Source organism: Methanosarcina subterranea (assembly GCF_055385895.1).
On sequence record NZ_AP042426.1, the window covers coordinates 576,716 to 634,386 of the forward strand.

Annotated in this window: 46 protein-coding genes and 1 pseudogene (2 of these 47 running past the window's edge); 25 read left to right on the forward strand and 22 right to left on the reverse strand. The window is 42.7% G+C overall.

What is annotated here, in order from left to right:
* From cbiM to ACZ5A8_RS02495, 3 genes are all read right to left on the reverse strand, one after another.
* On the reverse strand, nt 1-384 hold the 5' portion of the coding sequence (gene cbiM / locus ACZ5A8_RS02485; protein ID WP_229387801.1) for a cobalt transporter CbiM. It extends 285 nt beyond the left edge of the window; the window shows 384 of its 669 coding nt (coding positions 1-384); its start codon is at nt 382-384; the stop codon falls past the left edge of the window.
* Between the two features lie 447 nt (nt 385-831).
* A complete protein-coding gene (gene cbiQ, locus ACZ5A8_RS02490) occupies nt 832-1,638 on the reverse strand; it encodes a cobalt ECF transporter T component CbiQ (protein WP_464532014.1) in 807 nt (268 codons plus the stop codon).
* Nucleotides 1,639-1,681: 43 nt separating this feature from the next.
* Complete coding sequence (locus ACZ5A8_RS02495) at nt 1,682-2,665, reverse strand: energy-coupling factor ABC transporter ATP-binding protein (protein WP_464532016.1); 984 nt, start codon at nt 2,663-2,665, stop codon at nt 1,682-1,684.
* 328 nt (nt 2,666-2,993) lie between these two features.
* Between ACZ5A8_RS02495 and dinB the strand changes: the two genes are divergently transcribed.
* A complete protein-coding gene (gene dinB / locus ACZ5A8_RS02500; protein WP_464532018.1) occupies nt 2,994-4,094 on the forward strand; it encodes a DNA polymerase IV in 1,101 nt (366 codons plus the stop codon).
* Nucleotides 4,095-4,610: 516 nt separating this feature from the next.
* The gene (locus ACZ5A8_RS02505; protein WP_464532019.1) at nt 4,611-4,865 is read left to right on the forward strand and encodes a protease inhibitor I42 family protein; all 255 of its coding nucleotides are present in this window, start codon (nt 4,611-4,613) and stop codon (nt 4,863-4,865) included.
* An 825-nt stretch (nt 4,866-5,690) separates the two neighbouring features.
* Here the strand turns inward: ACZ5A8_RS02505 and ACZ5A8_RS02510 are convergent.
* The 3 genes from ACZ5A8_RS02510 to ACZ5A8_RS02520 form a co-directional block, all read right to left on the reverse strand.
* On the reverse strand, nt 5,691-7,595 hold the full coding sequence (locus tag ACZ5A8_RS02510; RefSeq protein ID WP_464532020.1) for a phosphoadenosine phosphosulfate reductase domain-containing protein: 1,905 nt from the start codon (nt 7,593-7,595) through the stop codon (nt 5,691-5,693).
* A gap of 513 nt (nt 7,596-8,108) precedes the next feature.
* Entirely contained in the window at nt 8,109-9,455 is a 1,347-nt protein-coding gene (locus ACZ5A8_RS02515) for a YncE family protein (RefSeq protein ID WP_322225823.1), read from the reverse strand.
* A 452-nt stretch (nt 9,456-9,907) separates the two neighbouring features.
* Nucleotides 9,908-10,726, reverse strand: coding sequence for a Dna2/Cas4 domain-containing protein (locus ACZ5A8_RS02520; RefSeq protein WP_464532022.1), 819 nt, complete (start codon nt 10,724-10,726; stop codon nt 9,908-9,910).
* 142 nt (nt 10,727-10,868) lie between these two features.
* On the opposite strand from ACZ5A8_RS02520, the gene ACZ5A8_RS02525 reads away from it, so the two are divergent.
* From ACZ5A8_RS02525 to cyaB, 5 genes are all read left to right on the forward strand, one after another.
* A complete protein-coding gene (locus tag ACZ5A8_RS02525; RefSeq protein WP_464532023.1) occupies nt 10,869-11,609 on the forward strand; it encodes a helix-turn-helix domain-containing protein in 741 nt (246 codons plus the stop codon).
* Between the two features lie 41 nt (nt 11,610-11,650).
* Entirely contained in the window at nt 11,651-12,700 is a 1,050-nt protein-coding gene (locus ACZ5A8_RS02530; protein WP_464532024.1) for a hydroxymethylglutaryl-CoA synthase, read from the forward strand.
* 15 nt (nt 12,701-12,715) lie between these two features.
* Nucleotides 12,716-13,888, forward strand: a complete 1,173-nt coding sequence (locus ACZ5A8_RS02535) for an acetyl-CoA acetyltransferase (RefSeq protein WP_464532026.1) — start codon at nt 12,716-12,718, stop codon at nt 13,886-13,888.
* 6 nt (nt 13,889-13,894) lie between these two features.
* On the forward strand, nt 13,895-14,293 hold the full coding sequence (locus tag ACZ5A8_RS02540; protein WP_464532027.1) for a Zn-ribbon domain-containing OB-fold protein: 399 nt from the start codon (nt 13,895-13,897) through the stop codon (nt 14,291-14,293).
* Nucleotides 14,294-14,382: 89 nt separating this feature from the next.
* Nucleotides 14,383-14,919, forward strand: coding sequence for a class IV adenylate cyclase (cyaB, locus tag ACZ5A8_RS02545; RefSeq protein ID WP_464532028.1), 537 nt, complete (start codon nt 14,383-14,385; stop codon nt 14,917-14,919).
* 19 nt (nt 14,920-14,938) lie between these two features.
* Here cyaB and ACZ5A8_RS02550 read toward each other — a convergent pair whose 3' ends face one another.
* Nucleotides 14,939-18,808: a beta-propeller domain-containing protein gene (locus ACZ5A8_RS02550; protein ID WP_464532029.1), complete on the reverse strand. Its 3,870-nt coding sequence runs from the start codon at nt 18,806-18,808 to the stop codon at nt 14,939-14,941.
* A 598-nt stretch (nt 18,809-19,406) separates the two neighbouring features.
* Nucleotides 19,407-19,772: pseudogene (gene metG / locus ACZ5A8_RS02555) on the reverse strand (methionine--tRNA ligase subunit beta); the annotation flags it as partial.
* 189 nt (nt 19,773-19,961) lie between these two features.
* Here metG (ACZ5A8_RS02555) and ACZ5A8_RS02560 point away from each other — a divergent pair.
* Nucleotides 19,962-20,591, forward strand: a complete 630-nt coding sequence (locus ACZ5A8_RS02560; RefSeq protein WP_464532031.1) for a hypothetical protein — start codon at nt 19,962-19,964, stop codon at nt 20,589-20,591.
* Nucleotides 20,592-20,887: 296 nt separating this feature from the next.
* On the opposite strand, the gene metG (ACZ5A8_RS02565) is transcribed toward ACZ5A8_RS02560, so the two are convergent.
* Nucleotides 20,888-23,023 carry a methionine--tRNA ligase gene (gene metG, locus ACZ5A8_RS02565; protein ID WP_464532032.1) on the reverse strand — a complete coding sequence of 712 codons (2,136 nt, stop codon included), beginning with the start codon at nt 23,021-23,023 and terminating at the stop codon, nt 20,888-20,890.
* 331 nt (nt 23,024-23,354) lie between these two features.
* On the opposite strand from metG (ACZ5A8_RS02565), the gene sppA reads away from it, so the two are divergent.
* Both sppA and serS read left to right on the forward strand, forming a co-directional pair.
* Entirely contained in the window at nt 23,355-24,584 is a 1,230-nt protein-coding gene (gene sppA / locus ACZ5A8_RS02570; RefSeq protein WP_464532033.1) for a signal peptide peptidase SppA, read from the forward strand.
* Nucleotides 24,585-24,722: 138 nt separating this feature from the next.
* Nucleotides 24,723-25,979, forward strand: coding sequence for a serine--tRNA ligase (serS, locus tag ACZ5A8_RS02575; RefSeq protein WP_229387835.1), 1,257 nt, complete (start codon nt 24,723-24,725; stop codon nt 25,977-25,979).
* Between the two features lie 419 nt (nt 25,980-26,398).
* Here serS and ACZ5A8_RS02580 read toward each other — a convergent pair whose 3' ends face one another.
* From ACZ5A8_RS02580 to purL, 6 genes are all read right to left on the reverse strand, one after another.
* Nucleotides 26,399-27,685, reverse strand: coding sequence for a transposase (locus tag ACZ5A8_RS02580; protein WP_464529292.1), 1,287 nt, complete (start codon nt 27,683-27,685; stop codon nt 26,399-26,401).
* Nucleotides 27,686-27,870: 185 nt separating this feature from the next.
* On the reverse strand, nt 27,871-29,847 hold the full coding sequence (locus ACZ5A8_RS02585) for a glycoside hydrolase family 15 protein (protein ID WP_464532035.1): 1,977 nt from the start codon (nt 29,845-29,847) through the stop codon (nt 27,871-27,873).
* Complete coding sequence (locus tag ACZ5A8_RS02590) at nt 29,844-30,632, reverse strand: V4R domain-containing protein (protein WP_464532036.1); 789 nt, start codon at nt 30,630-30,632, stop codon at nt 29,844-29,846. The genes ACZ5A8_RS02585 and ACZ5A8_RS02590 overlap by 4 nt, the downstream gene beginning before the upstream one ends.
* Nucleotides 30,633-30,702: 70 nt before the next feature.
* Entirely contained in the window at nt 30,703-31,899 is a 1,197-nt protein-coding gene (locus ACZ5A8_RS02595; RefSeq protein WP_464532037.1) for a glycoside hydrolase family 57 protein, read from the reverse strand.
* Nucleotides 31,896-33,032: a glycoside hydrolase family 57 protein gene (locus tag ACZ5A8_RS02600; protein ID WP_464532039.1), complete on the reverse strand. Its 1,137-nt coding sequence runs from the start codon at nt 33,030-33,032 to the stop codon at nt 31,896-31,898. Before ACZ5A8_RS02600 ends, ACZ5A8_RS02595 begins: the two co-directional genes overlap by 4 nt.
* Nucleotides 33,033-34,023: 991 nt before the next feature.
* The gene (gene purL / locus ACZ5A8_RS02605; protein ID WP_464532041.1) at nt 34,024-36,171 is read right to left on the reverse strand and encodes a phosphoribosylformylglycinamidine synthase subunit PurL; all 2,148 of its coding nucleotides are present in this window, start codon (nt 36,169-36,171) and stop codon (nt 34,024-34,026) included.
* Between the two features lie 284 nt (nt 36,172-36,455).
* On the opposite strand from purL, the gene ACZ5A8_RS02610 reads away from it, so the two are divergent.
* Complete coding sequence (locus ACZ5A8_RS02610; protein WP_464532043.1) at nt 36,456-36,644, forward strand: hypothetical protein; 189 nt, start codon at nt 36,456-36,458, stop codon at nt 36,642-36,644.
* A gap of 95 nt (nt 36,645-36,739) precedes the next feature.
* Here the strand turns inward: ACZ5A8_RS02610 and ACZ5A8_RS02615 are convergent, their stop codons facing one another.
* Complete coding sequence (locus ACZ5A8_RS02615) at nt 36,740-36,979, reverse strand: winged helix-turn-helix domain-containing protein (RefSeq protein ID WP_229387849.1); 240 nt, start codon at nt 36,977-36,979, stop codon at nt 36,740-36,742.
* 559 nt (nt 36,980-37,538) lie between these two features.
* Here ACZ5A8_RS02615 and yciH point away from each other — a divergent pair.
* From yciH to ACZ5A8_RS02630, 3 genes are all read left to right on the forward strand, one after another.
* Complete coding sequence (gene yciH, locus ACZ5A8_RS02620; RefSeq protein WP_011032808.1) at nt 37,539-37,847, forward strand: stress response translation initiation inhibitor YciH; 309 nt, start codon at nt 37,539-37,541, stop codon at nt 37,845-37,847.
* Nucleotides 37,848-38,053: 206 nt separating this feature from the next.
* Nucleotides 38,054-38,419, forward strand: a complete 366-nt coding sequence (locus ACZ5A8_RS02625) for a transcriptional regulator (protein WP_322225808.1) — start codon at nt 38,054-38,056, stop codon at nt 38,417-38,419.
* Nucleotides 38,416-39,636 carry an Nre family DNA repair protein gene (locus ACZ5A8_RS02630; protein WP_464532045.1) on the forward strand — a complete coding sequence of 407 codons (1,221 nt, stop codon included), beginning with the start codon at nt 38,416-38,418 and terminating at the stop codon, nt 39,634-39,636. Before ACZ5A8_RS02625 ends, ACZ5A8_RS02630 begins: the two co-directional genes overlap by 4 nt.
* Nucleotides 39,637-39,904: 268 nt before the next feature.
* Here ACZ5A8_RS02630 and purC read toward each other — a convergent pair whose 3' ends face one another.
* A complete protein-coding gene (purC, locus tag ACZ5A8_RS02635) occupies nt 39,905-40,618 on the reverse strand; it encodes a phosphoribosylaminoimidazolesuccinocarboxamide synthase (protein ID WP_464532046.1) in 714 nt (237 codons plus the stop codon).
* Between the two features lie 476 nt (nt 40,619-41,094).
* Between purC and ACZ5A8_RS02640 the strand changes: the two genes are divergently transcribed.
* From ACZ5A8_RS02640 to ACZ5A8_RS02660, 5 genes are all read left to right on the forward strand, one after another.
* A complete protein-coding gene (locus ACZ5A8_RS02640; protein WP_464532047.1) occupies nt 41,095-42,381 on the forward strand; it encodes an ATP-binding protein in 1,287 nt (428 codons plus the stop codon).
* Nucleotides 42,378-43,121 carry an MBL fold metallo-hydrolase gene (locus ACZ5A8_RS02645; RefSeq protein ID WP_464532049.1) on the forward strand — a complete coding sequence of 248 codons (744 nt, stop codon included), beginning with the start codon at nt 42,378-42,380 and terminating at the stop codon, nt 43,119-43,121. Before ACZ5A8_RS02640 ends, ACZ5A8_RS02645 begins: the two co-directional genes overlap by 4 nt.
* Nucleotides 43,122-43,301: 180 nt before the next feature.
* Nucleotides 43,302-44,705 (forward strand): deoxyribodipyrimidine photo-lyase, encoded by a 1,404-nt coding sequence (locus ACZ5A8_RS02650; RefSeq protein WP_464532050.1) that lies wholly within the window; start codon nt 43,302-43,304, stop codon nt 44,703-44,705.
* A 677-nt stretch (nt 44,706-45,382) separates the two neighbouring features.
* Nucleotides 45,383-45,748: a hypothetical protein gene (locus ACZ5A8_RS02655; protein WP_229387864.1), complete on the forward strand. Its 366-nt coding sequence runs from the start codon at nt 45,383-45,385 to the stop codon at nt 45,746-45,748.
* Nucleotides 45,749-46,306: 558 nt separating this feature from the next.
* Nucleotides 46,307-46,540, forward strand: a complete 234-nt coding sequence (locus tag ACZ5A8_RS02660; RefSeq protein WP_229387866.1) for a DUF378 domain-containing protein — start codon at nt 46,307-46,309, stop codon at nt 46,538-46,540.
* A 429-nt stretch (nt 46,541-46,969) separates the two neighbouring features.
* Here ACZ5A8_RS02660 and ACZ5A8_RS02665 read toward each other — a convergent pair whose 3' ends face one another.
* Nucleotides 46,970-47,452, reverse strand: a complete 483-nt coding sequence (locus tag ACZ5A8_RS02665; RefSeq protein ID WP_464532052.1) for a peroxiredoxin — start codon at nt 47,450-47,452, stop codon at nt 46,970-46,972.
* 173 nt (nt 47,453-47,625) lie between these two features.
* Nucleotides 47,626-48,606 (reverse strand): hypothetical protein, encoded by a 981-nt coding sequence (locus ACZ5A8_RS02670; protein ID WP_464532053.1) that lies wholly within the window; start codon nt 48,604-48,606, stop codon nt 47,626-47,628.
* A 202-nt stretch (nt 48,607-48,808) separates the two neighbouring features.
* On the opposite strand from ACZ5A8_RS02670, the gene ACZ5A8_RS02675 reads away from it, so the two are divergent.
* The 6 genes from ACZ5A8_RS02675 to nikR all read left to right on the forward strand — a co-directional run bounded on the left by ACZ5A8_RS02675 (nt 48,809) and on the right by nikR (nt 53,653).
* Entirely contained in the window at nt 48,809-49,138 is a 330-nt protein-coding gene (locus ACZ5A8_RS02675; protein WP_229387874.1) for a pyrimidine dimer DNA glycosylase/endonuclease V, read from the forward strand.
* Between the two features lie 552 nt (nt 49,139-49,690).
* Nucleotides 49,691-50,287 (forward strand): hypothetical protein, encoded by a 597-nt coding sequence (locus ACZ5A8_RS02680; protein ID WP_464532055.1) that lies wholly within the window; start codon nt 49,691-49,693, stop codon nt 50,285-50,287.
* Between the two features lie 38 nt (nt 50,288-50,325).
* Nucleotides 50,326-50,655: a carboxymuconolactone decarboxylase family protein gene (locus ACZ5A8_RS02685; RefSeq protein WP_229387878.1), complete on the forward strand. Its 330-nt coding sequence runs from the start codon at nt 50,326-50,328 to the stop codon at nt 50,653-50,655.
* An 18-nt stretch (nt 50,656-50,673) separates the two neighbouring features.
* On the forward strand, nt 50,674-51,072 hold the full coding sequence (locus ACZ5A8_RS02690; protein WP_464532057.1) for an LIM domain-containing protein: 399 nt from the start codon (nt 50,674-50,676) through the stop codon (nt 51,070-51,072).
* A gap of 258 nt (nt 51,073-51,330) precedes the next feature.
* Nucleotides 51,331-52,689: a coenzyme F390 synthetase gene (gene ftsA / locus ACZ5A8_RS02695; RefSeq protein ID WP_464532058.1), complete on the forward strand. Its 1,359-nt coding sequence runs from the start codon at nt 51,331-51,333 to the stop codon at nt 52,687-52,689.
* Nucleotides 52,690-53,230: 541 nt separating this feature from the next.
* Nucleotides 53,231-53,653 (forward strand): nickel-responsive transcriptional regulator NikR, encoded by a 423-nt coding sequence (nikR, locus tag ACZ5A8_RS02700; RefSeq protein WP_229387884.1) that lies wholly within the window; start codon nt 53,231-53,233, stop codon nt 53,651-53,653.
* 111 nt (nt 53,654-53,764) lie between these two features.
* Here the strand turns inward: nikR and ACZ5A8_RS02705 are convergent, their stop codons facing one another.
* The 3 genes from ACZ5A8_RS02705 to ACZ5A8_RS02715 form a co-directional block, all read right to left on the reverse strand.
* Nucleotides 53,765-54,121, reverse strand: coding sequence for an ArsR/SmtB family transcription factor (locus ACZ5A8_RS02705; protein ID WP_464532060.1), 357 nt, complete (start codon nt 54,119-54,121; stop codon nt 53,765-53,767).
* A gap of 355 nt (nt 54,122-54,476) precedes the next feature.
* Nucleotides 54,477-56,228 carry a flippase-like domain-containing protein gene (locus tag ACZ5A8_RS02710; RefSeq protein ID WP_464533989.1) on the reverse strand — a complete coding sequence of 584 codons (1,752 nt, stop codon included), beginning with the start codon at nt 56,226-56,228 and terminating at the stop codon, nt 54,477-54,479.
* Between the two features lie 247 nt (nt 56,229-56,475).
* Nucleotides 56,476-57,671: the 3' portion of a DUF2298 domain-containing protein gene (locus ACZ5A8_RS02715; RefSeq protein ID WP_464532061.1), read on the reverse strand. It continues 967 nt past the right edge of the window; 1,196 of the gene's 2,163 nt are visible here — the last part of the coding sequence; its start codon lies off the right edge, out of view; the stop codon is at nt 56,476-56,478.

The following is a 57,671-nucleotide window of genomic DNA, read 5'->3' on the forward strand; positions in this document are numbered from 1 at the left end:
CACAGCGTAAGTATAATACCCTACAAAACCGGAAACAACCCCCATATTCAGGATATTCGCACCCATTGTAGTGATCCCACCGTCAGCAAAGGCAAAACCCTGCACAAGCAGCACGAGCGTGAGTACAAGAACTCCTGCCCAGGGACTTCCGAAAACAATTGCCACAAGGGCTGCCCCGACCATGTGCCCACTTGTCCCCATACCTATGGGGATGTTCATGGCTTGGATAGCAAATATCCCTGCTGCAAGGGCAGCGAGGATCGGTACTTTCATCTCATCGAGCTCTTTTCTTGCCCATCTCATTGACATTATAATGAAAGGAAGGGCAATAACCCAGTAAATTACTGCCTGGTCAAGCGGTATAAACGAATCAGGTATATGCATTCATTTTCCTCTTTTTACCCCATTTCTTGTCTTCTTAATTTCTAAACAGGAATCCCCGTTCTGGCACGGAAAAACATTCCTGAAGGGGATATGAGTATTCTTAAAATGAACGTCTTTGATCATTTCTCAGAAGTTAACCCTGCTTCTTTAAATATCTAATAACGTTCCCAATGATTATTCTAGAGAATTTCTTGATAATACCTGATTGTCCAGTATTACATATATACGTTTTGATATTACTTTGTCCGATAAATATTCGGTTTAATCAAATTCGTTATTTCTGTATTTATATATACGTCAAATTACATGTCCGTCGATGTCTTTCTGCACTGAAACGAGTATGCAGGTACAGGTTTTTAGTATTAAATAATAGAATGATTTATATTGTAAGAACGGAATTTACCCGGGAAAGAAGGTCTCATAAATTTTCAGGCAACATACGGCTTTTCAAATAAAATAATGAATATAAACGATACATCCTGCGCTGAATAGCAAAAATAAAATATCCTGAGCTTTGATTTTTCCTTTATAATATGCTTTTTCATATCCACTTCCGTATCCTCTGCAGAGCATACTTATATAGGTTTTTTCTCCCTGCTCGTAAGACCGTACGAAGATTGAACTGATGCTGTACCCTATCTGTTTTATAATCCACTTTCTTGTCACATTTTTGTTCCATATGTTAAAGAGGCGGGTTTGTTGTGCAATTTTTATTCTTTTCAGGACAGACCAGAAAAGAAAAAGGTAGCGTACCATCATGCTAAGCAGCAGGGTAAATTCCCTCGGAAAACCTATCCTATCAGCTGCTGAGACCATATCCCTCAACTTCGTGGTAGATGAAAGAAGTACGACTGATGTTACGCAGACAAGGAACTTTACGAGAAGTGAACTCCCGAAGGCAATTCCCTCATATGTTATGCTGAGCCCTAAAGGAAGATCCAGAGGATAAAGAGTGTAATTCTCAACAAAAGAAGGCTTCAAGAAAGGCTGGATCAGGGCAATTCCAATTCCTAATGGTAAGATTGCAAGAATGCGCAGGATAAAGTACCTTAAGTCCAGTCTGGCAGCAAGCACAAGAAGCAGAAGGTAAGCCTCAACTGCAAGAAGACGAGTTATATTTTCTTCATGGATGCGGGGCAGGCTAACTACGTAAAGGATCACTGCAAGCGCAAAGAGCAGTTTTACCCTTGGGTCGAGCCTGTGTATCGGGCTATTTTTGTATGATTCACGCTCGATATCAGTAAGTGTTACCATCAAAAGCTCTCCTGAAAATGTCCTGTGAAAAATTTTCAGGTTTTTATTTTATTCCTGCCTTCTGATGCGCGGAGCCTATAATCCGCAGGATCTCGTCCCTGGCAGTTTCGGCTGTTATCTGTATGCTTACATCAACGCCTTTCTGTTTCAGCATTTCGAAGACCTCTGCAATCCTGGGCAGCCTTAAGTGGGCTTTTCTGAGGAGTTCGGGGTCATTGAATATCTCTTCGGGGCTTCCGTCAGCCTCAAGTTTTCCGTGGTGGAGTACGAAAACCCTTTCAGCAAAATAAGGGACAACATCCACGTCATGGGTTGAAAGAAGCATGGTGATCCCGAGTTCCCTATTCATTTTCATGATAAGTTCCAGAATTCGGGCTGAACTCAAAGGGTCAAGTCCTGCTGTGGGTTCGTCAAGCACAATAACTTCCGGGCGCATGGCAAGGATTCCTGCAATTGCCACGAGTTTTTTCTGTCCTCCACTCAGGTGGTGCGGGGCTCTTTCTTCAAAACCCTTAAGTCCTACCATTTCAAGGGCTCCCTTTACCCTTGTTTCTACTTCCTCTCTGGACAGGCCCATATTGATTGGTCCAAAAGCTATATCTTCTTCAACACTCGGGGCAAGCACCTGGTCATCAGGATCCTGAAAAACTATTCCTACCGTTTCCCTGCACATCCGCACATTCTTTTTAGTAATCTTTTCTCCCTTTACCAGGACTTCCCCGGAAAGGGGGCGCAGAATCCCGTTAAGGTGTTTAAAAAGGGTAGACTTTCCTGCTCCGTTAGCCCCAAGCACTGCAACTCTTTCTCCACTGTGTACCTTCAAGTTTATCTTATCAAGGGCATTTGATTCCAGGTGTGGGTATCTGTGGCATAGATCTCTTACTTCAAGGATAGGGGTGTCGATTCTTTCTGAGGGATTGCCTGCTTTTTCCGGATTTCTCCCGGTTTCAGGGTTTTTTTTGCCCTTTATTTGCTCCGGAATATCTGCTTCTCCTCCGGGATTCCTTGGGGGGTTTGATTTGCTCATAACTGAAAACGTCCTGTACGGAGACCACTGCTTACCTTTATATAATTTTTAAAAAATAGTGTTACAGCTAATGAAGTTATCTTTTTTATGTGTTATGGTTTGTACTTCCCGATTTGCAGTTTATGCTCATTGCTTTATTCTATTTCAGGGTAGTGCTTTAAATTTCGGATCAATGATTCAGGTCAGCACTTTATTGTTTATGCCTGCTTTTCCTTTCTTTTACCTTCCTTTTACCTTCCTTTTACCTTCCTTTTCTCTTCGACTTTAAATCCTGAAAGGCAAATAAGCTTGAGAGATAATTATACAAATCTTCCCCGCGTCTTTTACGGTGATGCAGCGGGTCATTCTTCATATAGATATGGATTACTTTTTTGCAGCCATCGAGGAACGGGAAAACCCTGAACTCCGTGGAAAAGCAGTTGTAGTCTGCATGCTTTCAGGGCGAAGCGAGCTCAGTGGATCTGTAAGCACATGTAATTATATTGCCCGAGAATTCGGAATCCGGTCAGGAATGCCCTGCTCAAGGGCAAAGAAACTTAATCCGGAAGCCGTTTTCCTGCCTGTCAGGAAGCCGTTTTACACTTCGGTTTCTGATAGGATTATGGGAATTCTCCGCAGCTATGCAGACCCTGAAGAAAACGGAGATTCCTTTGAACAGATGAGTGTTGATGAGGCTTTCCTTGAAATAACCGACAGAACAGGTGGAGATTTTAACCTAGCTTTTGAGCTCGGGATGCAGATAAAAGGAGAAATAAAAGAAAAAGAGAAATTGACCTGCTCTATAGGAATAGGACCAAATAAGCTAATTGCCAAGATGGCTTCCTCCGCAAAAAAACCTGATGGGGTTACGGTTGTGAGTCCTCAGGATCTGGAAAATTTTCTCTGGCCGCTGAATGTGTCCAAACTCTGGGGGATCGGGGATGTAACTGCAAGAAAATTACAGGAAATGGGTGTAGTTACAATAAAGGACCTTGCAGAGCACGATGTTATCGAACTTATTTCCACCTTCGGAAAATCCAGGGGTATATGGCTTAAACATGCTGCTGCAGGAATTGATGACACTCTCCTTAAAGAAAGGGATGGATCAGAACAGATAGGAAGAATTGCGACATTGCCTGAAGATACTCTGGATAAGGAACTTATCTTTCCGCTACTGGATAAACTGGCAGGGGACGTTATTGAAAAACTGGACTCAAGGGAACTTTCCTTCAGGGTTGTAACCGTTACGGCCATAAACTCAAATTTCAAGATGTATACAAAGAGTCGCACACTCAGCCACCAGGTTTCTTCAAAGGAAGCCCTTCTTGGTGTAGCCAGGGAAATTCTGGGCGAATTCCTTTCGGAAAACAGGACCCGGCTCAGACGTGTGGGAGTAAGGGTAGGAGGACTCCAGAAAAGAAAGGGCCAGAAAAGCCTTTTTGATTACTGAGTCTAAATGATGTGTTTTTGCATAGTTTAAGGGTATGTTGTCCTGAACTAGTTTTTGCTTATATTTGTTTTTGCGCGGTCAGGTTTTATGTTTGCCCTATTTTACATGTCCCGATCTTACATGTGCTGGAAAGTTATGTTTACCCTGTTAAACCTGTAACAGGATTCTGGCTCATTACCAGATTTATATTTATACTCAGTATATAATTAAGATATGCCTTAGTTACTCTCATTTTATTGAGTGTATCTTCTTTTTTGTTAACCCATGAGATAATTTTTTTCATAAAATTTATCACACAAGAAATGTAATAATAGTATGGCTAATATTCCGAAATTGCTTCCATAACCTGAATTTCTACCCCCATTTTTTGAGCCATGCTATTTTTTATGTGGATCATCCCCGCATGCGGGTTTCTTCAAAATGGCACTTCATTGAAATTCGCTAAAAAAGGCGAAAAGAATTAATAGAGTGGGTAGGGAAGGACGGCTGCATAAGGACGGTTAGGAGAGGGACAATATGATTAAAAAACCGTTTACAATCCAGTTTCCGGAAAATCCAGTCAGCGGATTTAGCTGGGATATCGCGACCACTAACGGGCTACAGGTGACGAGGGACAGGTTTGTCCCTGAAGATGAGGAAAAGACCGGCAGCGGGGGATACCATATATGGGATATTCAGGTAACTTGCCAGGGCAGTCAAAAGATAACAGGCACATACCGGAGGGGTAACCAGATAGCAAGCTGTTTTGAGATCAATATTGATGCCGAATAATAATTTTTACAGGCTGTGGAGCCTGGAGCCCTGGCAAGGTCGCCTTCTCTGGCAAAAGTCCAATCCGCCCTGCCTTGCCTTGGACTCACTTTTGTTTTCTATTTTCGCTTCCCAATCTTCGCTTCCCGAGTTTCGCTTCGGGAGCACGAGGTCTGTTTCACTCGCTTCGCTCGCTCAAGCAGACTGATTTATAAAATCACAGCTTTTACTTCCCGAGTTTCGCTTCGGGAGCACGAGGTCTGTTTCACTCGCTTCGCTCGCTCAAGCAGACTGATTTATAAAATCACAGCTTTTACTTCCCGAGTTTCGCTTCGGGATCACAGGGAATCAGAGATTTCCTGGGAGTTGCACTGCAAGTGCAACAGCACGAGGTCCTTTTCGTTCCACTTCGTTTCTCTCGAGAGGACTAATAAAAACTGGTAGTTTTTCCTTGTCCTCCAGTCATGTTTTCCATAGTTCGTCTCTTAGTAACTTTCTTATTTCTTCCTTCCTTTCGATGGGTGCCAGACGAACTGACGGAAACATTTCCATAATCATATAGAAAAAAATAGTTTTTCTATTCGGGGGTAGTTCTCTACAGTATTCTGCTCATCTCAAAAAGAATGCAGGTTTACTCAGGGTCATTTTTTCTCTAGTTAGCTGGCCGCTACAGCTCTGCACATATTGAAAAAAACCTGGGTCAGCGGCACGGCACGAGAAATAAACTGGAGATGCCGATCAGGCTGCCCATAATAATATCAGGCTATTGTTTGTGGACAATCTGAGCATTTAATGACAGATACTGGAACTCTAACACCGGATACTGAACATCTAACACGAATATATTCACATAAATTTCACAAGTGGGCAGACTTCTATACAGGCTCCGCAGTGGGTACAGCTGTCCATTATCCAGGCTCTTTTTCCTTTCATTTCAATTGCTCTGTGCTTGCAATGCCCTACACAGACTCCGCATCCCTGGCAAAGAATAGCTCTCCGCACTGAGAACTCGACCATACGCATTAGCTTTTTTAGTGTTTTTTCGTTTTCACTTCTTCCGTTCACATTTCCTGAAGCAAAAACTTGGGCTCTTGATTCACCCATGGCAACAGAAGCAGCCCCTTCTATGAAGGAGACCTTACCTGCAGGGGAAAGCATTCCACTTTCTTCCAGAGTTCCTATATCTATTGCCTGCCCGAAACTTCCATCCGCAGAAATTCCTCCTGCTTTGCAGGGTCTGTATCCTGTGGCGACTTCAAATTGGAGTTCTTTTGGGGCATCCTGGGAAGGGAGCAGGGAAATTCCTTTTTTGTCCGCAAGTTCCTGCAGTACCTTCGGGTAGCGCTTATAGCGCCATAAGCCGTACTTTACCCATTCAGGAGAAAGCCCCATTTTCTCTGCATAAGCCTGAAGGTGGGAGTTGAGTTTTTTTGCAAGTTCGGGGTGGCTTTCTTCAAGCAGGAAAAAGTCGGATAGGGACGAAGAAGGACAGAGCCAGCATCCCATCCGGTCATACCCCTTTTCATAAGCAGGATTATAGGGAGCCTCTGTCCTGAAGAGGTAGAGCCAGATGTGCAGGGCTGTCCATTCCTGTATGGGAGATGCCCCAACCTGGTTTCCTACCCAGGGGTTTTTCCAGACCCTCTTACTGATGGACCGGGCATGGGATTCGTACTGGCGCTGCCCTATGAAGCTCAGGCAGCCTCCTTCATAGTTTTCATCAATCAACCTGGTAATAGGTCCAAGTTTGCATATCTTGCAGCACCAGCGCGTGTCCATTGTCGGAGGCCCGAAAACTCCTATGGATTCCCAGAAAGAATCTCCTGCGCTTGCTGTCCTCAGGGTTTTTCCATAATATTCCGCAACCTTTCTGACGTTTTCAAGAGTTTCCGGAAACTCAAGCCCTGTATCTGCAAACATCAATTCATAATCGTCCAGAGTTTCATCCACAAGTTGCAGCACTGCAAGGCTGTCCTTGCCTCCGGAATAGGATACGCTGACTTTCAGGTCCATACTCCCGGAAACGTTTCTTATGAAAGCATGAGCGTCTTCTATCATAGAGTCAAGAATTTTCTCATTGGCTTTTACGGCATCATCCCAGTTTCTTCCCGGTTCGAGGGTTTTTGCAGCTTCGGGTTCCGCACTCCAGCGCGGCTTTACCGCGTTCCCGCGCTTTTCTTCAAGCATCTCCCTGCCTGTCAGCCGTGCTCTCCCGCAGCAAACTACCTCTCCTGAAGGGATAAGGACAACAACCTCATCCTCTTTCTCGATCTCAGGGTCTGCATCAAGGACTCCGGGAGCCAGGACACTTGCCCCTTTTTTCAGGATAAAAGGCATAATTTCCTGCTCGATAACCACCCATTTTTTCAGCTCTTTCCTTTCCCTTCCCTGGAAAAGCCGCCGAGCTCCTTCAAGCCTGGGGAGAAGAACCCATGTGCAGTTTTCTATTTCGAACCTGATAGATGCAAGGACTTCTCCATCCACTATGATTTCATCCATCCGGTCTTCATAAGGAGCTTTATTAAGCACCACAAGGTGACCTTCGGGGATAAGAGGAGCATTAAATTGTTTTTCAGAAACGGAATTTATCCGCCTTATATCGTAATCAAAAGCCGGGCGAATATCTCCTGGAGGAGTTACCTCAACTTTTTTTGTTCTATTGCCGCACCCACACTGTTTTCCGAGCACAGGCACATTGCAGGCATCGCACCAGTGCAGGAGCATTTTGCCAAGGTATGCTGGTCTGGACATGTCACGCAGATTGAGAGAGGTTCACCTTTAAAAGGCTTTGGCTTTTCCTGAGAGCCTATCTTAAAATCAAATTGATTTTGCAACTGGGATAGGACTTCCGCATTTTAACTGAAAAAAGTAGCATTAAACTGTCAAATGTCTAAAATGTGAAGTTAAACCCTGATGTTTGTTGTATTTGATTTTTATCTAGGGTGCGTAAATTCTATGGAGTAATTCAATATGGTCTGCTGTCACGATTTATGATATGTATAATCAGAATTATAATTAAATAAGGAATAAGAGATTCCATTAAAGCCGCAATAACTATTGCTATTATAATTGATAAATCAGGTTGACCAATCACATTTAGAAAATTCAAAATAAAAAAAAAGGCAAAGCAAGCGATAAACAATATTCGATAACTTGATTTCTTCATAATAAATCCACTCCTATGTAATATCCACCACGTTTAGTAAAACCATTCTAGAATTAATCCAATAAGAATTTCAGTTCGATAAGTAACGACAGAAAAAACTATTTTGGCACTTTCTCCTTCCTGAGTTTCCATCCTCCATACAGGCAGGCCAAGCTTCCCAATAATCCAAAACCTGGAGTAGAGTTATTTTTGCTTGATTCATCTCCACCTGATCTACCACGGTTATCAGATTCAGAATTATTGTTGTTTGAATTATTGAATTCAACAGCGTTTTTTTCTTCAGACGATAAGTTAGTTTCTTCGACTCCGGTATCTTCAGTTGCATTTAAATTCGCCGCTGTATCCTGGTCAGTTTCATTGAAGGTTTCCATCTTACTTTGATCAGTCGTTTTAGAACCTCTAAAAGGTCCAATGACAACTCCAGTAGGGTAGTTCATATAATATTTTCCTGTACTCACCGTAGCTGTAACTTTGTTTGTTGCTGTGTCAATTACAGATACATTGTCGCTTTCGGCGTTTGCCACATATACCTTTGTTCCATCCGGGGTGATTGCAACTTCTAAAGGAGTAGTTCCTACAGGCACTGTGGATATAACTTTGTTTGTTGCTGTGTTAATTACAGAAACAGTGTTACCGGGATTATCGTAGGAACCGGAATTTGCCACATATGCCTTTTTTCCATCAGGACTGATTGCAATATCACCAGGACCGTCTCCTACAGGCACAGTGGCTGTAACGTTGTTTGTAGCTGTGTCAATTACAGAAACAGTGTTGCTGCCTGAATTAATCACATACACCTTATCTCCATCAGAACTGACTGCAACATCAGTAGGATAGTCTCCTACAGGCACAATGACTGTAACTTTGTTTGTAGTCGCATCAATTACAGAAGTAGTGTTATTGCGACTATTCGTAGCATAGATTTTTTCCCCATCCGGGGAGAATGCAACGTCATAAGTACTTAGCCCCATATTAACCGGGTCCATTACAGTGTTTGTGGATGTGCCAATTACTGTGTTAATTACAGAGACATTGTTGCTGTTATCGTCCACTCTGCTGTAACGATTCGTCACATAAACCCTTGATCCTTTCGGGTTAACTGAAACCCTCCGAGGATAACCTCCCACATCCACTACCGCATCAACAGTATTTGTTGCTGTGTCAATTACAAAGACATTGGTGCTGAATCCTGATGAGTCTGCTATGTATACCTTTGTTCCGAAAGGGTTGACTGCAGCTCCTCCAGCCCAGCCTTCTACAGGCACCACGGCTGTGAGATTGTCAGTTGCAGTGTCAATTACAAAAACAGTGCCAGTGTCGACGCCTATGCTCGTCACATATGCAAATGGAGCTGCACCTGTTACGCTCACCAGTATTAATATCGCAAATACAGTTATTCCAAAAACTCTCATGAGGATATATTCTCTACGTGCTTTATTAGACATTGCTAATCATGCCTTTTAGGGCGTATTTTATGGAGTTCAGGTAATCTTGGAAAGTATATTCGAACTCCATAAATTTCTCTTGCCTAACTCCTTATAAGTTTTCTGTCCATTCTATCAAACAATCTGAAAGGGCTCTGGACTTATGATTTCTTTTTCCAGATGTATTACTTAAAAGGATGAATTGTTTGAGACCTTGGATAGAAAACTTATATAATCATACCAACGCAAGTGCGTTCCTAGACTTAAAAAATAAGAGATGTTGTTTCCAGGGAAGATACGAACTGTTCAGTCAAATTCGAAAAAATCCTTACAACTCATTACAGAACAACAGGTCTCTTTTTTGGCTTCTCCATGAATGCCTTTGAGACTTACCTGTTATTACCCTGATAATTTACTTTCTTCCGGTTTTTGCCTTTTTTATTGTACTGTAATTTTTTCTGTCTATTCCCGGTTTAGAAAAATTTGGACATAAGAGAAGAATTCGAAACGCAGTGTTCTGAAAAGGTGCATTCCGTACAGAATTTTTCTTCCGTTTTCTCAGGCATGAATCCGGCTTTTATTTTTTGCACACGCCTGCAGATTTTTAAAACTTCTCTTCGGTCTGAACTTCGGATAACCACCTTCCGGAGAAGGCCGAAACTTACGTACTCGACAAAAGCGAAGGGGACTTCCCCTCCTAACTCGGCTTCAAGCAGAAGGGCAAGTGATGCGGCGTGCATCCGGTCAGATGCCCACACGCCCTGAACAGGACAGTTCCCAGGTTTTAGAATCGATGGAACATTCGCACCCTCGAAACAGACAAGTTTGGACGGGACACCCTTCAGGTTAAGTTTTTCCGATGAAAGAAATGGTTCGGTTTTAACAGGAGTAAGTGCCGCAAGCATGGCGTCTTTTCCGAATTCTTCAAGTCCTTTAAGGAGATTAGCTGCAATTTCGGGAATTTTAGCTCTTGCCCGCACCTTACCTTCTTCCAGTATTCCTTCCTCTATGCGTGCAAATTCCCTCGGAAACATTAGTGGGAGGTCTTCACAGGCCTGATTAAGGGCAGACTCAAGTTCTTTACATAGGGTATCGGCGTTTAACGAACACTTTTTCACAATTTCAGGGTAATTCAGGGAGAGCTCTTTCAGGAGCATTCTCTCGAGCCGTGAAGCGTTTATTTCCGGAAGCAGTTCAAATCCACGGCTGACAAAGTATACGCGCCGCGGGCAGTTGATATACAGAAGAAGGTCAGAAACGCTTATCTCGGGGTTCCGTGAATCTGCAGGCATTACATTCCAATTTCTTTCACATTTCTTATAAATTTTTTGGGAAAGATCTCTCTGTTGTCTGATAGTTAAACCTATGCGACAATTGCCGAACTCGCATTCGTTAGATATATATGGTAATGCTTCCTCTTAGATTAAGTAAGTCATGACATCCAACGATTCCTCAGAAAATCTGCGCAACCGCCTGGCGGAGAAAATGGCTGGAGATATCACACTCTCTGAAAAACCCGGCGAGTCACTGAAAAAGTGGAGATTAAATTTTGAGATATCCCAGACCGATATTGCAAATTACCTTAAGGTTTCTCCCTCTGTTATCAGCGATTATGAAAGCGGGAGGCGAAAGTCTCCGGGGACGATGATAGTCCGGAAGATTGTGGAATCCCTGCTTGAAGTAGATATTGAGCGGGGAGGCAAAAGGATTCACACCTACGAATCGATACTTAACGCCGAAAGCAACTCAAAATCCATCTACTCAACTTATGAGTATACTCTCCCGATACAGCTTGCTAAACTGGTTAACCTTATTGAAGGCGAGATCGTCTATAAAGGATCTGAGAAGCCTCTATATGGTTTTTCTGTCATCGACAGCCAGCGAGCAGTCCTGGAACTTTCCTCCCACGAATTCCAGAAGCTCTATGGCTGGAGTACGGACAGAGCCATGATCTTTACAAAGGTTACTACCGGAAAGTCCCCTCTGGTAGCTATCCGGGTCACCAACCTGAAACCCGGAGCTGTTGTGCTCCACGGGCTCCGTAAAGAAGATGTCGAACCTGTTGCAGTCAAGATGGCGGAAGTGGACCGTGTACCCCTGGTCGCAACTACAATGGATCTCGATCAGATTGTGCAGTTACTGAAAAAATACAGTCAATACTCTGCAAGGGAATGACCCCCTGAAGATGCCCTAAACACTCAAAAACAGGTGAACAAATGACTATTGGAATTGTATCTTACGGCGCATATGTTCCGAGATACCGTATAAAAATTGAAGAAATTGCCCGGCTTTGGGGTGATGACGCAGAGGCTCTCAAAAATGGCCTCATGGTGTACGAAAAATCCGTGCCTGATGTAGACGAAGATGCAGCAACGATTGCAGTGGAAGCGGCAAGATACGCAATGGCAAGAAGCGGCGTTGATCCCTCCAGAATCGAGGCGGTATACACAGGTTCAGAAAGCCATCCCTATGCTGTAAAGCCAACAAGCACTATCGTAGCCCAGGCAATCGGCGCAACCCCTGAAATGACTGCAGCAGACTTTGAGTTTGCATGTAAAGCAGGAACAGCCGCAGTCCAGGCATGTATGGGGCTGGTGGGTTCCGGAATGATTGACCTTGGCATGGCTATAGGAGCAGACGTTTCTCAGGGAGCCCCCAGCGATGCCCTGGAGTACACTGCCGCAGCAGGAGGAGTCGCCTGCCTTATCGGGAGAAAAGAATCCGAGCTTGCCGCAATCATTGAAGGTACATACTCTTTTACAACAGATACCCCTGACTTCTGGAGAAGGGAAGGGATGCCTTACCCAGAACACGGAGGCAGGTTTACAGGAGAGCCCGGGTACTTTAAGCATGTGACAAACGGTGCAAATGGCCTTCTTAAAAAACTCGGGACAAAGCCGGAAGATTATGATTATGCAGTCTTTCACCAGCCAAACGGGAAGTTCCCGAGCAAAGTTGCAAAGATGCTGGGGTTCACAAAAGCCCAGATTACTCCGGGACTTGTAGTTCCAAAAATAGGAAATACCTATTCAGGTTCCTGCCTTATGGGAATCGCTGCAACCCTTGACCAGGCAAAGCCCGGGGACCGGATTTTTGCAACCGCCTTCGGGTCCGGAGCAGGTTCCGACGCTTTTAGCATAACAGTTACTGACAGGATTGAGGAAATCCGAAACAAGGCTCCGACGGTTTCCGAACTTATCAAGGATCCTATATACATCGACTATGCAAGGTATGCCAGACATAAAGGTAAAATCCGCCTGGCTTGAAAACGGGGTGAATACATGAGAGACGTAGCAATTATCGGAGTAAAAAATACAAAATTCGGGGAACTCTGGGAGCGTTCCTTAAGAGACATAGTTGTAGAAGCCGCTATCGGAGTACTTGAAGATGCAGATGTTAGCGGAAAAGAAATTGATGCTCTCTACATAGGAAATATGAGCGGCGGTCGCTTTGTTGACCAGGAACATATAGGGGCCCTTATTGCGGATTATTCCGGGCTTTCCAAGAACCTGCATATTCCGGCTACTCGAGTAGAGGCTGCCTGTGCATCGGGTGGGCTTGCTCTGCGCCAGGCTATCATGGCAGTAGCATCCGGTTACAGCAATATCGTAGTTGCAGCAGGGGCGGAAAAAATGACAGATGTAGGAACTGAGGAAGCATCTTCAGCTCTTGCAGCAGCAGCCGACCGTGAATGGGAAGGTATGGCAGGAGCAACTTTCCCTGGCCTGTACGCAATGATTGCAAAATTGCACATGCACAGATACGGAACCACCAGCGAACAGCTTGCAGAGGTTGCCGTAAAAAACCACAAAAACGGCTCTTTAAATCCCATTGCTCAGTACAAGAACGAAATCTCCGTAGATGATGTACTTAACTCAATAATGGTAGCCGACCCGTTACATATCTTTGACTGCTCACCGATAACAGATGGGGCATCTGCACTTGTTCTGGCACCTGCGGACATTGCCCACAAATATACCGATACTCCGATTTACATTAAGGCGACAGCACAGGCAAGTGATACGATTGCCCTTCACGACAGAAGGGATATCACAACTCTTGATGCAACTGTAATGGCTGCAAAGAGGGCATATTCAATGGCAAAATTGGCTCCTGAAGACATCGACCTTGTCGAAGTACATGACTGCTTTACTATTGCCGAGATCTGTGCAATTGAGGACCTCGGCTTTGCGGAGAAAGGGAAAGGCGGAATTGTCACAGCAAATGGGGAAACTGCAATTGGAGGTAGGATTCCTGTCAATACCTCCGGCGGCCTTAAAGCCTGCGGGCATCCCGTAGGAGCAACAGGGATAAAGCAGGCAGTAGAAATCGCAACCCAGTTGCGTGGGGACGCAGGCAGACGGCAAGTAGAAGGCGCAAAGTACGGGATGACCCATAATGTCGGAGGGTCAGGAGCAACAGCAGTAATACATATCTTATCGAGGGAGAGGTGATATTCGATGTCTTCTGTTCCAAGGTTCTGGAGAAATCTCGGCAGCAGGTACAACCTTGAAGGTACCCGCTGTGATGAATGCGGAAACTATTTTTATCCCCCCCGTAACTTTTGCGTGAACTGCAGGCGGTCGGGCCAGATTGAACCCTATAAATTTAAAGGCACCGGCGAAATAGTAACCTATACACTAATTCACACAGCTGCGGAAGGTTTTGAAAACCAGTCCCCTTACACACTTGCAATAATTCAGCTGGACGAAGGGCCCCTTCTGACATCCCAGGTTGTTGGTGAACCCGAAAAGATGCATATAGGAATGAGGGTAAAACCCGTTTTCCGTAAGCTAGGGGAAGACGGCGAACGCGGTATGATTTATTACGGCACCAAATTCGTCCCTGCAGATACATGATAGAGCCCGGAGTTTTCCGGGTTCCGTTAATGATTCTAAAGTGAGAATTTCCGGGGCCTCCCGGATCAAATCGGAGATGTCTGTAAACTATGATTGAAGTGGAAGTCAAGGTAAGAGCGGATCATTCAAAGGTCCGCTCCATCCTTCAGAAATTAGGGGCAATAAAAATAGGGATTGAGAATCAGTCAGATACTTATTTTGCAGCTCCTTACAGGGATTTTGCAAAGACCGACGAGGCTCTCAGGATTCGTTCCCTGGACGGCCAGGCCGTGCTAACCTATAAAGGCCCTAAGCTTGACAAAGTTTCCAAAACCCGGGAAGAACTCGAAACTTCTGTGGATGAGGCCACTACCACAGGAATACTACGTGCCCTTGGATTCTCGGAAGCCGGGATAGTCCGCAAAAAAAGGGAAGTCTTCAGGGCAGGAGAGATAACTGTCTGTCTTGACGCAGTCGAAGGGCTCGGAGAATTTCTTGAAGTGGAAATCGTAGCTGAAGATGAAAAAGATCTTGAAACTTCAAGGGGAAAGTTATTCGAGTTGCTAAAACAGTTTGGCGCCGGGGAAAAAGACTCTATCCGGACTTCTTATCTTGAAATGGTACTGGGAAAAAACAGTTCTAAATGAATCATTTGTTAAGATGATCTTAATCTGGTTTATCCAAATGCAAAAAATGGATTTTCCCTAAAGCATCACCTGCAACAATAGACTCTCCATCTGGTGAAATATCGCAGGTTTGAAAAAAGCTGTCTCCAGAAAAACCAGAAACAATCTCCCCTTTTTTTATATCACATACCTTAAGTGTTTTTAAATGTGAAGTGAAAATAACATACTTCCCATCGGGTGTGACTACAAGTTCCCGTAACGAAATATCATATCCTGTCAATGTTACTATTTCTTTTCCTTTTTCCAGATCCCAGACCTTAAGTGTATCGTCATCTGAAATTGAAATAGCATATCTACTATCGGGGGTAATTACAACTGAAAATACACCTCCATTATGCCCTATCAACCTTTTCTTTTCTTCCCCTTTTTCTAGATCCCATACCTTAAGTGTTGTATCCCTCGAGGCTGAAACTGCATATTTTCCATCTGGAGTTACTGCAACTGCATGCACCAAATCTTTATGCCCTTTAAGTATTGCTTTTTCTTCCCCTTTTTCTAAGTCCCAGACCTGGAGTGTACCTTTTTCTGAAGCTGAAATCGCATATTTTCCATCAGGGGTAACTGCAATTGTATGAACGCTCCTATCACATCCTTTGAGTGTTGCTTTTTCTTTTCCTATTTTTAGATCCCAAACTTTAAATGTGCTATCATAAGATCCGGAATCATCATATGAAACTGAAACTGCATACTTTCCATCGGATGTAACTACAACTGAATGCACATGCCCTTCATGCCCTTTGAATGTTGTTTTTTCCTTCCATTTATCTAGATCCCAAACCTTAATTGTTCCGTCATATGAAGCTGATATTGCATATTTCCCATCGGATGTAACTACAACTGAATCCACTGAATGTTCGTGCCCTTTGAGTGTTGTTATTTCTTCTCTTTTTTCCAGATCCCATACTTTGAGATTGTTATCACATGAAGCTGAAACTACATATCTTCCATTGGGTGTGAATGCAACTTCATTCACATCCATATTATGTGCTTTTAATTTTGTTGCGTCTTCTTTCTTTTCTAAATCCCATATCTTCAGCGTTCCGTCCTCCGCACCTGAAACTGCACATTTTCCATCAGGTGTAATTGCAACTGCATTCACTATGCCTACATGTCCTTCTAGTGTGGTTTTTTCGGTCCCTTTATCCAGATCCCAGACTTTAAGTGTTCTATCATCTTTGGCTAAAATTGCATATTTTCCTTTAGGTGTAACGGCAATTGCATACACATGCCCTTCATAACCTTTGAGTGTTGTTTTTTCCTTCCATTTATCTAGATCCCAAACCTTAATCGTTCCGTCATGTGAAGCTGAAAATGCATATTTTCCATCAGATGTAATTGCAACTGCGTGTACGCAATCTTTATGACCTTTGAAAGTTGCTTTTTCTTCCCCCCTCTCCAAGTCCCAGACTTTAAGCGTTCTATCTCTTGAAGCTGAAATTGCATACTTTCCATCAGGTGTAACCGAAACAGACATTACCAAATCATTATGCCCTTTCAGTATTGTTTTTTCTTTCCTTCTTTCCAGATCCCAAACCTTAAGCGTTCCTTCACATAATTCTGGATCTATATATGAAGCTGAAACTGCATATTTTCCATCAGGTGTAATTGCAACTGTGGAAATATGCCCTTCGTGCGCCTTGAATGTTGTTATTTCTTCTCCTTTTTCCAAATTCCAAATCTTAAGTATTCCATCGTATGAAGCTGAAACTGCACACTTTCCATCATGTGTTACTGAAACAGCCATCACAAAATCATTGTGCCCTCTCAGTGTCGTTATTTCGTCTCCTTTTTTTAGATCCCATACTTTGAGACTGTTATCACATGAAGCTGAAACCGCATATTTTCCATCAGATGTAATTACAATTGCATTCACCTCGTGATCATGCCTTTCTAAGGTTCTAATTAAAGGTCCTCCCGGTGGTTTTAAGGACGAGGTTATAGGAAGCAATCTGATACCATCTTTACGTTCAGAAACTTGGTTCAACAATGATTGTATTCCGCTTTCATGGAAACAAAGAAGGCGCCCAAGAAGTTGTCCTTCAAGCTCATTTTTATCTTTTATTAAAGCATTAAAAGAAAGTTTAATCGCACCCTGAACTAGCTCTACTTCTATATCATCAAAAAGGTAATCATAATCATGGATAAGGGAGTTTACGTCAGGGGTTTTTACACCAGTTTTCTCTTGTATAATGTATACTTTGTTTAGTCTGGTGTTCATCCATTCAAAATTTAAAAGGAGGTTCCGAAGCTCTTCCCTTTTTCCAGCTTCTTTCATGTGATATGCAATATGTTTGAAGAAATAACCATCTTTAGGACCATCACTCCAATTTCCACTACATTTTTTACGGTACGCTTCTAGCAACTGATCGTGAAGGCCGGGTAAATCATCTGCTTTCGCTCTCAAGTAATCGAATTGCAGATCATGCAGAGACATAAAGCGATTAGGGGCTTTACCATCAATCTGCAAAAGAGATCTGTCTTTCAGTTTAGTGAGTAGTTTTTCAACGCTGCGTCTTTTCAGATTTCCAGTATGTTCCCAAAGTATTGCAATTGTATCTTCGGGCACTAATTCATCTTCAGGGAATATAACTAATTCCTGATAACGCAGTACAGCGTTAGGATCTTCACGTGAGAGAAAATCAACACTAATTTTCAATGCTCTGCCTACGTTTGGATCTGGATAATTTGGCAATTGAGCTTCAACGAATTCAAAATCAGCTTCTTTTAAGGCTTCAAGGATATACATCCATGATATTCCACTTTTAGCCATTGCACCGCAGATGGATAGAGCAAGTGGTAAGTATCCGCATTCTCCGGCAACCTCTGCAGCCTCAGATGGCAATGAATCAACTTCCTGTTCGCACCAGTTTGCCAAAAGCTTCAAAGCTTCAGGTTTGCTGAGTACTTCGATTTTGTGTTCCTGAGCTCCAAGAGAAGCGACAACATCATCATTTCGTGTTGTAATGAGCAACCTGCAGCGTGAACCTAAAGCATTGACAAAAGGCGTAGCTTGTGGAACTTTCCATATATCATCGAGTATAATGAGGCAGACTTTGTCGGAAAGTACATTTGAAAGACTTGCTTCAGCTTCTCTTTTGCTTCCATAATTTGCAGGGTCGTCTCCAAATTTTGTTCCAATCAATCTCATGCACTCAATAAGATCAGAGTCCGATGCATCCAATCCAACCGTTACCCACAAAATTCCATCACAAAAAGCCTTTCGAGTTTCTGTTGTACGGGCAACAGCTGCTGATAATACAGATTTCCCCATTCCCCCCATACCTTGAAGCGCAGTAATTTGTTTTACAGATGTGATTACTACGGGCTTGACAGTATCAGTCAGTATTAATTCTTTGATTTTTTTGAGATCCTCTGTTCGAGGCAAATAATTCGGAGGGAGTGAGGGAACTCCAACCATTGGACCAAGAGGAGGAATAGGCTCTCTCAGAAGCCGAAGCAGTTCTTCGAGTGCCTTCTCATAAGGGCGCTGTTCCCGGAAATCCGGGCAGTGTAGCTTCGACATTTCAGGAGGGAGTAGTGTATAGTCGCCCATACGCAAAATTGGGATCACCCCCTTACTGAAAAGAAGAGCATGTTCCCATTCGTATCGAACAGAATCAGATTCAATTGCTTTAGGTCCGATAACGGCAATCAGTATGTCTGAGTCCCCAATTGCATCCCGTATTTCCTGCAAGAAAGTTCTGCCACGGTTTTTCATGGCGGTTCTGTCCCACCAGACATCAAAACCATTCTCTTTCAGATCTTTGTAGAGTTTTTCGACAAATGGTTCATCATCTTCTCGTGCATATGAGATAAATAAGGAAGGTGGCTTTTTAGCTACGATATCCATTTCTTAAGATCCTGTTGAGTTTCATAAATGGTCTTCATTTTTCAAAAATAGAATTTATTACCTTGTTATAGAGCTAAATTCCTACAATGCTTATTTATTCCCTCATTAAGGATTCAGCAGTAGGTTTCATGGTTTACCCTTTGGATTTTGGTCTCATGTTTTGAGGAGTCTAGGACTTATGCATTTGATGAATGAAATCAAGCACATACGACCTTATCAATAGTATTGTGATTTATACAGTTAAGTGTTTTCCGCTTTTGTTTTTCAGTCCAACTGCGTAAGTCCTAGAGTTAGGTTCCAATTAAACCTTTCGTTTTTGTTTACCGAGTGTTCACTATTGAGGTTTCACAAGCAAAAAAGCAAAGATAATGAGCCGATCCAAAAACTCAAAATTTGCTTCTTTGAACTTATCTTTTGAATAATAAATAGAGTTGCTGATTATGAAATTAATCTTAAAAAATCAGAATTTATTGATACTAAAATGGGTTTTGGGATCAGCTCAATAAGTTGTTTATGCCCGCATCAGGTACGGACATGGAAACAACTGGCAAATTTTGATTTAATTTTGATTTAATTTAAGTTTAAATTTACTCCATTTTTACCTTATCTTTGAACCCGACTTTAACTCTTTATCCGGCATCAAGGCTGCTACAATCGCTCCGCCGTCATCGGCTGCAAGCATCATGCCGTTTGACTCAACTCCGCAGAGTTTGACAGGTTTCAGGTTGGCGAGTATAACTACATTTTTCCCGATAAGCTCTTCGGGAGTGTAATATGAAGCCATGCCTGCTACAAGCTGCCTCGGCTTTTCCTCTCCGATATCCACTTCAACTCGCAGGAGCTTTTTTGACTTCTTTATAGGTTCGGCAAGGAGGACTTTTCCTACTCTGATGTCAAGCTTTGCAATGTCTTCATAACCTATCATGGGAAGAGTTTCGATTTGCCCTTTTTCTTCAGTTTTTGCTGGAAAACACATTATCCTTGATACTAAACATTATTGCAAAAATGGTTCATTGTCTATAATATGTCGTGAGATTTGGGCCATATGTTAACCAGCTTTAAACAGAATACATATTTATATAATTTTTGAGAAACGCCATCATCAAGAAGTCTCAAGATCTAATGTCGCACCTGCAGAGAGCAGGTTAATAGCGTGGTGGAGTTAAATACAAGCGGGATAAAAATAAGATCAAAAGAAGGTATAAAAGTGGAATTAACAAAAAAAGATAAAATCCTAATTTCAATCGCTTTGTGTTTATTTTTTGCCCGTGGTATTTATTTTAGTTTCATTATACACCAGGACATAACTGAAGATATGATTCCATATTACAATCTCGTTGAGTTTATAACTTACATGTATGTAGTCGCATTATTTGCATTGCTCGTATCTGTATTGGCAAAACTGGAACTAACAAAACGAGATAAAATCCTGGTTTCAATTATTTTATGTCTGTTTTTCGTGCACATAGTACACGGGATGCTCGATCAACTCGGGGTTATAGGTTACGCCGTATTTACAGACTATGCGCTTCCGGTTTCGTTCTTTGTATTATTTGTGTGGAGCTGGATTATTATGATACTTAATTCAATTGGTATTATATATGAGCAATACTCGTGGGGAGTACCGTCATATACATTCTTTAGTATCATTGCATGGATTTCGCTGTTCGTGCTTATAATTTACACCAAAGGTATGAAACTTGTGCCAAGAATAGTATATCTGTATCTCATCCCCGCTTTAGTAACGAGTCTTGCTTATCTATATAGCCTTCCACTTCATTGAAATAAACTTTGATACCAAACTTTGATACCGATGATTGGAAATACAGAGTATGAGGTGTGAACTGCCCTTCCCTGAAATCTTTGTATAACAGTTCAGCTTTTTGAGGAATGGGGCTTCCCGCCTGCGGAGAGAAATGAGCTAAAAAACATCAGAAGAAAAAGAAGATTTAAAACACAGAAACGCCGGGGATGCCCCCGAATGAATTCGGGGGTGGCGCAGACTGGACTAACACCATCTTCAGTTATTTAGAATATTTCCAAAAATTAAAAAGTGACCTGTACAACATGTGTAGCAGGTTACCTTATTCTGGAGCCGGGTTTTATCTCTTTGTCCGGCATCAGGGCTGCTACAATCGCTCCGCCGTCGTCGGCTGCAAGCATCATGCCGTTTGACTCAACTCCGCAGAGTTTGACAGGTTTCAGGTTGGCGAGTATGACTACATTTTTCCCGATAAGCTCTTCGGGAGTGTAATATGAAGCCATGCCTGCAACAAGCTGCCTCGGCTTTTCCTCTCCGATATCCACTTCAACGCGCAGGAGCTTTTTTGACTTTTTTATGGGCTCTGCAAGGAGGACTTTTCCTACCCTTATGTCAAGTTTTGCAAAGTCCTCATAATCTATCAGGGGAAGGGCTTCTTTTACCTCAACGGTTTCTGTTTTTAAGGCTTCTCCGGCTTTTTCGGCTGGGTTTGCCTCTTCTACAGGGCCCATTCCATCGGATTTGGCAGGCTCTGTTCCATTTCCCTTTGCCGCAATTTTCTTTGCATCTGCAGCTTTTACCCTCTGGTTTGCGATCTCTTCCATCTCCCCGATCCTGTCGTCTTCAAGTTTGGTAAAGAGGAGTTCAGGCTTTGCAAGTTTTGTGCCTGCCTTCAGGGGCACGAGGGCTTCTTCGTACTGCGCAGCATGTATATCACTTTCCTGCCCGAGTCCTTTCCAGGCTATTTCCATGGTCTGCGGGAGCACGGGTTCAAATATAATGCTCAGGGCTTTTGCCAGGTGGAGGCAGTTGTAGAGGACCTGTCCGCAAGCAACTCTGTCTTCTTTTATAAGTTTCCAGGGCTCGTGGGACTGGAAGTAAGTGTTCCCGAAAGACGCAAGAGCCGTGGCAGAATCAACCGCTTTTTTAAACTCGTACTCAGCCATTGCTGCTTTTACTTCTTTTAGAGCCTTTTCAATTTCTGCGCTTACCTCAGGTTCGAGTTTCCCTTCAGGGACTTCTCCATAGTTCTTGAAAGCAAAAAGCATGGTCCTGTACAGGAAGTTTCCGAACACAGCCACCAGTTCGGTGTTAATCTTTTCCTGAAGCACGCGCCAGGAGAAGTTCAGTTCCTTGGTATGGGAGGTGTAGCTTGCAAGGTAATACCTCAGGAGGTCGGGATGGAAACCGTGGTCAAGATAATCTTCTCCAACCCAGACCACATACCCTCTGGTCTTGGAAAACTTCTTATCTTCGATCTTGACCATGCCTGAAGCTACAACAGCTGTGGGCACGGAGTATTCTGCGCCTTTAAGCATGGCAGGCCAGAAAATGCAGTGGTGGTAAGTAATATCCCCTCCAATGAAGTGGATTATTTCCCCGTCCCCTTTCCAGAATTTTTCCCAGGAATCTCCTGCCTGTGCAGCCCATTCCTCGGTGAAAGCCATGTATCCTATGGGGGCGTCCACCCAGACATAAACCACAAGGTCTTCATGCCCTGGGAATTTAACTCCCCATTCAAGGTTTCTTGTGATGCACCAGTCCGTAAGCCCCTGTTTTACCCAGCCAAGTGCATAGTTGATGGCATTTGTGGTCCCTCCAAGATCATTTGAGAGGTAATCCATCAGATAGTCACTGAAGTTAGAAAGTCTGAAAAAGAAGTGTTCCTGCTGGCGGTACTCTGCAGGCCCTCCGCAGATAGTACAAACAGGGTTCTGCAGCTCTCCGGGCTCGAGGTGTTTCCCGCATCCCTGGTCGCATTCATCGCCTCTGGCTGTTTCTCCGCAGTGGGGGCAGGCTCCTTCCACATAACGATCAGGAAGGAAGCGGTTGCACTTCGGGCAGTAAGCAATTTCTATAACTTTCGGGTAAACATAACCTTTTTCAATCAGTTTGTTTACGATTTCAAGAGTCCGGTTATGATTCTCAGGGTCATCGGTTGTCCCAAAAGCATCAAAGCAAACTCCGAGTTGCTTGAAAGTTTCATCAAAGTGTTTATGATAAATCTCTACAAGTTCTTTAGGGGTGATTCCGAGCTCCTCGGCGTTTACTACAATGGGGGTGCCATGAGTATCCGAGCCGCAAACAAAGGTGACCTCCCTTCCTTCCTTCCGCAGGGAACGGGCAAAAATATCGGCGGGCACATAGGTCCGGAGATGCCCTATATGGGCCTTGCCGTTGGCATAAGGCAGGCCACAGGTGACAAGTACGGGTTTACTGGATGAGTCTGACATTCTTATCTCCATATATTTTTATAAGTGTATCCATTCTGGATGACTGCAATTCTGAAATATATTTCGCTTATTGTGTTTACAAGGTAACTTATTTGAGGAATAGTTGATAATCATATATAAAGAAGGGTAGAATGCAGAGAAACATAAATAGTTGCTCTGACAATTCAGACCTGTTGAATTGATACTTTTATTTGCGGGCTTCTTAAAAACATATTTTTGGCAAGTCTTCTACCAGGAGAATTTGCCTGCCCCATTAACTGGAGTTTTCAGCAGTAAAGTAGCATAGACCGAAAATCAGAAAACAAACCCAAGAAATGCGGTTCTGTCAGACATGAATGATGAAAATGTAAATTCAGAAGGTACGGATTCTAAAAACACGAGCCCGGAAGAAGCACTTGGAGATGACCTTTCTAAAAATAGTGCTTACACTAAAAAAGAAATCATCCTCCCTGATGGGGACAATTCAGCCAGTACTATCAGGGAAAATTCCTCAGGCCCCAATTTTGCTCCTGAGATACAGGGTTCGTTAATTAAGGATGTTCCGGAGCCCCCTTTCCGGGATTCTGATAAGAAAACGATTGAAAAAGAGAGTTTAAGCATGAATTCGGGCTCTTCTCCTTCCTTGAAGAAAAAGAAGCATAGCGGTATGTCCTATATTTTGGTCTTACTGGCTCTGATTGCTGTTATTGCGGTAAGTATGGCTGCTATCTTTTATGGTCTCGGTTTCGGAGGAAATTTCGGGACTTCCGAGAAGATAGCAGTAATTTATGTGCAGGGCTCCATGCTCACCGGAAATGTTCCTGCAGGGCTCGGTTATGCAACCTCGGAAGAGATTTCTGAGAATATTCACAGAGCTGTAGCGGATAAAGAAGTCCGGGCAATTGTACTCAGGGTAAATAGTGCTGGAGGGTCTCCTGCAGCCGCCCAGGAGATTGCAATAGAGATCGAGAAAGCACAGGAACAGGGTATCCCTGTTGTTGTTTCCATGGGAGACCTGGCAGCCAGCGCTGCATATTATATCTCTGCACCAGCAGATTACATCTATGCAAACCCCTCTACAAGTACGGGATCTATAGGAGTTATCTGGACCTTTGAGAATCTATCTTCTTACTACGAAAAGGAAGGTATAGATTATTACATTTCAAAGTCCGGTGAGTTCAAAGATATGGGAGGGTCCTGGAGGGGGCTTACGGACGAAGAGAAAGAATATGCTGATACCGTTGTCATGGACAGCTACGAAGACTTTGTAACTCAGGTTGCAGAAGGGCGCAATATGAGCCGGAGTGAGGTAAAAGACCTTGCCGACGGTCGCGTATATACAGGAACCAGAGCAAAGGAGCTCGGGCTTGTTGACAACTTCGGAAATCTCTATGACGCAATTGATAAGGCCGCGGAACTGGGAGATATTCAGGGCGAGCCAAAAGTTGTGTATATGAACAAGGCAAGCCTTTCAAGGTTACTTCTCGGTTCGGAATCCGGGGATTCCAATGAGGAAACCGGGCAGTTTGTCAATTACTTTGAGGAAAACCCTTATGGGAAAATTCTTTCCTGTCTAAGTTAATTAACGAACTCCCTCTCTTTCCTTTTTCCATTATTTATTTTCTTTATTTTTTCCGGTTTACTGCTTCTTATAATAGGCTTGCAGCCTGAAAATAGCAAAATATATATTAGCTAACATGCAGGATATCTCGGGCTTAACATGCTGGAACTCAAATTTGTACGTAACAACCCCGACATAGTTGGGCGTGCTCTTATTAACAGAAATATGGGCACCGAACTTATAGATAGCCTTCTTGAATATGACGTGGCCTGGAGGGAATGTATTGCCGAGGGTGATGGCCTGAAGCATAAGCGAAATTTGGTCACCCGCGAGATAGCGCAGCTTAAGAAGGAAAATAAGGATGCATTACCAAAGATAAACGAAATGCAGGGCATCAATGATCGTATTAAAGAAATCGATGATAAGATACGTGATTATAAGTCAAAAATAAATGAAATAATGCTGAGTATCCCCAACATCCCATCTGAGACGACGCCGATAGGCAAGGATGAAAATGACAATCCGGTTGTGAGGATAGTTGGAGAGCCAAGAAAATTTACGTTCACTCCAAAACCTCACTGGGAGATAGGAGAGGCACTGGATATACTCGATTTTGAGAGAGGGGCAAAGATAGCAGGTCAGGGCTTTACAGTTTATAAAGGCATGGGCGCAAAACTTGAAAGAGCGCTCATAAACTTCATGCTTGATGTGCACACTGACCAGGGTTATCTCGAAGTTTTCCCGCCTGTGCTTATAAATGAAAAAGCTATGACCGGCACAGGGCAGTTGCCAAAGTTCAAAGATGATATGTACGTGTGCGCAGACGGCTTCTATCTCGCACCTACTGCGGAAGTTCCGGTGACCAACCTCTTTATGGACGAGTATATGGAAAAGCTGCCTGTGTTTCTTACAGCATACACTGCCTGCTTCAGGCGTGAGGCAGGAAAACACGGTCAGGACACTAGAGGCATTATCCGCCAGCATCAGTTCAATAAGGTTGAGCTTGTCAAGTTCGTAAAGCCGGAAACATCCTATGAAGAACTGGAAAAACTCACCCTCGACGCTGAAGAGATCCTCAAACTCCTTAAATTGCCGTACCGTGTAGTAAGCCTCTGCACTGGTGACCTTGGGTTCTCGGCTGCCAGGACTTACGACCTCGAAGTATGGGTGCCCGCACAGGAAAAGTACCGCGAGATATCCTCGTGCTCGAATTTCGAGAACTTCCAGGCAAGGAGAGCCAATATCCGCTTCAGAACTCCTGAAGGCCCGCAGTTCGTCCACACACTTAACGGCTCAGGCCTTGCTGTCGGCAGGACTGTAGTTGCAATACTGGAGAACTACCAGCGTGAGGACGGCAGCGTGGAGATCCCAGAAGTCCTCAGGCCGTATCTTCACGGGGCCGAAGAAATCAGATAAGTTTGAATTTGCGGATTACCCCCGAAAAATCTTTGACAAATTTACAGGGTCGCGGAACTGAAGGAATACAGGGGAGCTTAGAGTGAACCGGGAATTGTCCGCATGGGCAGGGTAAACTTCTCAAGGTTGCTTTTCGATATCCGGAAATTCGATGAGAAAGCTGGCAGTTCGTAAACTATCTTGAGAAAAAAACCTTATGAGCGAATCTGAGTCTTTTTAATTTTTTATGGTTCTTCTCCAATTTTAAAAAAACAATTGAATTTCACCCAAATCCCTTAACATTTTTCCTCATTTTGGAAAAGTCGCTCCACTAATATCTAGATTTTGTACATCAATTTCTTATTTTTGCCATAATTATTCGATAGCTACCGCTGTAAAGCTGCAGATTAAAACTGAAAGTTTCCATTTACTCTTTACTTTTATCCATACTGGAATCTTGCCCTCATTAAGGGTGAGAATCCTTTCCATTTACCAGTACTGAAACACCGTTTGTTGAAATAAGTAAATAAATTGTAACAAAAATTAGTTAGGCCACTATCGGTTTTAAATGATCTTGCTTTGTCTACGATATCACCTATCAAAGAAAATATCTGTTCCATTGTATTATCTGTCTCAGGTGTAAACCCTTTTTTCAAGAAGCTTACATTTTTCTTGAAAATCTCTTCTGCATAAGAAATCGCTTTCTGAGACGCTTTTGAAAGTTCCAGATTAGAGTAGAATTCTCGTATCTTTTGAATACATACAACAGCACTGATGACCGTATCAGAACGTATCAACTGATATATTTCATTGGACACAACCTTATCATTATCTGGAATATCTTCAACAGAGTTGAATTCTTCATAGTATCTCTTGCTAACGTTTTTTAATTGATGAAACACACAAAAGGAGTGAGCTACTTCAGGGAAGACACTCTTTACAGCTCCAATGATTGCTTTATCTTCATCAGAAACAATTTTTTGTATTTTGCCTTCAGGAAATCGGTTTTTTATTCGTCTGAAAAGAGGAATCAGAGCTTCAATCGTTGGTAATCTGTCAGTTACCTCAAAATCCAAAACTACCTTTTCTTTAGTAGCAATAACGTAAACAGATTGATATCGCATTTTTTTCCATTCTTTTTCTGTAAGCTTTCTTCCAATCAACTCTTCAAGTCTCTTTTTCCAGCCTTTTTTGATCCAATCCCCATCAACATACAATGTTTCATCAAAGCCAATCTCTTGATCTAAAAGTTCTTGCTTTGAAAGTTCTGCATGTTTCTGTTCATATAACCATAATGAAGTTGCACAAGGAGCTCTACCACAGAAGGCTGTCAAGCCTTCTGTATATGTTTCTCCAATTTGCCGAGAATTGTGTAGACTGCATCGTCCATCATATCTAACATTCATTTGTTTATCATAATATTCAGAACTGTAATTTGCAGAACCAGGAACACCAATAATCTGATCATGAAAAGGTTTCTTACAAACAGGACAAAACCAGTATGTAACATTGAGAGCTATAGTGCCGTGACTTGATAAAATAAAACGAGTGTAGTGAGAGTTCACATGTAACTTATTGCCACAATCAGCACAATGAGTAGGAGATAATACGGAAAACATAGGATAGTATCGATTTCCAACCAAAACTTTTGGCAAAGGAATCATTATTTTACCGTCAACTACCGTTTTTATCATTGACTTATCTATTGCGACATTTCCTTTTCCCATAAATAGAAAATTTATCTCAATATAATTAAAATTTTATTGTTTTGCATGATTTATGGAGAAAATATGAAGACCAGAAAATAATAAAAAGTCTCGCGAATCTTTATCTTTTAAAGTGATCAACGAGCTCCCTCACTTTCTTTTCCCATTCATATCTTCTCTTCGGTGCTTATTTTTCCCCTTCAGCATTATTCATGGCTTCCCGCATTTTTTCTGCAGATCTTATCAAGGAGGAGGATATTGTCAAGAATGAGGGAACCGCTCCAGCCTAACGGAATTGCCCAGGCTGGTTTGCCTGTAGATTTATCTACCTGTTCAGGGAGAAGCCCTGTGCTTGTTGCTCCGGCAAGAGCCCATCTCAGGCACTTAATCCCTTCACTGGTCAATTTTTTCATCTCTTCTGCATATGGTCCTTCTTTTCCGTTAGGGAGATCAAGGACAAAAGCAAACATAGCTTCTGAAAGCCAGAGAGTGGTTACTACCCAGGGATTTCCGTCGATGTAAGTATCATTTTCATAGCGTTTGATTCCGTAACCTGTATTGATAGGAATTGAGAGCTTTTTCTGGATGTTTTCTATCAGGAAAAGGATCATATCCCTTTCTACAGGGTCTTTCGGGGAGAGCATTCCAAAGGGTATATAGGCGCCCAGGACACTTGCATCAATTGTTTTATCCAGTTTTTCATTAATAATACCTTTCGCAAAATAGCCTTCCTGAAGCCAGAAACGGTCAATTGTAGCTTGCTTGATAAACTCAGCTCTTTTCTTCCAGCGTCTTGCCATGCCAGACTCGCCATTTTCTTCTGCAAGATGAGAAGCGCCCATAAGCCCTGCATAGATCGAGGCATTGGTGTACGTGAAAACTCCGTAATAAGTCTCCCACAGGTCCATACAGCTTTCATGTAGCCCGGACTTTGTCCTCTTCATCAGATACTCGGCAGCCCTGAGTACGGAGACCCAGACTTCCTCCAGGAACTCAACCTTTTTAAGACTTTCAAGAATTCTGTAATATACATCCATGGCATGAAGTGTGGCTCCGGTTTCGTCTATCTGAGTTGAATAATCAAAATTTCCCCAGGAAGGGGCTATGTCCCCATTGAGCCAGTAACGCTGAAACCAGGAGCCGTCAGGCAGCTGGGTCCGGATACACCACTTGAAAAACCTGTCACAATATTCGGGATATCCGGAGTGCTTAAGGGCAAGCACTAACTCCGAAGTATCTCTGTTCCAGCAAAATCCGTATCCTCCGCATTTCTCAAAATTGGAATCAAACTCCGGGGCAGCTACAAAAGATCCATATTCATGGTCATTAAGAAGGTAAAGCATAAGGAGAGCCCGGTTATATGCATTGAATAGTTCCTGGCGAAGGTTGTCGTATCCTTCGATTCCTGGCATTTTAAGCACGTGCTTTTTTGCTAGCCACATCACCCAGTGTTCCCGAGTTTTTTCAAAGATGTGCTCAAGAGGCAGTTTGGATAACTCATGCATCCTTTTATACAGAAGGCTCCGGGAAGATGCAGCTCCTATAAAGATGACAAACTCATTTGCCCCATCAGCTTCCAGTTCAAGGTCCCAGCCAGCAGCGTTGTTGATATTTCCTATGTCTTCTTTATTCCGCTGCAGTTTTCCGTCTTCCATATCGTACTTGGAGTTTGTCCACCATATAGTATCCATTGCCTTACCAACCTGCCATTCCGTAAACTCCGGCAGGGCATAGATTCCTATATAGTAATTTTGCCAGTACTGTGCAAGCAGGCGAGCTTCCGTATCACAAAAACCTGAGTTTTTCTTGGAGGTTTCCCCCACATCGAAGTTCGAGTAGTAGAAAAATTTCCCGGACATCTTCTGCTGGGACTGCACCTTAAACCTGCGGATAAGGACAGGAACGTCGGGGTGCACAAGGTCAAGAATCGAGATCCTTATCCCGGAATCGTGGTAAAGTTTTGTGGATACGATATTGGTATCCTCTATGTAGTTTTGAATTGAGTGCCAGTCATTGTCGTTTGTCCAGAGAAGTCTTTCTCCTGTGTAGATGCAGGCAACGGATTCTTCTACATGCTGGGCATGGTCTCTACGGGGATAAAATAACCCTAAGATTTCCCCTCTTTTTCCCATTGTCACGAGCAGCTCATTATTTCCCAGAATGGCGTTAGGTTGTCTGATCACCTGATCTCCCCTCTGAGCTGGTGTTCCTGATTTGGACTGGAGGGAGCCAGGGAGATTATATGTTCGCAGACATTCTTCCCGGTGGCTTTACAGCTGACTTCCCTCACACTTATATTCTTCCCGAAATACTCGGTCAGGTAACCCGCAAAATAGCCGCTCATGAAGGCACATACCGGCTGGTCCGATCCGCCGTAAACATCGGCTATAAATGACTCTTTTACAATAATTTTTCCTTCATAGGTTTCGGGGTTGCAGTCAATTTCCAGGATTCCCCAGCCCACAGCTCTGTAGAGTTCTGCAAGCATGCTTGCGAAGTTGCTGTCATTAATGGGCATAATGCTCTTGAAATATTTTGCGGCATGGGTACCTCCCCGTAGTCCGGATAGGGTAAGAAGCCCTTCGGCATGTGGCACACTCTGGTTAAGGGTTTTTATTATGTCTACAATAGTGAGTGCTCTTGCCATAACTCCCCTGACTCCTATGACGTTCAGGGGGAAGTCAACGGAGTAAATCATCCCGAATTCCGAAACCCCATGTTCCACTGTACTCACAACTTCCAGTTCTTCGATTTTTCGGGCAAGCTCCCCCATATCAACATCTTTCTTAAGCTCTGTAAATATTGAGTATTCTCCTGTTTTTTGTGTAATATTGTCGATATGCCCGAAAGTGATGAACGCATTTTCTTTTTCAAGAAAATCAGTTATTATAGATAAAGAGCCAGGCTCTTTTGAATATGTAATCTTGAACCATACAATTCGCGAATCTTCGTTGAATCCTGCAAACATGCATAAGTCCCTAACCATATAACTCAAACTCCAGTTGATCTGTACGCATATTCTGTACGCATATATTTACTTAAGCCATTGTGCTGAGTTTTCTGAATACCTGGGCTTTGAAGTCCATAAGTACAGCCATGAAATTGACTGCTGCCTCGAAAGGCGTGGAATGAACACTGAAATAAGAATGCACGTCTCCGTCCCCGAGCCACTTGGTGCACATGTAGTAGTAATGGTCCGAAGTCAAAAGGTGCTTCCATATACGCAGGATTTCAGGGTCTCCTGTCTTTTTCACAAAAGGCTCAAGCAGTTTTATTTCCTCAAAACAACGCCTTTGCATATCGTTTCCAAGCCATGCGCTGGTGTCGCGCTCCATATCAGCCCAGGAAATCGTTGAAAAGTCTCCAACATCGATCTCAGCTACAGGTGAATATTTTCTGGCAACCTCTACAGGAGTACTGAATTCCAGGCCTTTTTTAAGGACTTCTGCAGGCAGTTTTTCCATAAAATCAAAAATCCCGGTTTCTCTCCACTGATGCTCTCCAAAAGTTTCATAGTCCATAAAGATATTAACGCAGTCCTCTTTAACCCCTGAAGCCCATGAAGCCCATTTTTCCGCAGTCAGAGGATAGCCTTCCCACCATCTTGCAGAGAAACGATATCCTATATCGTCGCTCAGTTTGTAGTTCCTGAAGAGAATGGGTAACCCTGAGTCTTTTGCCTTATAAAGGACGTTAGGAGATCTCCCCTCAAGCATATGGTCCGCACCTTCCGTGAGAATTGCCTTATAACCCAGCTCGGAAGCGATCTTTGCTACGGTATTGTTATAGAGCAGTTCTGTGTTTCGGAATACCTGAGGTTTAACTCCGAGGAGATCGGAAACAATTTGTTTATGTTCCTTAACTTCTTCGATAAATTCTGTTTTGTCATCAAAAAGGCTTGAAAGGGAATGGTAAAAGGTCTCGTCCAGAAGCTCCACAGCTCCTGTTTCTACAAGTTGACGGAAGCTCTCCAGCACCTCTTTTCCCCAGAATTCGCACTGTTCAAGTAGTGTACCGGTAATCGAAAGTGAAAACCTGAATTCTCCTTTATATTCATCAAGTGACTCCAGGAGAGCCCTGTTTGCAGGGAGATAGCATTTCTGGGCTACTCTTTCGAAAATCTCTCTGTTGCTTCTTTCATCAAAGTATCGAAAGAAGCCAGACCTGTCATCAGGCCAGAACCTGCGCAGCCTGAAAGGCTGATGCACCTGAAAGTACATGCAAAGGGAAGTCATGCCCCTTCCTCCAGAACGGATCTTCTTAAATCCGAAAGAATGGAATAGTAGTTTACAGCTCTCTCATGTCCTTCACGTGCGTTTCCCGGGCCCATTGAAAAAAGGATTTCACTTTGCTGAAGGTAACCGAAAACCCGTTTCAGCTTTTGATAGTTCTTCTTTTCTTTAATTTCCGTAAGTTCTTCCCCTACTCTTACAAGCTCCCTTAGGTAGAGCTGCTGAGCATGGTTTCCGACAGCATTATGCATTCCGTAGCGGATTGTCTGTTCGGTCCCAAGGGTTGGAAGCCTCAAAGGGCTGAACCTGCTTACTGCTTCCGAAGGTGTGATCATCTCAATGCCCCGGTTCTTCAGTGCTTCCGGAAAAGCCCGTATAAATTCGGCTATCATGCTCTTGCTCCTGTGGTGAAGGCAAAGGCTTGTGTAATTTAGATAAAGGGTAAGTACATCCCCTTCAATGCTTGCAATCCAGTCTGCAAATTTTTCCGGGATTAGGGGGTAGCCTTCCCAGCTTTTTTCCGAAAAACGCAGTTCAAGGTCTTCACTGAGATTTATGTGCCTGAGAAGGATAGGAAGGTCATTTTCAAAAACGCGGACAGGATCGTATCCGTCCAGAATGTTTCTTGACCCTTCGGCAATAAGGCACCTGAAACCCATATTCGCAAGTATATTTCCCACTCTCTCCGTATACAGTAGTTCCGTATTCACAAAAGTCCCTGGGTTTACTCCTAATAATTCCTTGAGCATTTCCCTGTAAATTGTTACTTCTTCTCTAAACCAGGAAAGGTCAGGATAAAGGGAGCTAAGGGAATGGTAACTGCAGCTTCCTGTAAACTCTACCCTTCTGCTTTCTGCAAGCTCCCTGAAAGACTCAAGAAGTTCAGGGTCCCACCTGCACTGTTCTAGAAAAGGACCTGAAAGGTCAAAAGTGTAACTTCCCCCTCTCTCAATTGATTCCAGAAAAAGGTCATTAAGGCGCAAAAGTTCTCTGCCACTTTTTAAGAGTCTTGAAAAAATCTGATTCCGGTCAAAATACCGGTCCATTTCAGGCACCCCGGAAAAACCCTCTACAGGCCAGTACCATTTTGGACTGTAAGGCAGATGCACTCCCACACACATGCAAACGGCTTTCATAACAAAATAGTCTTGTGCGGAAACCTACTAAAAACTATTGTTTCTCTCAGCCTTTTGCCTGTAACGGAATTCTTGGTCATACTCAAAAAGCTGGCCTCTGGTTAATTGTTTTCATCTATTTCCGGAATTCTTTAAGGAATCTTTCAGTTTTCTCTCCCTGCGCCGCATGAGATTGGGGTCAGCCTGTCAGGTAAGAATAAACAATCGGTAAACCAGTAATGCAATTAAGAGAGACAATAATTAAAGAAACATCCTCCTGTCCCAGGTAATAATTTTCCCTTATCCCGAAAATTGGTCTTAAATTCGCAGGTAAATATAAACGCCCCTACCAGCTTGTCCGGTGGCCTTCTCCCTGGGGTAGAGGAAGAATGAAGTTGAAGGAAGAAACTCGGAAGGGCAATAAAAAGCAGTAACGCAGATGTAGATTACCATTTGTCTCTTTTATATTTTTTTTCCTTTTTGTCTTCGAGGCCGCTCCCCTTCGTCGAGCGTAATAGGAATGGTTCAGTATCACGAATAAGGTTGTATGGCTCGAGGTTTGTTGTTTTGTCTTTTTAGTCCTCTTGAGCGTAGCGAAAAGGACCGCGTACTCCCGAGGCGCAATTCGGGCGAGACGCAATTCGGGCGAGGCACAATTCGGGTGTGACAAAAACGACACGGAATAGCTGATACGGTTGTGCAGGTCAGAGATAGGCCCGAAATAATTGTAATTTAGCCCTCTTGAACTCAATTACTGCTGTACCTCCTTATTTAGTTCTCTTGAGCACAGCTCTTAAAAGAATAGCTCTGAAAAAAAGTTGAAGATTAATGTGAAAAGCCGGAAAGTAGTCTATCAAATAATATATTAAAAGTAACTGGGTAAAAACAACAGAATCAATATAAGTATAAAAATAGCGGGCGAAATAAAAAGAGTAAAGGTCAACGGCTGAAAAATAGTATGTAGCGAGTTAAAAAATACGCCGGGCTAAAAAGAATCAGGGGATGAATTTAATCATCCCATCATAAATCTGGTAAGGCTGCCGTATGCCTCTTTGATTTCTTCTAAAGAGAGGGAAACTTCGAAGTCTATGCCTTTGATTTCAAGGATTTCGCCTCCAGCCTTCCCGATTACGGTATGGGGCACACCTTTAAGAATTTCCTGCACAGCCTCGGATTCGGCTGTAGCAATCAGTGCCCTTGCGGGAGCTTCTGAAAACAGAAATTCATCTGCTCTAATTTCACCGGCAACTTCGCTGAGGTCTACCTTTCCACCCAGGGTTTTGCACATCCTTGCAAGCCCTGCTCCGATCCCTCCGAGGGAAAGATCGTGTGCGGAGCTCAGTTTTCCGCTTTTAATAGCTTCAATTATGGCTTTTATAATGCTAGGGGCGTTCTCCGGGACTGCAGGGACTTTTCCGGCATTGCCAGACCCTATGCAGGCATAGTATTCGGAGCCTCCCATTTCAGGCGTCGTCTCTCCTACAAGTATAATGCTGTCTCCCGCATTCGTAAAGAAACTTGAGGGGAGAGGAGTTTCGAGATCCACTTTCCCTATCATTCCTATTGAGGGAGTGGGGGGTATTGCAGTTTTGAGCTCATCGCTCTCGTTATAGAGAGAAACGTTTCCTCCAACGACCGGGATTGAAAGCCTTCTAGCTTCGTCTCCGAGCCCGAGTACGGCATTTTTGAACTGCCAGTAGGTTTCAGGGCGCTCGGGATTTCCAAAGTTAAGGCAGTTTACAATAGCCAGTCCTTCTGCACCTTTTACTGCAAGATTCATGGCGTTTTCGATAATTGCAGTCTTTCCGCCTGTGTAAGGATCAAGCAGTGTGGCTCTGGGCTGGCAGCCGCAGGAAAGCGCAATCCCTTTTGTATTTGTAACCCTCAGCACTCCGGAGTCTTCTCCGGGCTTGACAACGGTCCTTAGCTGAACCTCATGGTCATACTGCTTGTAAATCCATTCTTTTGAGGCAATGTTGTAGGAGGACAGGACTTTCAGGAAAGCCACTTTCAGATCTTCTGGAGTTTCCGGTTTTCTGTCCTCTTCCCTTCGAGTGGGGGCTTCGGAGGGCTTTTCGCATGTCGGGGCCCCCCCTGTCAGGAAACCTATTGGAATGTCGGCAACGATTTCTCCTCTGAACTCAACTGTATAATTGGGCTCCTCTGTAAGGTATCCGATCACAGCCCCATTCAGGTCATACTTCTGTACCAGGGCAAGTACTGCATCGACGTCTTCAGGAGCTACTTCAAAGAGCATGCGCTCCTGGGACTCTGCAAGCAGGATCTCATAGGCGTTCATGTTAGGTTCGCGCTGCGGAACCGCATCTGCAATAATACGGGCTCCCAGTCCTCCTTTTGCAGCCAGTTCCGAGCTTGCTCCTCCAAGCCCTGCAGCGCCAAGGTCTTTGCAGGATTTTACATATCCTTTTTCTATGGCTTCTAGGGTCATTTCTATAGCAAGCTTTTCGGTATATGGGTCTCCTACCTGAACGCTTGGGCGGTCTTCAGCTTCAGCTGATTCGGAAAGGTCTCTGGAAGCAAAGGAAGCTCCTCCAAGCCCGTCTTTTCCTGTGCTTGAACCCGCAAGAATGAGCTTGTTTCCGGCTTTTTGGGAGCGAGAGGTGGTAACGTTCTCTTCTTTGCAGAGTCCGACTGCAACAACGTTTACCAGCGGGTTTCCACTGTATCTTCTATCAAAAAAAGTTTCTCCCTTGACCACAGGCACTCCTATGCAGTTCCCGTACCCTGCGATTCCTTTAATAATCTGCTCGAAAAGGAAAAGGTTTTTAGGGGTGTCCAGAGGCCCGAAATAGAGCGGGTCCATAAGAGCTATCGGACGGGCTCCCATGGATATAATATCTCTTACTATGCCTCCCACACCGGTAGCTGCCCCATTGTACGGGTCTACGTATGAAGGGTGGTTGTGGCTTTCCATGCCTATAGCAAGCACGTATCCATCTTCGAATTTAATGATCGCAGCATCGTCTCCGGGACCGATAAGAACGTTTTCGCCCGTGGTTGTGAAGGTCTTTAGGAGAGGGGCGCTTGAGCGGTAGGAACAGTGTTCACTCCACAGATTTAAAAAACAACCCTGCTCTACCAGGGTAGGCTCGCGCCCAAGTTCTTTTTTAATGATATTCAGGTCTTCTTCAGGTAACATTGCCTTGCCTCTGATTCTTAAGCCTCACTTGGATACCGAAGCTTAGTTTCTCTTGTAATTTCCCTTTTAGGGTTTTCAATGTAGCGTTTCAATGTAGCGTTAATAGACTATGCGGACTTAAAGGAACAGGGATTAGATAAATATTTCTTTAAGCCTTAGAGGAAACTTTCTTTCGGAACAAGCATCTGTAAACGCTTTGTCTACAGATTTCCTGGATTTTCAGGATAGGATTCATTTTTACACAGGATATTTTATTCTCAGGCTGATATAGTACACAAAATGATATGAGAATAGAGTCAAAAGGGCTTATAGAAAAGATAATGGGGCTAAAAGGCTTTAGAAAAGGGATTAGAACCAAAAGGCTTACAGAAAAGAGATTAGAGCCGAAAGACTTACAGAAAATAAAGTCTAAAAAAGAGAGCCAGAGATGTAAGGAGAGCTTTGAGATCTTCAGGATAGGTATTTGTAAATAACATGTATTAATTGGCAGGATGCTGCAAAAAATGTAAAAATAACCTTCATTTAAAAATTAAATTTGAAATAAAAAAAGCATGAATTGATTTATAATTCAGATTTGCTGAACCATTTTTTCTATCTTAGTTCCGGTTTCGGTCAGGAAGTAAACCTCTTCTTTTTTTGCGATCAGATCTTTTTCTTCAAGTTCCTCAAGAGTCTTTGCTATGGTAGGGTATACTACCCGAAGAGTTTTAGAGATGCGTTTTCCTTCCATTTCCCCTTTTGAGGCGAGCAGAGAGAGCACTTTTTGCCTTATGCTATTTCCGTTCACAAAACCTATTAACTCGTTCATAGGGTACCTCCCGGATATGCTTGTTTTTTTCCGGACATTATTATATAGTTATATTTATATAACAACAGTTCATAAATATGTAATTATATAGGTTACATAAAAAGATGGGGTTCAAGATATATTTAGCTTTTTGCTGGCTGAAAAATGCTTTTTCTGCCAAAAGCACAAATTTTCGGGGTTTTATTCTTTAAGGTATAATCCGGGTTTTTTCGGAATTCCTGCTTCTTGAAGCTGCCTGTGCCCGAGTTTTTCAGATGTTTTGTCGGCTGTCTCCATACTTTCTACAAACCTGTTACATTATATTAATTCAAATGTGTGAAAAGTACTTAATCTTTATAAGGTTATTTACTTATAATTCAAAAAATAAATAAATACAAAGCTCTGGTTGGCTTTTTATATTATTGAGGATTTCTTGCTTATAGCGAAATTCAGTATAAAGTGCCTGAAAAATACCATTAGGCTTTAATATCATCATTGATAAGTACTTTATATCTATTCAGATATTTTCGGATGTAAATTACATATACAATGATTACAAATTTGGAGGACATACTAACAAATGAGCAGCGGAATGTGCCCGGTATGCGGGCTTCCAAAAGAACTTTGCATTTGCGAAGAAGTTGCAAAAGAGCAACAGAGAATAACTGTGAAAGTTAACAGAAGAAGATATGGAAAGGAAGTTACTGTTGTAGAAGGTTTCGATGCAAGTGAGATTGACCTTCATGAACTGTCCACTTACCTTAAATCAAAGTTTGCATGCGGCGGTACAGTAAAAGGAAACACTGTCGAACTCCAGGGCAATCACCTGACCCGCATGAAAGAAGTCCTCATGGAAAAGGGTTTCTCTGCTGAGCAAATTAAAAACTAAACTCTGAATCCGTCCCCCATCGGAACAACCGAACCTGAGAACAGGATTGTAAGTTTATAGATTCGGAGTTGTACGTATCTTTTTGCCAGTTTTTCGACAGTATGCCCCTTCTTTCCGGCGTATTGACTGGAACATGAGTTCCTTCCCCGGAAAACTATACAAAAAGTGCGTTTTCATATATTTATCTATGCAAGTGTTGGTCTCCAATGAAAACAACATGCGAAATTATGGTACAGAAAGTCTTGCCTGCAATCAGGGCTGAACTTTCACGGGCAATGATTTTCGAGCATGGATGCACGCAGCAGGATGTAGCAGATATCCTTGAGCTTTCAAGAGCTGCGGTATCCCAGTACGTGAGTGAAAAACGCGGAGCTGAGATCGATTTCTCTGATGAGACCCAGAGTGAAATCCGAAAATTTGCATCAGTACTCTTGAACGGGGGTTTATCCTCTCAGGAAAAAGTAAAAGGTATGTGCGGCATATGCTGTTTTGTTCAGAAGTCTGGCTGGCTGTACAGAACTGCTCCTGAAGCTAAAGCTTGCATTATCTGCAAGGATCTGAATCTAAAGTGAGAGACACGCTGTGCATCAAGTGCAAGGGAAAAGGACTTTGCGGACGCCCTCGCTGCCCGATTCTTGAAAAATTTAAATCCTTGCAATCAATTTCTCCTGTAATCTCAGGAGATTCTGTATTTGGGGCATCCCCCCCGGCTCTTTTTGTCGGAAGCTACGGTTACCCCAGGGTTTCGGCAGGTCCCATGATTCCTCCCTTAGCAAAGGAAGACGAAGCTTTGCTTTTTGAAGACCCTTCAGCATGGGGAAACATGCAGATAGAAGATATCATCTCCATGCGTTCCCGTATGGTTAGGGCAAACACAAACCTTCATATAAAAGATGCACGGAGCAAAGAGAATCCCCTCCTGCTAAAGGCTCAGGAACTGGCTCTCTCCAGAAAGCCGGTGGACACTGAAGCCTGGTTTTTTAAAACTCCCAAACAGGAACTCAAATTCGATGCAGTCCTTACGCCTATGGGCCCCTCCGGGCTTGTGAAAAACTTTGAGCTTGCCGAAAACCCCGATGTCCCGAAAAAAGTGGACTATCTGGTTTACGATACCGATGCTCTTGCAAAAGATGCCATTAATGAACTTTTAAAAAGCGACATTTCTACCGAGCACATTACACGTCTCTTTTCCATAGGCCTGCTCGGAAAAGAGCGTAAACTAGTGCCTACTCGCTGGTCTATCACAGCCGTGGACGACATGGCTGGAAAGGAACTTGTAGACCGTATAACGGATTTTCCCTGGGTCTCTGACATCAAGCTTTTCAGTGGGACCCATTTCGGAAACCATTTTGAAGTTCTCATCCTTCCGCGGGCTTATTCCTTTGAACTTATTGAGGTCTGGCTCCCAAAAACCGTCTGGTCAGGAGAATCAAGCTGGATCGGTGAGGATAGCGAAGGTCTTGACGGAAAGAAAGGATATTCCCCTCTTGCAGGAGGTTATTATGCAGCAAGGCTTCCTGTGCTCGAGTACCTGACAGAAATCAAAAGACAGGCTTCGGTTTTTGTACTGAGGGAAATAACTCCAGATTACTGGGCTCCTCTCGGGGTCTGGGTAGTTCGGGAAGGCATGAGAAAAGCTCTTCAAAATCCTCCTGAAACCTTTGGTTCCCTGGAAGCAGCAGTTTCGGACCTTTCGGGCAGGGTAAATACACCAAAAGCAGAATGGATGCAGCAGGCAAAAATGCTTTCTGACTTCCGCTTCCAGACAACGCTTGACTCATTTTTTTAATATATTATTAAGTTCAAAATGAAAATAAAGCAGTTAAAAGATAGAACGGTTAAAAGATAGAACGGTTAAAAGATAGAACGGTTAAAAGATAGAACGGTTAAAAGATAGAACGGTTAAAAAATAGGGCAGTTATAAATAGGGCAGTAAAAAACCCATTTTTCCGATGTAAAAATCATACGGAAGACGTTGAAAGCCTTTTCAGACTCATTCAAGCTTCCGGATTATGTAAGGTTTATTCAAACTTCTAAACTTCTGGATTGCAGCAGGCTTACTCAAAGATTTCAGGTACAATGCGCCGGGCAACATCCTCATAAGCTTTGGAAATATCGCCTTTGTCAAACCTGAATACATCTTTGTCCATGGACTGTCCGGTTTTCTTATCCCAGAAGCGGCAGGTGTCGCAGGAAATTTCATCGGCAAGGATTATTTCTCCATCCCTTCTTCCAAACTCAAGCTTGAAGTCGGGAAGCAGGATTCCTTTCTCGTCAAGGTAAGGCACAAGCAGTTCATTGATCCTGAGTGCAAGTTTCCGGAGTGTGGCAAGTTCCTCGCGTGTTGCAATGCCAAGCGCAAGAGCAATATCATCATTCAGCATGGGATCTCCGTATTCATCGCTTTTGAAATCAAAGACGATAACCGGGAACTCGAAAATAGTACCTTCTTTCATAGGGTATTTCTTTGTAATTGAGCCTGCGGCAATATTCCTAACAATGACCTCAATCTTAATGATTTCCACTTTCCTTACAAGCATATCAATGTCGGAAAGCATACTGACAAAATGAGTCTTGATTCCGCTGGCTTCCAGCATCTCGAAGATTTTCTTTGAGATCTGGGCGTTGTAGTAACCCTTCAATTCCATTTCGCCTTTCTTTTCCCCATTGAATGCAGTAAGGCTGTTTCGGAATTCGGCGATAAAGGTATTGGGATCATCTGTCTTATAGATGGTTTTTGCTTTCCCTGAATAGAGCTGTTCTCTTTTCATGCAATGGTCCTCTCTAGGGATTATTCTGGATTTCCTTTGATAGAGAGATTTCCAGAAAGACTGTTCCGGAGTAACAGTAGTTTTAATATACGAGTTATTTAATAATGCTTGGGGCATTCCAGAAACGGGTATTCTCCGAAACTGTATGCTTGCGGAAGTGAGTTGCTCGCTTCCTGAATCCGTAAAGATACTCCCTGAAACCTGAGACGTGTTTACAGATTATATATTTTTCCTGAACGTACTCTGGATTTCATGAAGAGACGGAGTAAATGATAAAGTCTTTCTGCTAGATAAAGCTATCACTCGTGCCGGCTTTCCATCCTTCAACATGGGTCCGCCTTCTGCTTCGTAAATTATATCTTTAAAGAAAGCCCATTACTAGGTTTAGCAACTCAAGCAAAGATTTAAGAACTTTCCGCTTTGGGCGCACATCACCTGATAGTGGTCTAATCTAAGTACTCAATAGGTAAAAAAACATGTCAGGAATTATACTAGACATAGTAGAGCTGCTGTTGACCGCAGAGATCTATAATCGCTATCCAGAACTGGATGTTAATGATCTTCCAAAAAACATTCGAAAGAGTTATTGGAGCAGCGCAGAAAGAACAGTTCCAAAACCCATAATAGCTTCATTTGTCAGGATCGAAAAACTATATGGGGTCAAAGATATCGAAAAAAGTGTAAGGAACGTACCTTTCATAACCATTGACAGGTCTCACTTTGAACTCCGCCTGAGCGCATTTGAACTTGCCGCGGAATGGCTCGAAAAACAGGAAGGTTCTCAGGAGAGGATCGAAAATAATCCTGTTCTCGCTTATTATTTCGGAGAAATCAGGAAGGATGAGGCTGCAAACTATGCAACTGCAAAAGCAAAGCTCAGGCCAAAGGAAGTTGACAGGGAATGGATAGAATCCCTGATAGCTGAAATCAGGAAAGAAGACAAGAGCGAAGAAATGCTCAAGCTCGTTGTCATCATCGCTCCTGAAGATGTCAAACAGAAAGTCAGAGACCTTGTGCTCACCAAAGAGCAGGAAGATGAAATTGAAAAGATTATGAAAGCCATCCAGCACAGGGAATACTTGCGCGAGATCGGGCTGCATGATATCGGAAAGCTACTGTTTGTCGGGCCTCCTGGTACTGGAAAGACCTCAGTTGCCCGTGCACTTTCAGAACAACTCTCCATTCCCTTTGTTGAGGTCAAGCTCTCAATGATTACGGACCAGTACCTTGGCGAGACCGCAAAAAACATAGATCGTGTTTTCCTGCTTGCAAAAAAGTTGAATCCCTGCATTCTTTTCATAGACGAACTGGACTTTGTCGCAAAAGCCAGGACTTCAGATGAAAATGCTGCAATCAAGAGGGCAGTTAATACTCTCCTGAAAGCTATAGATGAAATCAGCCTGGTAGAGCACGGAGTCCTTCTGATCGCTGCGACAAATCACCCTCGAATGCTTGACAGTGCAGCGTGGAGACGTTTTGACGAAATAGTTCACTTCCCATTGCCTGATCTTGATATGCGTAAAAGTATCCTGGATATTGTTACCCGGCATATACAGGGAGACTTTGATACGGCAGAGATTGCAGCATTGACAGAAGGTTATTCGGGTTCTGACCTGCGCATGGTTATCAGGGAAGCTGTTTTGAGTGCTCTTCTGGAAGAACGCAAGGTACTCACCCAGCAGGACCTGCTGGAAGCAGTAAAGTCTTTTGACGAAAGGGCAGATCTCAAGTCCGATGACTACAAAGGGAAGAGTTCTTCATGAGGCTAACGCTGCTCGGAACCGGTGATGCTGTCGGGACTCCCAAAATTGGATGTAACTGCCCGACATGCGCTGACGCCCGCGAAGGTGGAAAAAGTCAGCGCCTTCGCTTTTCTATCCTTGTGGAGTCTGATCAGGGTAAAATTCTTATTGATACGAGCCCTGACCTCAGACAGCAGTTCCTCAGGCAAAGGCTTTCGGGCATAGATGGGGTAATCTGGACACATGGGCACTACGATCATTATGCAGGTTTCGGGGAGTTCTACCGTGTTCAAAACAGAGTTGATGTATATGGGGTTCGAGAAACCCTGGATTACATAGACCAGTATGTTTCTTTTCTGAAACCCAGGTACCACCACGTAAAACTCTATGATCCCTTCGAATTAATCGGGCTTCGATTCACCCTTTTTAAGGTTTATCACCCGCCGGTAGAAACTCCTGCCGGAGTCATTATCAGTGATGCGGATACTGTCAAGGTTGTAGTCACCGGGGATACGAGCTCGAATATCCCTGAAAAAAGCCTGGAATTAATGAAGGACCCTGACCTTCTTATTGCGGATGCCATAGTCCCTCCGCATATACATATCAAGAAACACATGAACTCGGAAGAGGCTATGGCACTTGCGCAAAAGCTCAACGCAAAAGAAGTAGTTCTTACCCATCTCAGCCATCTCTTCCGTCCTCATCACATCGAATCGATGTTTTTACCCCTGGGATATGACGGGCAGGTCTTTGAGTTCTAATCTTTTTTGAAACAGCCTTGATTCCTTTTGAGTTAGTTTATCTTTTTCAGTCACTGTTAGTCACTGTTCGCTAAGATATGAATCCCGAAACATTTTTAACAGGAATTTCTTTTTAAACACAATATTCATTTTTATTATTTAAGTGTTAGTTCTATATACACCAGAGATCCAAAATAGGTTATGAACCCGAAACGCATCCGGATTCTCAAATCCGGAAAATCAGGTGATGGACCTACTGCTTACTGGACGAGCCGTGACCAGAGAGTTGAGGACAACTGGGCTCTACTGTTTGCGAGGGCAATAGCACAGGAGACTGATGTACCTGTAGTCGTGATTTTCTGCTTGACAAAAGAGTTTTTGGGTGCTGGAAGAAGGCATTATGAATTTATGCTCAAAGGGCTACAGGAATTTGAGGGTGCCCTTTCCCGGAAAAGGATTCCTTTCGTTTTTCTGCGAGGAGACCCCGGGCAAAAAATACCTGAATTTGTAAGAGAGTACGGTATTGGGACTCTTGTCACTGATTTCAGTCCACTTCGTGTAAAAGCTGAATGGGTAGAAAAAATTATTACTGATATCGAAATCCCATTTTTTGAGGTTGATGCCCATAACGTCGTCCCATGCTGGGAAGCTTCTCCAAAGCAGGAGTACGCTGCACATACTTTTCGCCCGAAACTCTATGGTCGCCTCTCCGAGTTTTTTGAAGAATTTCCTGGGCTTGAGCCAAATTCCGAATCAGCTGAAATCCTATCAGGCAACGGCATGCTGGAAGTTTTATCAAGCACAAGGGAAACCGGAATTAAAGCCCTTCTTCCTGAGAGAATCTCTGGCAAAAGTAATGATTCCCTCTTTGAGCCTGAACATTTCGAGCCCGGGGAAAAAGCTGCAAGAAAGGTAATGAAGAGTTTTCTCGCAGAGAAACTTGACTCTTACCGTACGCTGCGGAATGATCCAGCAAAGGATGGGCTCTCGAACCTTTCCCCTTATCTTCATTTCGGGCAGATCTCTGCACAGAGGGTCGTGCTTGAGGTGGAAAAGACAAAAAGCGACCCTGAATCAAAGAAAGCTTTCCTGGACGAGATCCTTGTATGGAAGGAGATTGCAGACAACTTCTGTTATTACAATCCCGGATATGATAGATTTGAGAGCTTTCCTGACTGGGCAAAGAAGTCCCTGAATGCCCACCGGGATGACCGGAGAAAGTATATCTACACCCTCGAAGAATTCGAAGCAGGAAAAACACATGATCCCCTCTGGAATGCAAGCCAGATAGAACTTCTCCGTACCGGGAAGATGCACAGCTATATGCGCATGTACTGGGCAAAAAAAATTCTGGAATGGAGCGAGTCCCCCGAAAAAGCCCTTGAAATTGCAATCTGCCTCAACGACAGATACGAACTGGACGGAAGAGACCCCAATGGTTATGCTGGAATTGCCTGGAGCCTCGGAGGCGTCCATGACCGGGCCTGGAGGGAGAGAGATGTGACAGGAAAAATCAGATACATGAGTTACGAGGGCTGCAAAAGGAAATTCGACGTTAAACCGGAGTTTATACTTTATAGTATAAAGCCACATCAAGCGACATGATCTACATAGGGTCTAACAAAAAATTAATTATGTTGGGTAACAATTCCAAGCATTTTAATATAAAACCGACAAATATAGAACCAATTAAATAAATCGGTGTGGCACAAAAATAGTTAATTTCCCACTATATGGGGTCTAACACAGGATCTCTGTAACAAGACGCCCTATTATGGTTTCTTTAGTATAATATGGTGAAAATCATATAAGTATCAATCGGTGGGCTAGTTCAATATGTGGCGACGCCAAAATTGAACGAAACAAGTTTGGAACTTAATTAATTTCTTGTTAGACCTACATAATATCCATAGCTGCACCACGATTTTTATGAGATCTTATAAACTCCGGTTAAATTATATATTGCAAAATATTCAGCTCTGTAAAAACTCCCAATTTTATTTAAATAACTTCTACCAGTTTTTTGTTTATGTTGTATACTAAGATTTTAACTTCTATCGATATGTATACAGGCTTACTAAAGCTTAAATTTGCTTTTTTCCCAGATTATTGAAGTGTTTCGCCTGCTTCCAGAAGCAGAGCTTAAAATGTATCTATTTCTCTCGATAGACTAGCCTTCAAACCTAACAATCAGCAGGTAGATAAAATTCGCATTAAAGCATTAGATTAATATTTATCTTAATGTTTTAATATTACTAAAGGATTTTATACGGTGTACAAGCATGAATCAGCATTACTTTTCTTTGGATGATTATTATAAGTTCCTCATAGGTCTTGACGGCATGGATAATTATTATAAGTTCCTCATAGGTCTTGACGGCATTATACTTCCTTTTTTACTAATAAAGAGTTATCCAGCGGTTGTTAATTTAGCAACAGAAGCTAGCTTTCTTATTATATTAGTAGGAGTATTTTGTGTGTTAATTGATAATTGGAATCGAAAATCAATAGCTTACAGATTATACGTTGAGCTATATGAAAACGAGTATCAAGCTAATTCCGACTATAAAGCTGGTAAAGTATTTGTGAACTTAATTTTTTATGTAGTCTCTATATATTTAGTATCTGGTGTATTTTATGCTCTCTGACACTCGCCCGTAAGCTTGCATGAAGGGATTATTAACCTGGGCGGAGGTGAGAAACCCGCCCACCAGATTCGACGAGAGGACAGGCTTATCATACATTATTTTTTAAGATAATATTCAAATCCAACGCTGCTTTTTATAAAAATTTTTGAGAAACTAGAGTATTAGATTAGAATTCAAAGACTCACTATATTCTCTGATGCTTCAGGCAGTTATCTGATATGAAGGGGTTTTATTATTTCCCCAAGGACTAGAACAACCGTCTAACACAAAACGACCTTATAACCGAAAGTAATACATCTATGAATTACTTGAATTATCTCAAAATCTCCGGTTAGAAGAGTGCCTGAAAAATAAAAAATTCCTGTTCCAAAATAACGGTTATTTTCTTATTTTCTATTTCTCTATTTCTCTGTTTCTCTATTTTTCTATTTCTCTAGAAGGCTCTAATTTTTATGTTAGTCACATATAAATACAAGTACATCCAATTTTAATATTGAGGTTTTTATATTTCCTCTTCTTATAAATATAATGTAATAAATCACAATGGGAGTGATATATATGGCAGTAAGAAATCCAGTAGACTTGATTGCACTTATACTTGTTATAGTGGGTGGATTAAACTGGGGGCTCATAGGGCTCTTAGATTTTAACCTCGTAGCTGCTCTCTTTGGGGAAGGAAGTGCTCTTTCGAGAATTATCTACATACTTGTTGGTCTTGCAGCGCTTTATACGATTTATTTCGCTACAAGAGCTGATACATACCACACTCGAGATACCACGACACGTCACTAAGTGAAAAAAGATTGAAAAGCTCCTTTCCGATGTAATACTGTAAAAGGGGCCTTAATCAGCTGTACTTATTTCAGGAAGCTGAATATAAAATTAACAGAAGGTTATTTTTTTTTCTTTTTATAAATTTTATTCTTATTTCTTTTTATCTTTATTCTTATCTAGTATTGCGATTCCAAAGTATGTTCACAAAAGTTGAAGTTTGAATATATCCAATGGTCACCAATTTTCCCATTAATTCCTAAATATACTCACAAAACTTGACTTTTGAATCCATTCAAGGATCACGAATTTTTTTATTAAATTAGGAATTCATTTTGGAATCAAGCACTAGTTTTTCGATTGTAACTAAATATCAGGTTTTATAGATATTAACAAATTTCAATACATATGATTTTACTGATATTTACTTTTATTAACTTATTTCTCATTTCACTTCTCTTTTTGAGTTTTTAATTCAGAAAGTACCTTTTCAGCATGCCCTGAAGCTCTTACGTTATCCCAGACCTGTACGATTTTTCCTTCCGGATTGATAAGGAAAGTTGTCCGAACAGCGCTTATAACATCCTTGCCCCTGAAGTGCTTGGGGTGCAGGACATCATATTTTTCGTGAACTTCCGCCTGCTCGTCGGAAAGAAGTTTTATTTTAAGCTCTTTCTTTTCTATAAATTTTCGGTGGGATTCCTCACTATCCCTGCTGACTCCCAGAATTACTGCATTTTCGGCTTCGATATCTTTTTTCAGGCAGCTGAAATTCTTGGCTTCCAGGCTGCAGCCCGGGGTATTGTCTCTCGGATAAAAGTACAGGACTACCCATTTTCCTCTGAGGTTTTCAAGGCATGTCCGATTTCCTTCCTGATCCGGAAGGCAAAAATCAGGTGCAATTTGTCCTGGTTCTAGTGATGTCTTTGCCATATCTTCTCCCCCTGGTAAGTCCGTGCCGCATTATATGCGGTTGCAAAATAAATATTTAAAAATTATAGAACTTAATCTTATCATACAAGTTATATTTTTAATGTATTATTATTCTTACTTTATTTCTATTATATCTTTTGTTTTGCTCATCGTTCGTTTTCCCTGCTCTGGTATCATCTTTTTCTTCTCCAGGGCAGGACTGCCGCTTCAAATGCCAGGATCGGTCCTATTAGCCAGCCTGCCCAGAGTAAAAGTCCTGCAAGCCCTAAGCCAAAAAAGTAAAACTGCTTTCGTATGGGTTTTACGCCATATCCTTCGTCTTTCAGACTCAGAATCAGGGCTGTAATTCCAAGCCCTATGCTGGCAAGGGCTAAAAAGACAGTAATGGCTATTTCGGAAGAGTATGAACTCCTGCTCAATGAAATCAGCATCTGGAATATATATGATAGGCCTGTACCCAGAAAGAAAAGGCCTGCAAAAGTTCCTGACCAGCGTGCCGGATTGAATCCGGTTGCAGTTTCCTTTTTGAGTAAAATTGCCAGTACTCCCGCTGCAAGCGTTATTCCGAGAGGGAATAATATATAAAGCAGGCTCTGTCCTTCCCAACGGTAGATCCTTATCTGGTTCAGGGGAATTAACAGCCACTCGATAAGAGAAAAACTTTCCCTGTATCCCAGAATAACTCCATAATTGCCCCCTCTGTCAATGGAACTTACTGCTGCATAGTATGTGCCGTTTTCCGGGGCCTGGAAGTCTGCCCGGGTGAGGGAATAGAAGGCACTCGGGGTAAATCCTTCGTACGTTGCACTTTCAGTTCTTTCTCCCGAAAATACCTTTGTTCCGTATCCTTCAGGCACTTCTTCTTTTTGAGGCACCTCTCCTTCGTCAGGTAGCCCGGGTCCTATAAGAATCAGGTCCGGAGTAAAAAGCCGGTTCTCAGCCTGTACAGGGACAATCAGCCCTAATACGATTCTTTCCCCTTTTTCTACCTCAAAACTGTAGTACCGGGGGTCTCCTCCTGATAGCTGCCCGTAAAGGACCCTGGACTTTGCAGGATCTTCAATAGGAGTTGCTGTTTCAGGGCTTTTTCCTCCCCCTTCGAAAACAGGAACATGAGCAAGCGCAGGAGTAAGCAAAAAATACGTCCCTGCCACTAAAATAAACAGTAAGGCAGAATATCTTAATATCCACCGTTTCATAGACTATATTTTCACTTGCTGTCAGTAAATAGGTATCATAATCTGGAATCAGAAACAAAATCCCGGACTTTCGCTCTGGTTTAAAGTTAATTTCAGGCTTGATTGACTAAAATTTCCTGCCGAAAACCCTTTCTGAAATGCATTCAAAGTTCATCTTATGAGAATCTGGGATATTCCTCCTGAGAAAATGTGTCGGAACCATCTGTTAGGGGAGCATCGTGAACTACATGCCCTGTGGTCCATAATAACCAATAACAAAAAGGCTTATTCTCACCATCCTGAGACCCTGCGCTGGAAGGGGAAACTAAAAGCTCTCTACCTGAGGCATGAATCCCTGGTAAAGGAGATGACTGAAAGGGGTTATAAGCACCATACTCCGCTTGACCCTGCTCTTGCGACAGGGAAAGCTATGCAGGATGAGTTTGTAAATACTTATGAAGAGCAGGTCCGGATTCTCAAGGAAAGAGGGTGCGAGTGCAGAGTCTGACCGTAAATTTCAAAAAACTCACCGGTTATGAAAGTTCGCGTTCTATTTCTCCTGTACAGGGCTTTGCTCCTTCAGGAATTTCTTCTTGATAAAGCTGGAAGAAGAACAGACAAGAGGAAGTACATACAACGATTTGAATTGCAGTAATCTAATCCCATGTGAGTAGTTTCATAGGGGGAGAGAGGAATCCTAGTTGTGGACCGGGTGCCCAGGAAAAATAATATAATCCTGAATTTTTCCCCGGATATTTTCAACTTTACTTGAGACTTTTAGATTCCTTATTTCAAATGGCTAGAAATGAATTTTTCTACTTATAGTTATCGGTACCTTTTTATCTAAAGAAGTCATTTATAGAGAGAGAAATAAAGCAAAATGTATACAGAGACAAGAAAAGCATATTCTGAAAGGGTTGCTCAAGAATTCCTCACCAGTTGAGGTATCAAAATACCAAGTGTTATAAAAATGTCACATGTCTTCAAGTACATCAGGCATTAGGGCAGTTCGTTCTCAAAATGCTACTTCTGGATCGGTTAAGAATCTAAAGGGATTTCAATGAAACTGGTGCTGGACGAAGAGGAAATATGGGTTCTTGAATGCATAAAAGAAGCCCATCTGGACAGGGGATTTCATATACGGGATGTGATTAAAAAAGCGAAGTCCGGATACGGATTATCCAGATCGACAGTTTACGAAATCATAGGGTATATGGATTTTCATGGCCTGATAAAAACGAATAAATTCGGCAACCGCGAACTTGACCCGGATATACAGTATTTTGTAATCTGTCCGGGTTGCGGCAAAGAAATTCCCGGAAACGAATACGTCAAAGAAAACGGGAGAGCAATATGCGAGGACTGTTATCTGGAAGGGCACCAGAAAATAAAGTTTGCAGATCCTGTGGCAGTACGTTCTAAAAGACTTTTTAGAAAACAGCATGGGTTTGAAGGGACCGAAGGCCTGACCGAACTGCAAAAAGAAATCTATAATTTTATCCTGGAAGAAGGAGGGGCTACACCCGAAAAGGTCTCGAAACTCTTCAAGCTCACGCTGCAGGAAACCAGGAATCAGCTTGCAATACTGAGGCATTGCGAGCTTTTAAAATGGAGAAAAATGGGAGAAGAAATGTACATGGTGCCTTTTGACTCTTAAATTGTTTATGTAGCTTGATGCGCTCAGGCGGTGAAAGGTTGACAGAAAAAATCGATATGAATGAAAGGATGGAAGCAATGGCCGGACAACTTCCTGGAGTCATGAATGCTCTTATGGGGCTTCATTCGGAAGTTATCAAGGACGGAGCTTTAAGTGCCCGGACAAAAGAGCTGATGATGGTAGGGATTGCAGTTGCCCTGCGCTGTGAGTATTGCCTCTGGAAGCATGTTCCTGAGGCTGTAAGACTGGGAGCGACCCGTGAAGAGATTCTTGAGGCTGTAAGTACAGCAATACTGATGGCAGGCGGGCCTGCTGTAGCTTACGGGTCAGTAGTTGTTCTCAAAATTTTGGATGAACTGGATATCTGAAACTCTGGAGTGATAAAGATGGCAGAAGAAATAGTCATCCCTGTTGCGTGTGCAGCCTGCGGGCGTGAACTGGCAGGGGAAGACAGTATCGAAGAAGAAGGCAAGGTTTTTTGTGAAGATTGTTATATAGAAGGTCACCACAAAATTCAGGCATGCAATCCATGGGCGGTTCGTTCTAAAAAAATCTTCAGAGAAGAAGCCGGGCTTGAGGGGACTGAAGGCTTGACTGAATTGCAAAAAGCCATTTATGAGTTCGTTGTCTCCCGGGGTGGGGCAAAAAAGGATGAAATTGCAGAAAAATTTGGCATATCCCCACTGGAAACCGAAAACCAGTTTGCTCTCCTGAGGCACTGCGAACTTTTAAAAGGGCAAAAAAGAGAAGATGGCGTATACCTTGTGCCTTTTAAGGACGAATAAGTCTAAATATGTATCAAAGTTTATCATTAAATGCATACATCTTTTATTTTTTCCCTTTCTAACCAGGCAGAGCCCTCTATAGGTTCTCTCAATAAGTGGAAACCTGCTCATAGTTGTATGCCTGCCCAAAACTGTTTCATTCTTGAAAATCAAATTCATATTCGAAACCCATAAATAACAGCTTTTTATACGGTTAGCAGGTCTTTATAAGGTTGATAGGTTTTTACACAATTAAAGGCTTCAGGCAAGGTGTTTCATATGGATAGCTCAAAACCTTACTTTAATCCAGAAATAGAGGCCATGGATAGGGGAGAACTCGACGCTCTCATCGAGGAACGGGTACGGTATACAATAAAATATGCAGCTGAAAATTCCCCTTTTTACAGGAAATGGTTTGAAAAACACGGAGTAAGCCCGGGAGATATCAAAACCCACGAGGACCTTCTTGAACTTCCTATCATATCCGGGAAAACGATCCGGGAAAACCAGCCTCCTGAGATGAAGGATTTTATGTTCAGGAGTGTAGGCTGGGGAGATGTCTTCACTATTCATGAGACCAGTGGCACCAGTGGTACTCCCAAAAGCTTTTTTCTGACATGGGAGGACTGGGAGCGCTATGCGGAAAAATACGCCCGGATATTCAGGTCTCAGGGCTTCGGGCCCGGGGATAGGGTAGTTGTCTGTGCATCCTACGGCATGAATGTGGGGGCAAACACCATGACCCTTGCAGCCAGACATGTAGGCATGAGCATTATCCCTGAAGGTAAGTGTACCTTTCCCCTGCGTGTTATTGAAACTTACAGGCCGACAGGCATAGTGGGCAGCGTGTTCAAACTTCTTAACCTTGCCCGCAGAATGCAGGCTGAAGGGATTGACCCCCAGCAGTCAGGCGTAAACAAACTGGTTGTTGGAGGTGAAGCCTTTGCTGAAGAGTCTAGAAACTATCTCTCGGAAATCTGGGGCTGCCCTGTTTATAACACCTACGGAAGTACGGAAGGGACGATGTGCGGGGAATGCAATGAAATCTCTGGACTGCACGTTCCTGAAGATTTTGTTCATCTTGATGTTTACGACCCGCACCTGAAGGACTTTGTGCCTGACGGGGAGTGCGGAAGAGTTATCCTGAGCACGCTTCTGCCTGTTGGGGCAAAGGCAGGGAATCTTCTCCTAAACTATGATACTGATGATACTACTGTTGTCCTTACGCGCAAAACATGCTCCTGTGGAAGGACCCACATGAAAATACTCACTCCGCAGAGAGAGGCAGAAACAGTCTGGGTTGAAGGGACTCCTTTTAACCGCGTTGATGTGGAAAGGGGTGTGTTCCAGAGTGGAAATATGGACTATCTGACAGGAGAGTATGAAGCTTTTCTCTACGGCGGAGAAGATGAGGAAGAAACCATCCTGAGAGTTAGTATTGAATGCGAAAATCCCGATACCTGTGACAGAGATTTTATAATGGAAAATTTCAGCCGCTCTTTCCTTAAATATAAATATCCTCTTTCCCGGGCTTATGAAGACGGCACCTTCAAGATCCTCTTTAACTTTACGGGTCCCAGAGGGCTTGAGCTGTACAAAATTAAGGGAAGGCCGAAGAGGCTTGTGGACAGACGATGACTGGAAAGATCGGGCCGAGTTATAAATACAAAGGATGATGACCAGCGCCAATTGCATAGGGAAAACTGCTGGTATTAAAAGAAAAACGGTGCCGAGGGAACTGCTGGAAGTAAAAGAAAAACGGTATCAGTTGTTATAAGGAAAGTGGTACCGGCATTTAATGGATAATAAAATTATTTATTCAACGACTTCTCTATTTTCTTCGTTTTTGATTCTTTTTTAGTCCTGTTAACTTAGTTTTTTTCTTCACTCACTCACTCATTTTCTTTTAAATATTCTACTTATTTATTCCTTTTGGATTCTTTTCCTTTTATTTTTATTTTTTATTTATTTTTGTCTCTCTTATTGGTTTATGGACACTTTGACCCTTTCATATATGCTAAGTTTTATAGTTCCCAAACATTAATATACTGAAGGATGAATTAACATATGAGCACAACTCTTTTATATTAATGGTCAAGTGAATAAAACATATATAGTAATACTCACAATAACTTAATGTATTATCTTTCGGATAAAATGCAAATTAATTGGTGATACGATGGAAACAGAACTTATGAGGATAGGGGTCTCCCTTCCCGACACTCTTCTTGGTAAATTTGATGAGATTATAGAAAAAAGAGGTTACTCTTCCCGCTCGGAAGGCATAAGGGACGCCATCAGGAGTTATATTTCCTACTACGAGTGGATGGGTGACATTAAAGGCCATCGTGTCGGGACTGTCGCTGTTATTTACGACCACACGAAACGCGGACTTTCAAATGCACTTGCAGATATACAGCACAACTACTCTCACCTGATTAAGTCCTCCGTGCATATCCACCTCGACCACGATAACTGTTTTGAAGTAATTGTTCTTGATGGGGACGGCGAAGAAATTAAAGAGCTTGCCGAAGCTATTATGTCCCTTAAAGGAGTAAAATTCTCAAAACTTACTACCGTAGCCTCAAACGATAAAATGTAATCCTCTTATCTTATCCTTCAGGGATACGAATCTACATACAAACGTTGTTACTTTAGGTTATTGAGAGACTTCAGATTTGTTAAATAGTAAAAACTCTCTCAATTTCTTCAATTACCTTTTTTCAAAGTGCCTTTCAATGTGTTTCAGAAGAAGGTTTCCGAATTCCGTAAGGTCATATATCTGGAAACTGCGCTCTCTCCTTGAGTCCACGAGCCCTGCTTCCTTTAAAAGTTTGAGGTGGTAAGAAAGTGCAGAATGCTTCTGGTCCGTAGCTTCTACAAGGACACAGACACAGAGGCTCTGGATTTCTAGGGCTTTAAGAATCCTGAGGCGGGTTGGATCTGCAAGAACTTTAAACAGACTGACGATCTCTTCAAAGTCTTCATTCAGTGCCTTATGAACAGCTTCAAGCACATCTTCCGGAAGAGAATAAGCATCCCGGACTTCTATTATTTTTTTTTCAGACATTTCTTCCACTCGTACCTTTTTTGCACTTAACATAGAGCTCATCCGAAAACCAATTGCTCATAGATTAGGGCAAAGCATGCGGCTGTCAATTTAATTCTCTGGTTAAATCAATTTAATTCTCTGGTTAAATCAATTTAATTCTCTGGTTAAATCAATTTAATTCTCTGGTTAAAGACTACGTTTATTCATTTTTCCAATTTTAAATTAACTTCTTTTTAATTTCTAAATTACCCTGTTTTTATTGCAGTCCAAAGCTTCGGGCCGGAAATTAAGCTTCCTTACTTTTCAGCTTTGAAAAATTTTATCTGCAATTTTTTTGCTGGTTTTTCTTTTCAGGCTTTTTCTTTTCAGGCTATTACATTCCTTTTAAAGTCTCGGTATTCGTTGAAAGGACCTCTCTCCATCTGAGCCCGAGGCCAGATAGGGCAAGCCCTCCTCCAAGCAATGTAATTGAGTTCTTTATTATGTGATCAAGTACAGCGACCGTAAATCCCAGCTCCGGTCTGATACCTCCAAGCCCGAAAACTGCAGTAAGGGCAACTTCATAAGTCCCTATAGCTCCGGGAGTGATCGGAAAAGTTTTTGCAATATTTCCCAGGGCCACTGCCAGGAAGATCAGGGATATCGTGAATGGCGAAGACATATCTATCCCGGCTGTCGGAAATGCTTTCAGAACCAGAAAACAGGTGAAGATATCCATAGCCCATATAAGAAGGGAGGATGCAACCACTGCGATAAACGCTCCAGGACGGACCGCAACAACGCTCATCTGGTGGATAAAGGTGGATGCGAATTCTCTTATTTTATTAAATGGTTCACCGGAAGAACTTGCAGAAGCCTTTTCTCTACTTACTTTTTTTCTGTGGCTCTCCCTATAAGATAACGCAAAAAGGGCTGCAAAGAAGAGGATGACTGCAATCCCTGATAACTTGATCAGGGATTCCATCCAGGAAGCAAGTTCTAACCTGGCAGCTACACCTGAAGAAGCAAGTATGGCAATGAAAGTGATTGCAATTATGTCAAAGACCCTTTCCACGGTCAGAGAGGAAAGGCTTGTTGTAAAGGCAAGGTCTTTACTTCTCTTCAGGATATACATCCTGCTAAGATCTCCGATTCGTGCAGGAAGGATTACGTTTGCAGATTGGCTGATGAAAATGCTTCCTGTAAGAAACCCAAGTCCATAATGATTTCCGAGCCTGTTAAGGATCTGCTGGAAACGGACTCCCCTGAGCGGCCATGAGACACAATAAACAAGAGAAGCAAGACCCAGGGTGCCCATAGACACCTGTTTTATATTTTCCAGAACATCGGATGCACCCAGAAAGGTCGCAGCAAGTGCGAGAATCAGAAGCGCAAGAAAGGCTGTTATAAATATTTTTCCTTTCCCTGAAACTAAGCTCGGGAAGAAGAGCTCCCACCAGAGGCGGAAAATCTCTGATCCCATTCCAACAATATCCTTTGCAAAATTGACCTTGCTTGACCCTCCGTGCCTCCAGTACACAGGGAACTCAAGAACGCTGTATCCGCGGTGCTGGGCTCTTACTAGCAATTCTGTATCCCAGAACCAGTGCTGGTTCTCAATTTCATCGAGCAATCCAAAAAGAGGACCTCTCCTGAATGCCTTAAAACCGCACTGGTGGTCATAAAGTTTTGAATGCAAAAAAAGCCTGACCATGGAGTTGTATCCTCTGCTTGCAAACTCCCGTTTAAAAGGCCTTTTTGCATCGCTTTCGGGCATTATTCTCGAACCGGTGGCAAAATCATAGCCATCCGTACTTACAGCTCTGACCAGTTTTTCCAGATAACTCATATCTGTTGCAAGATCAACATCAATATAGCAGAGCACCTCTCCTGAGGCTGCCTTAAAAGCTCTGTTCAGAGCTCTTCCTCTTCCCTGTCGTTCATCGGAATGCAGGTGTTTGACATAAGAGTACTGTTCCGAAAGCCTTGAAGCTATCCGGTCCGTACCGTCCGTGCTTCCGTCCTCTGCTATGATGATCTCAAAAGAATTGGTTATCTTTGAGAGAGTCTCTGCTGTTATCGAGACTGTATTTTCTATCCTGGCTGCTTCGTTGTAAGCGGGCAGAACTACCGAGACGCTGGTTATACGAACGACCTCTTGATGTTTATAATATTAATTGAGTTTTATGCTGATTGCAATTTCATATAAATTTTATAAACTCGAATAATTCCATATTTATAAAATGCATTTGTGAAATCTGTTTTGAAGCGTATTTATGAAAAGTATTTATGAAACAATGTTTAGATATTGAAATAAATGATATATTTGTCTAAACTGCAATTTTTTGCCTGAACCAGCTTTCTCTCTGAAAACAGACAATTATATCTCCTTTTTACGGACCTTTCTTTAATTTATATATTGTGACTGAGCCCTGATAAACCGGTTCAAAATAGGTTTCGTTTTCGAATTTATCCAGGTTTACCTGATATATCTGCCGTTCAAGCTGACCGATATATACATAACTTATGTTATATTTATTCATGAGCTCAAGAGCTTCCCTTTCACTGCCAGATGAATAAATCGAGCGAACATCTTCTATCCTCTCTCTGACTTCTGCATGGTCTCTTCCCCAGAACCGCTCATGCCTTGCCCATCCGACAACTGTGGGAAGCCCGGTATTTGCAGAAACCCGGGATGTGTAACTGTAACTGCTGTCATCCTCAGAAGCCTCAAGAATTATCGGAGATCCTTCGATATTCTCCTGCATCCACAGTATGGCATTGTAGTCTCCCCTGTCCAGTTCTTTCATGTATTCCATTCCGTCAAGGGAAGGCATAGCATCCATATCTTTTATCCTCGTGAAGGTTGATACTACAGGAAAAAAGGCACAGGAAATGACAAGGAGCACAAGTACAGCTACCCATGCTTTTTTTACAGCTCCTTTCAAATATGTTCTGTTTCCAAACTTACCCGGGTAACGAAAACTAAATTCGTAGTACGAATAAGAGGCTGCAATAGCAAGAAAAATCCATAAATGCATGTAAAATTTGAAAACCGTGTTCATACGGGCAAACTCCCCTGATATGGGGTCATCAAGGAAAATAACTTCGCAGAGTAAGGCGATAAAGGCAGCTGTCGCTACCAGAAGAGATACAAATCCTGCTGCGCCCCTTTCTGGGAGGTCCTTCAGAAAAATAAACAAAGAAAGAGCAAGTAGGGGTAAAAAAATCGTAAGCAGTGGAATAGCATATGCTTCCGAGAGCATTGCTGAGACCCCAATCCAGAGGACAAAAAATCCTAATTTTTTTCCGGAGCCCAGGCGGGTTATAAGGAAAGAGAATACCAGGAACAGGAAAAGTCCGAAAAGGATCAGGAATTTATCGACCTCTGTCCTGAATTCCGGCACAACAAAATCAAGTCCTCCTGCTGCCTGTGGATTAAAAAACAAATAAAAAGGCAAATACGGCAGGAAACTGAAGATAGAAATAAGAATTATTGAATTGGAAAATCTGGCAACAGCACCGAATAAATTCCTGTTATATCTATAATTTCCGTAATAAAACGCAAAAATAACAAAAAGTGTCAGAC

Bases quoted from the DNA above. Each gene is read 5' to 3' on its own strand.
- ACZ5A8_RS02540 (WP_464532027.1), top strand. From the start codon at position 13,895: ATGTCTTCTGTTCCAAGGTTCTGGAGAAATCTCGGCAGCAGGTACAAC.
- ACZ5A8_RS02505 (WP_464532019.1), top strand. From the start codon at position 4,611: ATGATTAAAAAACCGTTTACAATCCAGTTTCCGGAAAATCCAGTCAGC.
- ACZ5A8_RS02665 (WP_464532052.1), bottom strand. From the start codon at position 47,452: ATGGCAAAGACATCACTAGAACCAGGACAAATTGCACCTGATTTTTGC.
- ACZ5A8_RS02510 (WP_464532020.1), bottom strand. From the start codon at position 7,595: ATGTCCAGACCAGCATACCTTGGCAAAATGCTCCTGCACTGGTGCGAT.
- ACZ5A8_RS02515 (WP_322225823.1), bottom strand. From the start codon at position 9,455: ATGTCTAATAAAGCACGTAGAGAATATATCCTCATGAGAGTTTTTGGA.
- ACZ5A8_RS02675 (WP_229387874.1), top strand. From the start codon at position 48,809: ATGAGAATCTGGGATATTCCTCCTGAGAAAATGTGTCGGAACCATCTG.
- sppA (WP_464532033.1), top strand. From the start codon at position 23,355: ATGAATGATGAAAATGTAAATTCAGAAGGTACGGATTCTAAAAACACG.
- purL (WP_464532041.1), bottom strand. From the start codon at position 36,171: ATGTTACCTGAAGAAGACCTGAATATCATTAAAAAAGAACTTGGGCGC.
- ACZ5A8_RS02655 (WP_229387864.1), top strand. From the start codon at position 45,383: ATGAATCAGCATTACTTTTCTTTGGATGATTATTATAAGTTCCTCATA.
- nikR (WP_229387884.1), top strand. From the start codon at position 53,231: ATGGAAACAGAACTTATGAGGATAGGGGTCTCCCTTCCCGACACTCTT.
- ACZ5A8_RS02520 (WP_464532022.1), bottom strand. From the start codon at position 10,726: ATGCCTGCAGATTCACGGAACCCCGAGATAAGCGTTTCTGACCTTCTT.
- ACZ5A8_RS02625 (WP_322225808.1), top strand. From the start codon at position 38,054: ATGAAAACAACATGCGAAATTATGGTACAGAAAGTCTTGCCTGCAATC.
- ACZ5A8_RS02680 (WP_464532055.1), top strand. From the start codon at position 49,691: ATGAAACTGGTGCTGGACGAAGAGGAAATATGGGTTCTTGAATGCATA.
- ACZ5A8_RS02530 (WP_464532024.1), top strand. From the start codon at position 11,651: ATGACTATTGGAATTGTATCTTACGGCGCATATGTTCCGAGATACCGT.
- ACZ5A8_RS02650 (WP_464532050.1), top strand. From the start codon at position 43,302: ATGAACCCGAAACGCATCCGGATTCTCAAATCCGGAAAATCAGGTGAT.
- serS (WP_229387835.1), top strand. From the start codon at position 24,723: ATGCTGGAACTCAAATTTGTACGTAACAACCCCGACATAGTTGGGCGT.
- ACZ5A8_RS02600 (WP_464532039.1), bottom strand. From the start codon at position 33,032: ATGAAAGCCGTTTGCATGTGTGTGGGAGTGCATCTGCCTTACAGTCCA.
- ACZ5A8_RS02640 (WP_464532047.1), top strand. From the start codon at position 41,095: ATGTCAGGAATTATACTAGACATAGTAGAGCTGCTGTTGACCGCAGAG.
- ACZ5A8_RS02580 (WP_464529292.1), bottom strand. From the start codon at position 27,685: ATGGGAAAAGGAAATGTCGCAATAGATAAGTCAATGATAAAAACGGTA.
- ACZ5A8_RS02660 (WP_229387866.1), top strand. From the start codon at position 46,307: ATGGCAGTAAGAAATCCAGTAGACTTGATTGCACTTATACTTGTTATA.
- ACZ5A8_RS02610 (WP_464532043.1), top strand. From the start codon at position 36,456: ATGAGAATAGAGTCAAAAGGGCTTATAGAAAAGATAATGGGGCTAAAA.
- ACZ5A8_RS02550 (WP_464532029.1), bottom strand. From the start codon at position 18,808: ATGGATATCGTAGCTAAAAAGCCACCTTCCTTATTTATCTCATATGCA.
- ftsA (WP_464532058.1), top strand. From the start codon at position 51,331: ATGGATAGCTCAAAACCTTACTTTAATCCAGAAATAGAGGCCATGGAT.
- ACZ5A8_RS02525 (WP_464532023.1), top strand. From the start codon at position 10,869: ATGACATCCAACGATTCCTCAGAAAATCTGCGCAACCGCCTGGCGGAG.
- cyaB (WP_464532028.1), top strand. From the start codon at position 14,383: ATGATTGAAGTGGAAGTCAAGGTAAGAGCGGATCATTCAAAGGTCCGC.
- ACZ5A8_RS02615 (WP_229387849.1), bottom strand. From the start codon at position 36,979: ATGAACGAGTTAATAGGTTTTGTGAACGGAAATAGCATAAGGCAAAAA.
- ACZ5A8_RS02595 (WP_464532037.1), bottom strand. From the start codon at position 31,899: ATGACTTCCCTTTGCATGTACTTTCAGGTGCATCAGCCTTTCAGGCTG.
- purC (WP_464532046.1), bottom strand. From the start codon at position 40,618: ATGAAAAGAGAACAGCTCTATTCAGGGAAAGCAAAAACCATCTATAAG.
- ACZ5A8_RS02705 (WP_464532060.1), bottom strand. From the start codon at position 54,121: ATGTCTGAAAAAAAAATAATAGAAGTCCGGGATGCTTATTCTCTTCCG.
- ACZ5A8_RS02495 (WP_464532016.1), bottom strand. From the start codon at position 2,665: ATGAGCAAATCAAACCCCCCAAGGAATCCCGGAGGAGAAGCAGATATT.
- metG (WP_464532032.1), bottom strand. From the start codon at position 23,023: ATGTCAGACTCATCCAGTAAACCCGTACTTGTCACCTGTGGCCTGCCT.
- yciH (WP_011032808.1), top strand. From the start codon at position 37,539: ATGAGCAGCGGAATGTGCCCGGTATGCGGGCTTCCAAAAGAACTTTGC.
- ACZ5A8_RS02590 (WP_464532036.1), bottom strand. From the start codon at position 30,632: ATGTTTGCAGGATTCAACGAAGATTCGCGAATTGTATGGTTCAAGATT.
- ACZ5A8_RS02645 (WP_464532049.1), top strand. From the start codon at position 42,378: ATGAGGCTAACGCTGCTCGGAACCGGTGATGCTGTCGGGACTCCCAAA.
- ACZ5A8_RS02690 (WP_464532057.1), top strand. From the start codon at position 50,674: ATGGCAGAAGAAATAGTCATCCCTGTTGCGTGTGCAGCCTGCGGGCGT.
- cbiQ (WP_464532014.1), bottom strand. From the start codon at position 1,638: ATGGTAACACTTACTGATATCGAGCGTGAATCATACAAAAATAGCCCG.
- ACZ5A8_RS02535 (WP_464532026.1), top strand. From the start codon at position 12,716: ATGAGAGACGTAGCAATTATCGGAGTAAAAAATACAAAATTCGGGGAA.